The sequence below is a fragment of the Streptomyces sp. NPDC050674 genome, from assembly GCF_040654575.1.
Lineage (GTDB): Bacteria > Actinomycetota > Actinomycetes > Streptomycetales > Streptomycetaceae > Streptomyces.
The window spans coordinates 112741-168602 of sequence record NZ_JBFAIG010000019.1 but is presented as its reverse complement, the minus strand read 5'-3'; the positions used below and the strand labels follow the sequence as shown (position 1 = coordinate 168602).

Below are 55862 nucleotides of genomic sequence, written 5' to 3'. Positions count from 1 at the left end.
GAGGACCAGGAGCAGCAGCACGGCGAACGGGTTGCCGTGCGGCGACCAGCCCAGCGCGAAGGCGATCGCCGTCAGCAGGATCACCTGGAGCACCTCGGTGACCAGCACGGACAGGGTCTTCGCCGTCATCAGGCCCCAGCGGGGCAGGGGCGAGACGGCCAGCCGCTTCAGCACGCCGTAGCGGCGCTCGAAACCGGTCGCGATGGCCTGGCCCGTGAACGCCGTCGACATCACGGCAAGCGCGAGGACGCCCGGCGCGAGGAAGTCGACCGCTTCGCCGGAGCCGGTGTCCACGATGTCCACGGTGCTGAACAGGGCCAGCAGCAGGGCCGGGATCACGACCGTCAGCAGCAGCTGCTCGCCGTTGCGCAGCAGCATCTTCGTCTCGAGCGCGGCCTGGGCCGCGATCATGCGGGGGAGGGGCGCCGCGCCGGGCTTCGGCGTGTACATCCCCGTGCCGGTGGCGGTCACGAGCGCAGCTCCTTGCCGGTCAGCTCCAGGAAGACGTCTTCGAGGGTGTGCCGCTCCACGGAGATCCTCTCCGGCATCACGCCGTGCTGGGCACACCAGGAGGTGACCGTCGCGAGCAGCTGCGGGTCGACCTTGCCGGTGACCCGGTAGGAACCCGGGGTCAGCTCGGCGGCCGAGCAGTCGGCGGGCAGGGCCTTCAGCAGTGAGCCCACGTCCAGGCCCGGCCGGCCCGAGAAACGCAGCGTGTTCTCGGCGCCGCCCCGGCACAGCTCCTCCGGGGAGCCCTGGGCGATGACCCGGCCCGCGTCGATGATCGCCACGTCGTCGGCGAGCTGCTCGGCCTCGTCCATGTAGTGGGTGGTGAGGATCACCGAGACGCCGTCGGCGCGCAGGTCCCGCACCAGGTCCCAGGTGGCGTGGCGGGCCTGCGGGTCGAGCCCGGCGGTCGGCTCGTCCAGGAAGACCAGTTCGGGACGCCCGACCACGGCCATGGCCAGCGCGAGGCGCTGCTGCTGCCCGCCCGACAGCCGCCGGTACGTCGTACGGCCGCAGGAGCCGAGCCCCAGCCGTTCGATCAGCGCGCCCACGTCCAGCGGATGCGCGTGCAGCCTGGCCACGTGCCGCAGCATCTCGTCGGCACGGGAGCCCGAGTAGACGCCGCCGGACTGGAGCATCACGCCGATGCGGGGCCGCAGGGCGGAGGCGTCCCCGACCGGGTCGAGGCCCAGGACGCGCACCGTGCCGGAGTCCGGCTCGCGGTACCCCTCGCAGGTCTCGACCGTGGTCGTCTTGCCCGCCCCGTTGGGGCCGAGCACGGCGGTCACACCCGCCCGGGCCACCAGGTCGAGCCCGTCCACCGCGGTCTTCGGGCCGTACCGCTTCACCAGGGCCTGGACCTGGACCACGGGCTCACTTCGCATGGGTCCAGAGTCTAGGTACGCGCGCGGCGGCCCGGACCGGGGGGTGCGGCTACTCCTCCTCGCGCGGCCGGTGGACCGCGAGCCACCGCTCGGCGTAGGCCACCGCGTCCGCCACCGGGAACAGCCGCGCCTCGGCCGCGCCGACCTTGCCCCGGACGACGGGACGGTCCCGCTCGAAGTCGTAGCCCAGCTCGTCGAAACGGTCCGAGTCGATCGACACCTCGGTCACGGTCTCCCAGCCGTCGGGACCGGGCCGGCCCACCACGACCCGCGGGGACGGGATGCGGTACTCGGCCAGGTGGAAGCTCGTACAGGAGGCGTAGCCGGCCCCGAGCAGCAGGACGCGGGCGCCCATCGCCTCAAGTTTCGCCAGCGGGCTGCGCTCGCCGAGGCGGCAGTCGGTCGCGTGCCCGTCGAGCACCTCCGCCGCGCGCGGGCCGAGCGCCGCGAACGAGGTCTGCGGATGCGCGCTGCGCAGGGCGCCGGGCCAGGTGCGCACGGTCTCCGGCACGACGCCGACCCCCCGGGACGGCGTGATCCGCGGGTCGTAGCCCGGCATGGTGGCGCGGATGTCCGGCCACCACTGAGGGGGCACGGGCGGATTGCTCCACAGGGCCGGGTCGGAGAGCTCGCCGGTCTGGGTGGGGACCACGAGGGTGCCCTGCGGGCCGAGCACGTCGAGCAGGCCCCGCACCACCGTGACGGCGCCGCCGTTGACCCAGCCGAGGGAACGGAGCGAGGAGTGCACGAGCAGCGTCTCGCCGGGGCGTACCCCGAGCTCGCCGAGCTGGGTCCGGAGCGTCTCACGGGTGACAAGAGGGCCGGTCGGAGGGGGTGTGGGCATGGTTTCGGAGTGTCCCCGAAGCGGCTGCCGCATGCCACCGGTTTGATCAAGCGGAGATCGTTTCCGCAGGTCAGATTAGGTTTGCCTAAGTGACGCAGGGCACCTTGGGCGGAGACCGGGCGGCTTGCCCGGTCCGGAGGAATTACGCAACAATGGCGTTGTGAAAAACGTCGGCGAGGCACCCCACGAGGAGCTGGCGACCGGGGAGCGGTCCACCCGCAACCGGGTCGCGCGGTCCATCCTGGACCACGGCCCCTCGACCGTCGCCGAACTCGCCGAGCGGCTGGGCCTCACCCATGCGGCCGTGCGCCGGCACCTCGACGCCCTGACGGGCGACGGTGTCGTGGAGGCACGCGAGCAGCGGGTGTACGGCGCGCGGACCCGCGGCCGGCCCGCCAAGGTGTTCGCCCTGACGGACTGCGGGCGGGACGCCTTCGACCAGTCCTACGACAAGCTCGCGGCGGACGCCCTGCGCTGGATCGCCGACCGCGAGGGCGGCAGCGAGGCGATCGCCGCCTTCGCCCGCGCCAGGATCGCCGCACAGGCCGGTGCCTACCGCGCCGCGGTCGCCTCCGCCTCCCCCGAGGAGCGGACGGAAGCCCTCGCCAAGGCGCTGAGCGCCGACGGGTACGCTGCTACGGCGCGCAGCGCGCCCCACCCCCAGCAGGGTGAGCAGCTCTGCCAGCACCACTGCCCGGTCGCCCACGTCGCCGAGCAGTTCCCGCAACTGTGCGAGGCGGAGACGGAATTTTTCGCCGAGCTGCTCGGTACGCATGTCCAGCGGCTCGCCACCATCGCGCACGGCGACGGCGTCTGCACGACGTTCATCCCCAAGATTTCCCACAACGCATCTGCAAGCACGGCCGGGAGGAACCCCGCATGACTCTCCCCACGGAGACTGCCCACCCCGAGCTCGAGGGCCTGGGCAAGTACGAGTACGGCTGGGCCGACTCCGACACGGCCGGCGCCTCCGCCAAGCGCGGCATCAACGAGGACGTCGTCCGGGACATCTCCTCCAAGAAGAACGAGCCGGAGTGGATGACCAAGCTCCGCCTCAAGGGCCTGCGCCTGTTCGAGAAGAAGCCCATGCCGAACTGGGGCTCGGACCTCTCCGGCATCGACTTCGACAACATCAAGTACTTCGTGCGCTCCACGGAGAAGCAGGCGGAGTCCTGGGAGGACCTGCCCGAGGACATCAAGAACACGTACGACAAGCTCGGCATCCCCGAGGCGGAGAAGCAGCGCCTCGTCGCCGGTGTCGCCGCGCAGTACGAGTCGGAGGTCGTCTACCACCAGATCCGCGAGGACCTGGAGGAGCAGGGCGTCATCTTCCTCGACACCGACACCGCGCTGAAGGAGCACCCGGAGCTCTTCAAGGAGTACTTCGGGACCGTCATCCCCGTCGGTGACAACAAGTTCGCCTCGCTGAACTCCGCCGTGTGGTCGGGCGGCTCCTTCATCTACGTGCCGCCGGGCGTGCACGTGGAGATCCCGCTCCAGGCCTACTTCCGGATCAACACCGAGAACATGGGCCAGTTCGAGCGGACCCTGATCATCGTCGACGAGGGTGCCTACGTGCACTACGTCGAGGGCTGCACCGCCCCGATCTACAAGTCGGACTCGCTGCACTCCGCGGTCGTCGAGATCATCGTCAAGAAGAACGCCCGCTGCCGCTACACGACCATCCAGAACTGGTCGAACAACGTCTACAACCTGGTCACCAAGCGCGCCGTGGCGTACGAGGGCGCGACCATGGAGTGGATCGACGGCAACATCGGCTCCAAGGTGACGATGAAGTACCCGGCCGTCTACCTCATGGGCGAGCACGCCAAGGGCGAGACGCTGTCCATCGCCTTCGCGGGCGAGGGCCAGCACCAGGACGCGGGCTCCAAGATGGTCCACATGGCGCCGAACACGTCGTCGAACATCGTGTCGAAGTCCGTGGCGCGCGGCGGCGGCCGCACCTCCTACCGCGGTCTCGTCGAGATCGGCGAGGGTGCCCACGGCTCGAAGTCCAACGTGCTGTGCGACGCGCTGCTCGTCGACACCATCTCCCGCTCCGACACCTACCCCTATGTGGACGTCCGCGAGGACGACGTGTCCATGGGGCATGAGGCGACCGTCTCCAAGGTCTCCGAGGACCAGCTCTTCTACCTGATGAGCCGGGGTCTGAGCGAGTTCGAGGCGATGGCGATGATCGTGCGCGGCTTCGTCGAGCCCATCGCCAAGGAACTCCCCATGGAGTACGCGCTGGAGCTCAACCGGCTGATCGAGCTGCAGATGGAGGGCGCGGTCGGCTGACCGCCCCCTCGACAGCAGACGTCCCACTCAGGAAAGAGAGCACTACGACAGCCATGGCTGAGGCCCAGAACATCCCGGTGGGCTCCACCACCGCCGGCTCGATCGCCGTCGCGGCCGAATCGACCGTCGCCACGCGCATGAGCGCGCCGCCGTCCTTCGACGTGGCGGACTTCCCCGTCCCGCACGGCCGCGAGGAGGAGTGGCGCTTCACCCCGCTGGAGCGCCTGCGCGGCCTGCACGACGGCACCGCCGTCGCCACCGGCAACGGCGTGAAGGTCGACGTCCAGGCCCCCGAGGGCGTCATCGTCGAGGCCGTGGACCGCGACGACGCGCGGCTCGGCAAGGCCGGCGCCCCGGTGGACCGCGTCGCCGCCCAGGCGTACTCGGCCTTCGAGAAGGCCTCGGTCGTGACCGTCCCCAAGGAGACCGTCCTCACCGAGCCCATCCGCATCGCGGTGCACGGCGAGGGCGGCACCGCCTTCGGCCACCAGGTGATCGAACTGGGCGCCTTCGCCGAAGCCGTCGTGGTCATCGACCACACCGGCGACGCGGTGCTCGCCGCCAACGTCGACTACCTCCTGGGCGACGGCGCCAAGCTCACCGTCGTCTCCGTGCAGGACTGGGACGAGAAGGCCGTCCACGTCGCCCAGCACAACGCGCTCGTCGGCCGCGACGCCTCCTTCAAGTCCGTCGTCGTCACCTTCGGCGGCGACCTCGTCCGGCTGCACCCGCGCGTGCGGTACGCCGGTCCCGGCGGCGAGGCCGAGCTGTTCGGCCTGTACCTCACCGACCAGGGCCAGCACCAGGAGCACCGCCTCCTGGTCGACCACAACGTCCCGCACTGCAAGTCCAACGTCGTCTACAAGGGCGCCCTCCAGGGCGACGCCGCGCACGCGGTGTGGATCGGCGACGTGCTCATCGAGGCCAAGGCCGAGGGCACCGACACCTACGAGATGAACCGCAACCTGGTCCTCACGGACGGGGCGCGCGTGGACTCCGTACCGAACCTCGAGATCGAGACCGGCGAGATCGTCGGCGCCGGCCACGCCTCCGCGACCGGCCGCTTCGACGACGAGCAGCTCTTCTACCTCATGGCCCGCGGCATCCCGGAGCAGGAGGCCCGCCGTCTGGTGGTCCGCGGCTTCTTCGCCGAGCTGGTCCAGCAGATCGGCCTCCCCGACATCGAGGAGCGCCTGATCGCCAAGATCGAGGAGGAGCTGGAGGCGGCCGTCGCATGACCTTCGTACGCGCCTGTGGACTGGGCGAGCTGGAGGAGGACACCCCCAAGCGGGTGGAACTCGACGGCACCCCCGTGTCCATCGTGCAGACCGAGGGGGAGGTGTTCGCGATCCACGACATCTGCTCGCACGCGAACGTCTCCCTGTCGGAGGGCGAGGTCGACGACTGCCACATCGAGTGCTGGCTGCACGGCTCGCGCTTCGACCTCCGCTCCGGCAAGCCCGACGCCCTCCCGGCGACGCGCCCCGTCCCCGTATACCCCGTAAAGATCGAAGGGGACGACGTGCTCGTCTCCCTCACCCAGGAGTCCTGAGGCACCCATGGCAACGCTTGAAATCCGAGACCTGCACGTCACCGTCGAGGCCGACAACGCCACGAAGGAAATCCTCAAGGGCGTCGACCTCACCGTGAAGCAGGGCGAGACGCACGCCATCATGGGCCCCAACGGCTCGGGCAAGTCGACCCTCGCCTACTCCCTCGCGGGTCACCCGAAGTACACGATCACCGGCGGCACCGTCACCCTCGACGGCGAGGACGTCCTGGAGATGTCCGTCGACGAGCGCGCCCGCGCCGGCCTGTTCCTCGCGATGCAGTACCCGGTCGAGGTCCCGGGCGTCTCCGTGTCGAACTTCCTGCGCACCTCCGCCACCGCCGTGCGCGGCGAGGCCCCCAAGCTGCGCACCTGGGTGAAGGAGGTCAAGGAGGCCATGCAGCGCCTCAACATGGACCCCTCCTTCGCCGAGCGCAACGTCAACGAGGGCTTCTCCGGCGGTGAGAAGAAGCGCCACGAGATCCTCCAGCTGGAGCTCCTCAAGCCCAAGATGGCGATCCTCGACGAGACCGACTCCGGCCTGGACGTCGACGCCCTGCGCGTCGTGTCCGAGGGCGTGAACCGCGTCCGCGAGACGGGCGAGGTCGGCACCCTGCTGATCACCCACTACACGCGCATCCTGCGCTACATCAAGCCCGACCACGTGCACGTCTTCTCCGGCGGCCGGATCGTCGAGTCCGGCGGCGCCGAGCTCGCCGACAAGCTGGAGAACGAGGGGTACGAGGCATACACGAAGGGTGGCGCATCCGCGTGACACAGCTGCCGGGCCTCCTCGACACCGAGGCGATCCGCAAGGACTTCCCCATCCTGGACCGACAGGTCCACGACGGGCGGAAGCTCGTGTACCTGGACAACGCGGCGACCAGCCAGAAGCCGCGTCAGGTGCTGGACGCACTCAGTGAGTACTACGAGCGCTACAACGCCAACGTCCACCGCGGTGTGCATGTGCTCGCCGAGGAGGCCACGGCGCTGTACGAGGGCGCGCGCGACAAGGTCGCGGAGTTCATCAACGCGCCCTCGCGCGACGAGGTGATCTTCACCAAGAACGCCTCGGAGTCGCTCAACCTCGTGGCGAACATGCTGGGCTGGGCCGACGAGCCCTACCGCGTGGACTCCGAGACCGAGATCGTCATCACGGAGATGGAGCACCACTCCAACATCGTGCCGTGGCAGCTGCTCGCGCAGCGCACGGGCGCGAAGCTGAAGTGGTTCGGCCTCACCGACGACGGCCGCCTGGACCTGTCGAACATCGACGAGATCATCACCGAGAAGACGAAGATCGTCTCCTTCGTGCTGGTCTCCAACATCCTCGGCACCCAGAACCCGGTCGAGGCGATCGTGCGCCGCGCCCAGGAGGTCGGCGCCCTGGTCTGCGTCGACGCCTCCCAGGCCGCCCCGCACATGCCGCTGGACGTGCAGGCCCTCCAGGCCGACTTCGTGGCCTTCACCGGCCACAAGATGTGCGCGCCGACCGGCATCGGTGTGCTGTGGGGCCGCCAGGAGCTGCTGGAGGACCTGCCTCCGTTCCTCGGCGGCGGCGAGATGATCGAGACGGTGTCGATGCACTCCTCGACCTACGCCCCCGCGCCCCACAAGTTCGAGGCGGGCACGCCCCCGATCGCCCAGGCGGTCGGCCTCGGCGCGGCGATCGACTACCTCGACTCGATCGGCATGGACAAGATCCTCGCCCACGAGCACGCGCTCACCGAGTACGCGGTCAAGCGGCTGCTGGAGGTCCCCGGCCTGCGGATCATCGGCCCCACCACGGCCGAGGAGCGCGGCGCGGCGATCAGCTTCACCCTCGGGGACATCCACCCGCACGACGTGGGCCAGGTCCTCGACGAGCAGGGCATCGCGGTCCGGGTCGGCCACCACTGCGCGCGGCCGGTCTGCCTGCGGTACGGAATTCCTGCGACCACGCGAGCGTCGTTCTATCTGTACTCCACGCCGGCCGAGATCGACGCGCTGGTCGACGGCCTGGAGCACGTACGGAACTTCTTCGGCTGAGGGGCGTGCTGAACGGTGAAACTGGACTCCATGTACCAGGAAGTCATCCTGGACCACTACAAGAACCCGCACGGGCGGGGCTTGCGGGATGGCGACGCCGAGGTGCACCACGTCAACCCGACGTGCGGTGACGAGATCACCCTGCGCGTGAAGTACGACGGCACCACGATCGAGGACGTCTCGTACGAGGGCCAGGGCTGTTCGATCAGCCAGGCGAGCGCGTCCGTCCTGAACGACCTCCTCGTCGGCAAGGACCTCTCCGACGCGCGGAAGATCCAGGAGACCTTCCTGGAGCTGATGCAGTCCAAGGGGAAGCTCGAACCCGACGACGCGATGGAGGACATCCTGGAGGACGCGGTCGCGTTCGCCGGGGTGTCCAAGTACCCGGCCCGGGTGAAGTGCGCCCTGCTGAGCTGGATGGCCTGGAAGGACGCTACGGCCCAGGTGCTGGGCGGAGCCGACGCCGAGAAGGAGACGACGGCATGAGTGAAACCGTTGAGATGAAGCCCGCCTCGGAGGAAGAGGTCCGTGAGGCGCTGTACGACGTCGTCGACCCCGAGCTGGGCATCGACGTCGTCAACCTCGGCCTGATCTACGGCATCCACATCGACGACGCGAACATCGCGACGCTCGACATGACCCTGACCTCGGCGGCCTGCCCGCTGACGGACGTCATCGAGGACCAGGCGAAGTCCGCCACGGACGGCATTGTGAGCGAGCTGCGCATCAACTGGGTCTGGATGCCGCCGTGGGGCCCGGACAAGATCACGGACGACGGGCGCGAGCAGCTGCGGGCTCTCGGGTTCAACGTCTGAGATCCACTGACGCACGCAAGGGCGGCACCCGTTGCGGGTGCCGCCCTTCCGTGTGCTCAGCCCAGCCCGTCCACCAGCTGGAACGCTGAGTCCGAGTGGAACAGGTGGCTGTTCTCGTAGGGGTCCAGGCGGAGCTGGAAGTTGCGGTGGCGCAGGAAGCGGCCCGGGTAGTTCGCCGACTCCAGCGTGATCGTGCCCGACGCGGACCAGACGTGCGGGCAGAACGTGGCGTCCTTGCCGAACAGTGACGAGCCGTCGTGCGCGTCGGCGACCAGCACGAAGCTGCGGTGGCGCAGATAGCGGCCGTCGGCGGTGGCGAAGGAGTAGCAGGAGGAGTCGGCGAGGCCGGCGACGCGCCGGAAGGTGGCGTCCTCGCGCTGCTCGGAGCCCGAGCCGATCTGGTCCAGGCGCACGGAGCCGTCGCGCACCCGCCAGTAGCGGTCGGGGTAGTTGACCGAGCGTATGGAGATGCCGTGCGAGGCGGGCGCCTTCGGGGGCTTGGACGGTTCCGGGGACGCCTTGGGCGGCTTCGGGGCCTTCGTGGCGGGCTGCGGGCTCGCCGAGGCGCTCGGGGCGCTGGTGGTGGGGATGGGGGACGGATGCGCGCGGCCCGCGCCGGGCTTCCCGGCCGCGGCGGCGGACGGTGTCGCGAAGGAGATCAGGCCCCCCGGGGCCGAACTGCTGAGGGTGCTCGGCTCCGCCGCCGCCCGGCGTTCCGGCTCGCCCGACTCCCTGTTCATCACGGTGATGGCGGTGGCGCACGCGGTGACCGTCGCCAGGGCCAGCGCGCCCGCCAGCCAGAGCCGTCGCGTTCCCGGTGCCCGGGTGGTGTCCGGGGCCCAGTCGCTTTCCCAGGGGCGGTCCTGCGGCGGCCGGGACTTCTGTTCTGCCATGCGCTGTTCCTCCGGCGGGGCACCCTTGACGGCGGCGCAGTTGTGGTGACCCGGTGTGTGATCGGTGACACCGTAGTGGACGCGTGGGGCGGCTGTGACGCGTTTATGAGAGCGGTTTCTCTCCGATCTCACTTCGAGATCAAGGGCTCGCCGCCTACGGCCGCACCGGCGTTGTGTACCCCGGCGCCCGGCCGCGCAGCGTCGTACGCTGGAGACCCCCCGGCCCGCGGCGCGCGTCGGACGACTACCAATTCAAGACCCTCGACGAACTGCTGGTCGCCGCGCTGCGGCAGGCCGACGAGGGCTTCGCCAAGGTGGTCGCCCTGCGGCCCGTCGCCGCCGAGTGGGCCGAGGGCGTCGCCGAGCTGCTGTCCCGGCGTACGGATCCGGTGACGGCGCGGGGCCCTGGTGGCGGTCGTCGACGGCATCTGCCTGCACGTGCTGCTGACGGGGGTGCCGTATGACGAGCAGTACGCGCGCGAGGTGCTGGGGCGGGTGCTCGCGGGGGCGCGTGGACAGGGCCGGTGAACGGGGTGTCCGTGCTGCTGGGGGGTGTTCTGGCGGGGTGAATACGAGGTGGATACCGCCCGTCCCGTGAGACGCCCCCGCACCGGTTCGCATCCACCGGTGTCCGCCGGTTAGGTTGCCCTCATGACCGACACGACTGCTCCTCGCACCACCGGCGCCGTGGCCGCCGGCCTCGCCACGATCGCCGCCGACGGCACCGTTCTCGACACCTGGTTCCCCGCGCCCGAGCTGGCCGAGGCGCCCGGCCCGTCCGGCACCGAGCGGCTGTCCGCCGAGCGTGCCGCGGAACTGCTCGGCGGTGGGGCCACCGCGGCGATCGGCCCGGACGCCCGCCGGGGCGTCGAGGTGGTCGCGGTCCGCACGGTCATCGCCTCGCTCGACGAGAAGCCGATCGACGCGCACGACGCCTACCTGCGTCTGCACCTGCTCTCCCACCGCCTGGTCAAGCCGCACGGCCAGAGCCTGGACGGCATCTTCGGCTTCCTGGCCAACGTCGCCTGGACCTCGCTCGGCCCGGTCGCCGTCGACGACCTGGAGAAGGTCCGCCTGAACGCCCGTGCCGAGGGCCTGCACCTCCAGGTGACCTCCGTCGACAAGTTCCCGCGGATGACGGACTACGTGGCCCCCAAGGGCGTCCGGATTGCCGACGCCGACCGGGTCCGCCTCGGCGCCCACCTCGCCGAGGGCACCACCGTCATGCATGAGGGCTTCGTCAACTTCAACGCCGGCACGCTCGGCACGTCGATGGTCGAGGGCCGCATCTCCGCCGGTGTCGTCATCGGCGACGGCTCGGACATCGGCGGCGGCGCCTCGACGATGGGCACCCTCTCCGGCGGCGGCAACGTCATCATCTCCATCGGCGAGCGCTGCCTGATCGGAGCCGAGGCGGGCGTGGGCATCGCCCTCGGCGACGAGTGCGTCGTGGAGGCGGGCCTGTACGTCACCGCCGGCACCCGCGTCACCATGCCCGACGGGCAGATCATCAAGGCCCGCGAGCTGTCCGGCGCGTCCAACATCCTCTTCCGCCGCAACTCCGTCACCGGCACGGTGGAGGCGCGTCCGAACAACGCGGTGTGGGGCGGTCTGAACGAGATCCTGCACAGCCACAACTGACCACCGGCGGCCGTGACTTGCGGCCGCGTTATGGATCGACGCCCTGACCTGCTGCTGAGCTGTCGGCGGTTTGTCGAAGTCGGTCACCACTGAGCGCCCTTCCACGGCCCGAGAACGGCCCGGGAGGGCGCTCGCGTTGCGCATACGGCCTGCCCTGGGCCGGGAAGACTCCCCGGAGCAGAGGGGGAGGTTGCCGGGATGAGTTCCCTTGCACAACAGGTCCTGACCATCGCTGGCGTCGTCGTAGGCGTACTTGCTTCTTTTGTGGCGACGAGTCTGACTGAACGCTCCAGGTGGAAAAGAGCGCAATCAACCCGATGGGACGAAAGGCGCCTCACGGCTTACGGTGAATACGGCAACGCCGTCAAGTCGAGTGTGCGCTTGTGCTACCGGGTTGCTGCGACAAGGAGCTTTGTTCCTACGAGTCAGCCGATTGATGTACAAGTCGGCCTGAACGCGCTGGCAGAGGCAGAGAACGAGCGCGCAGCCAGGTGGGAGACCGTACTGCTGGTGGGGGAACCGGCCACGATATCGGCGGCCCGAACATGGCACGAGGCAGTCTGGAAATTGGAGCTGCTTGTCCGTGCAGATGACACAGAGGCTGACGATTTCGTTGAGGCGTATAAAGCGTGCGTTCGACTGCGGAATGAATTTTACGGTCGCGCCCGCTTGGATCTCGGCGTGGTCAGCGGCGACATCCCTGCGCCCACTTTCGGGAGCCTCAGGCTGACGAATAGTTCCACATCAGGGGTTGACTAAGGGGCGTCCCGTAAAACAGGGGCCCGGTGGGATGCCCGGCATCAGTTGGTACGGTTGTCCGTATTCGGGTGGCCTGGGCATTCAGCTGGCCTCAGATCTCATGGAGGCCGGGCGGTGCAGTTCGTCTGCCGGAACTTTGGACTGTCGGACCTGCCCCGGCGCGGCCTCACTCCGCAGGAGGCGCCCCTGGAGGTGCTGCTCCTCGACATCGAGGCAGAACTGTCGATCTGGGAGCAGGGGCGGGAGGTGTGGTCCGAGGAGGCGTTCCCGGTGGCTGAGCTGGCGTACCACCTGGCGCTCTGGTTCCAGAGCCCGGCTGCCGGTCACGAGGACTTCGAGCTTGATTCGATGCAGGCCGGGGAGGGGATGATCCGCATCGTCCACTCCGATGAGGGCTGGCGGGTCGGTTCCATCTTCACGCAGGACTTCTGGACCCCACCCCTTGCTTGGGACGTTCTCGTAGCAGAGATCAAGCGGTTCGACGGTGCCGTGCGCGAGGGCATCGCCGGGATGGGCATCGACCCCGCCTTCATCCCAGAGCCCTGGGACTGTTCCGGCCTGGCCGACCGGTTGGAATGATCACGATGTGGCTGGTGTGATCACGGCGTCGCAGCCGTCCTGGATAGGCTCGTTCACCGGGCTGAGCCCGCGCTGCTTCCGTAAGCTCGTGACCGTCCTGCGCCGCGATGTCGTCCACCCGGGCGCCGGCTGGGGCGAGGTTGGGCCAGGGATGTCCTGCTCTGTCGGAGGCGGCGGACCGTAGGAGGTCAAGGAGAGTGCACCCGGGGTAGCCCTGAAGGGGACGACCCATGGGTCTGTGGAACCCAACCATCTTTTCCAGGTGGCGCTGCCTGACCATGCCGTCGCAGTGCCTTGAGTACAGGCAGTGCAAAAGCTGTTGTTGGCGCGACGAAAGCGACGCCACCGCGTCAGTTGGCGGCTCGTCGTTGTAGAGGCGCCCGGGGATCAAAACCTGCTGGCCCTCGACAGCGACCGAAAACGAGACTGCCTCGGCATCGTTTGCAAGCTCGGCCGGGAACGCCGTGATCAACGGATGGCTGCGGTCCGAAAGCGGCTGCACAGGCCGAGCATAGATGGATGCCTCAGCCAGGTGGTTGGCATCAATGGCCTCACACCCGCCCAACCCGGCGAAGGTAAGCGGACAAACATGCCGACCGGCGCACCCCTAGAGCGACCGGCAGGCGCGCCGGCCATCGTCCTCCTTGGAGAGGACGAAGCCCCCGCCTTCATGGGTCGGGCGCTCGGGCTCGTCGGCGTCGCAGAAGTCATCGAAGAGCGTGTGGAAGACGTGGTCCAGGTTCTCGAAGACCGAAGGATCGAGCCAGACGTCCCGCTGCCATGGCGGGTTGGCCAGAGCCAGTACAACGGGTACGACGTGGACTCGGTGGTTGGCTATGAGACGGGCGTCTTCGCTCACGGGGCCGAGCCTAGCGACGAGACCCTGCGCGCTGAGAAACACCCCGGCTCGCCTGACCGCCATCCCTGAGAGGAAGGCCCCGTTCCCGTACGGATGACCCGGCGTGACCTCCTGGTGGGCTTGGCAGATGAACGGGTGGACGCAGTGTCCGATCAGACGTCGAACCGACGAAACGAGGACCGGGGCATGAGGAACGAGCGGGGGCGGGCCGGGGTACACCGGCTGGCCGGGGTGGCCGCGGCGCTGGTGGTCTGCTGGCTGCCGGCGGGGGCCGCGCACGCCGACGAGACCAACACGGGCTCGCACAACGGGCATCGGGTGGGTCTGATCAACGTCAACGTGGGGCAGATCGACGACCCGGCGGAGGACGTGCTGGAGCACACGCTGCTGTTCGGGGACGGGTACGCCTGGAACTGAACAGAGGGAGCAGACGGGGACGGTCCGTATCGCAGGTGACTGCGCGCGGGCCGTCCCCGTCTTTTCTCCTGGCCGGTGGCATAGCGCGGCACGTCCGTACGCGTCACAGCAAGTACGGGGGCGAGCACATGGCCCGCTCCGGGGGAGAGTGAAGGTGACGATGGATGCCGAAGCGCAGGAGAGTTTCCGGGAATTCGTGGCGAACCGGTCGTCCGCGCTGCTGAAGACCGCCGTCCTGCTGAGCGGCGGCGACCGGCACGCGGGCGAGGACCTGCTCCAGAACGCGCTGATCAAGGCGGCGGGCCGCTGGCACCGCATCGACGAACCCGAGGCCTACGTCCGGCAGATCCTCTACCGCCAGCAGGTCAGCCGCTGGCGGCTGAAGTGGCCGCGGCGTGAAGTGAGCGTCGCCGAACTGCCGGAGACCGGCACCGACCCGGACGCCTCAGGCGCCGCCGAGCTGCGTCTGGTGATGCGCGGCGCGCTCGCCCGGCTGACCGCACGGCAGCGCACCGTGCTCGTGCTGCGCTATTTCGAGGACCTGCCCGAGGGCGAGGTGGCCCGCATCCTGGGCTGCTCCGTCGGCACCGTACGGTCCGCCACCCACCGTTCCCTCGCCCGGCTGCGCGCCCTCGCACCCGAGCTGGCCGCCCTCGGCCCGGCCGCCGCCGAACAGCGGCGCTCCCCTGACTACTCGCCCGTGGAGGTGCGGCAGTGAACGTCGACGAGCTCGTGCGTGACGCGCTGCGCGACCAGGCCGAAGGGCAGCCGCCCGCGGCCCCCGGCTTCGCCGAGCGGGTGCTGGCCGTCCGCCGGCGCCGCCGCAGTCGGCGGATCGCCTCCGTGGCGGCCGCGGCCGCCGCCGTGATCGCCGTGGCCGTGGCTGTGCCCGGCCTGGACTCCGGCGAGCGGGACGCACGCCCCTCGGGCGGTATCGAACAGACCGCCATCACCCCCCGCCCGGATCAGTCGCCGCCGCGCGACATCATCGCGGCGGGGCGGGTCGCGCTCGCCGCGTACTACACCACCAGGACGGTCGAGCAGTCCGCCGACCGTGCCGTTTCGGAGCGCACGTACTGGCTGCTCGACCCCGGCACGAAGAAGTACGCGAAGGACGACCGCTGGTCCTACGTCGCGATCGCCCCCGGACTGAGGACCGCAGCCGTCCTGGAGCGGAACCTGCCGGTACCGCGCATCGGGCTGCTCGACCTGGAGAGCGGCCAGGTCAAGCGGTGGATCCCGGTCGACCGGCCGGTGGCGGGGGTGGAGTTCTCCCCCGACGGCAGGAAGCTCATCGCGACGTCGTACAGCGAGAATCCCGACCGGCGGGTGAAGATCGAGGGGTCGGAGGACTGGGACGCGCCGTTCACGGAGTCGGACCGGACCGGTTTCCACGTCATCGACGTGGCCTCCGGGAGCAGTTCCTGGGCCGGGGTCAAGGTCGGCGGTGACGCGAACGATCCCACCGCGTTCCTCAACTCCCGCCAGGACTTCGCCTTCACCCACGACGGCCGCCTCGTCTGGTCCGGGATGCCCACCGATCCCGGTGAGAAGTTCTACGACCTCAGCGGCAAGGAGGTCCCCGCTCCGGCGGTGGAGCGGTACCGGGACTGGTTCGTCGACGCGGGGGTCTCGCCGGACGGGCGGCTCGTCGCCGGTCAGTTCGCGGGGCGCAAGTGGAAGACGTCGTCCTACGTCCTCGACGGCCGCACCGGCGAGAAGCGCGAGGTGCGCGGTCAGCAGCTGCTGGCGTGGGCGGACGGGAACTCGCTCGTCGCCTGGGACATCGGGCCGGACGGGAACGAGTACCACCAGCGGCTGGTCCTGGTGACCCTCGGCCGTGCGAAGACCGTCCCGCTCAGTGGCTTCCGGTCGCCCAAGGACAACACCGAGGGGCGATGGGAGCCGGTGTTCGCCGTGCGGTGATCAGGCCTCGGTGAGGGCCGCGTGGAGCGACAGCAGGGTGTCGGTAGTCGCCGCGTCGGCGGCCCGCAGCGGGGCGCGGACCGGGCCGGCGGGCAGGGCCAGGGCGTTCAGGAGCGCCTTGGCCGTGACGGTGCCCGGCAGGCCGGCCGACATGATCGCCTCGATGAGGGGTGTCGCCTGGTGCTGGAGGCGGGCCGCCCGGGTTGTCTCGCCCGCGTCGAACGCGTCCAGGACGGCGCGCAGGCGGGCCGGGACGACGTTGGCGACGGTGCTGACGTATCCCGCGCCGCCCACGGCGTACAGCGCGAGGTTGTGTTCGTCGCAGCCCGCGTAGTACGCCAGGTCCGTGCGGGCCATCACCTTCTGGGCGCCCAGGAAGTCGTAGGAGCAGTCCTTGACCGCGACGATCCTGGGGTGCCCGGCGAGGCGGAGGATCGTCTCCGGATCGATGCGGGTGCCGGTGCGCGCCGGGATGTCGTAGAGCATGATCGGGAGTTCCGAGGTGTCCGCGATCTCTCGGAAGTGGGCCTCGATCGCGTCCTGCGGGGGCCTGCTGTAGTAGGGCGAGACCACCAGCAGGCCGTCCGCGCCCGCCTTGTGCGCCTCCCGGGCCAGTTCGGCGGTGTGCCGGGTGTCGGGGGTGCCGATGCCCGTGATGACCTTCGCGCGGTCGCCCACCGCCTCTCGGACGGCGGTGACGAGAGCCGACTTCTCCGCGTCCGTGGTGGTGGGTGACTCGCCCGTCGTGCCGGAGAGGACCAGGCCGTCGCAGCCGTTCGCCACCAGGTGGGCGGCGAGGTGCCGGGCGCCGTCGAGGTCCAGGGTGCCGGACGGGGTGAAGGGGGTGATCATGGCGCAGAGGGCGCGGCCGAAGAAGGGTGCGGGCGGTGTGGTCATGGGGGTAGTGTCGGCCCGTTCACCGTGTAGCTCCACTTAATTCCGCTTCGCTGTACTGTTAAGTGTTGCTTTATTGTGTGTGGCCCGGCCGTCCGGGTACCCGGGTGTTCCTGACTTCGAGAGGAGGCGGAACACGTGACCGGGATCATGGATCATCGGGCCGTGCACGAGGAGCGTCACTCCGTGGGCGAGCTCGTCGGGCAGGCCGCGGAGCAGCTCTCCACGCTCGTACGGCAGGAAGTGGCTCTGGCCAAGCAGGAGCTGGCCGAGAAGGGGCGGCGTGCCGGGCGCGGTGGCGGGCTGCTCGGGGCGGCGGGCGCCGTCGCGTACGCCGGGCTGCTGGTGCTGGCCGGTGCGGGTGTCGCCGCGCTCTCGCTGGTGCTGCCCGTCTGGGCCGCGGCGCTGATCGTGACGGGTGTGCTGTTCGTGATCGCGGCCGTGCTGGCGGCTACCGGGCGGGGCCAGCTGAGGAAGGCCGCGCCGCCCACGCCTGAGCGGACCCTGGGCAGTGTCAGGGCGGACGTGGAGGAGATCAAGGAGAGGGCGCATCGATGACGGACGCGACGGGTGGGGCGAAGGGGCCCGATGAGCTGCGGCGGCAGATCGAGCGGACCCGCAGCGAACTCGGCAACACGGTGCAGGAGTTGGCCGGCAAGGCGGATGTGAAGGGGCGTGCGCTGGCGCGGGCGGCCGATCTGCGGGACAAGGCCGGGGCGATGACCGTGCAGTTGCGCAGCACCGCCGCGCAGGCGGGGCACACAGTGCACGACAAGGCGACGCATGCCGGGCCTCGTCCGGTGCGCAACGTGGTCCAGGCGGGCATGCGGCATCCCGGGCCGGTGCTGGTGGCCTCGGCGGCGGGGGCCGTGGTGGCGGTCGGGGTGATGCGGTGGAGGCACGCGCACGGGCACAGGTGAGGGCCGGGTCCCAGCCCTGGGCCGTGTCCGCGCGCGGGTGGGTCTCGCTCCCCGGTCAGGGGAGCGGCTTCGGCCCGCCCCCTCCCGCGGCTTCGGCCCGCCCGTCTCTCTCCCGCTGCCGCTTGACCTCAAGTTCGGTCGAGGTTGAAAGGTGGGGTGTGTTCACGACCGGCGCTACGACTGGAGTGTTCATGAGCCGTCGAACCGACCAGCACCCCGACCCCACCGCCCCCCGTGCCGCTGCTCCGTTCTTCAGCACCTGGCGGGTGGGCACCCCCGAGCGGCAGCGGCAGACCGTGGAGGCCATCGGGCGCACCTGGGAGCGGCGGCCCTGGCCCGCCGCGGATCTGCTGGCGTATCACGTGTACGCGGGGGACGACGGGTCCACGCTGATGCACTACTCGCAGTGGACCGGCGAACAGGCCTATGAGTCGTTCGTGAAGGCTCACCGTCAGGAACGGGTCGACGAGATCGACACCGCGGTGCCGGGGATCGAGCGGGTCGGGCTCGGCCGGTACCGGCGGTACCGGAGCCGGGAACGCGCCGTGGGAGACGCGAGGGTGCCGGGGCTGATCGTCACCGTCCGGGTCGACTTCGCGGCCGGGGCGCAGCAGCGGCGCGAGGAGTGGGTCGATCTCGTGGTGAAGGCCCTGGACGACGACCCGGAGGGGCATGCCGGGCTGGTCTCAGCGCATTTCCACCTGAGCACCGACGGCGGGCATGTGCTGAACTACGCGGAGTGGGACAGCGCCGACGCCTACGACCGTGCGCTGGCCGCCCCGACGAGCGAGGGGTGGGAGCGGGTGCGCGCCTACCCGGGAGTGCAGGGGAGGACCGGCAGCCGGTACCGGCACGCTCTGGGGCTGGTGCCGGACTGATCGAGCGGGTGCGGGGCCGGCCGGGCGCAAGGCCCGGCCGGCCCCGTCCGATGTCACGGGCGGAAGCGCAGGACCTGCGGGTCGTGGTCGCTGATCTGGTCGTTGAACTCCGCGTTGACGTGCACGCTGTCGTACTCGAAGTCGCAGCCGCGCCGGATCGACGGGCTGATCAGGATCTGGTCGAGGACCTGGCTGTTGCCCTGGTAGACGTACGAGTAACGCTCGCTGCGCGGAAGCGACTTGATCGCCGACCAGAGTTCGCCGCGGCCCTCCAGGAGCTGCGCGGTCTTCGAGAACTCGAAGTCGTTGATGTCGCCCAGCGTGATGACGTCCGCGTTCTTCTGCGTGTCGAGGATGTCCTTGACGAAGGCGTTCACCACGGTGGCCTGCCGGTGGCGCTGGGTCTCGGAGCTGCGCGCCGGGGGCTGGTACTGGGAGGTGAAGCCCTGGTCGCCGCCCTTGGAGTTGAAGTGGTTGGCGATCACGAAGACCGTGCGGCCGCGGAAGACGAACTCGCCGGCCAGCGGCTTGCGGCTGTTCTTCCAGGCCTCGTCGGCGGGTGCGACGCGGCCGGGGCTGAGGGTGAGGTGGGCCTTGCCGCGGATCCTCTGCACGCCGGTGGCCGTCGTGGCGTCACCGCCCGCGCGGTCCGCGAAGGACACCCGCTCCGGGTTGAACAGGAACGCCTGGCGGATGTTGCCGCCGGGCTCACCGCCGTCGGTGCCGTCGGCCGGGTCGATCGAGCGCCAGTCGTACGTCGGGCCGCCGGCCGCGACGATCGCGTCGATCAGCTTCGTCAGGGTCTGGTCGGCCGCGACCGTGCCGTCGTTCTTCGCGCCGTTGTTGTCCTGGATCTCCTCCAGGGACACGATGTCGGGCGACTTCAGGTTGTTCACGATCGCGGACGCGTGCGCGGCGAACGTGTCGTCGGTCGGGTCGAGGTTCTCGACGTTGTAGGTGGCGACCGCGAGTTCGGACGAGCGCTGCTCGCGGGTCGTCTCGCGCTCCAAGCCCGCGCTCTTCAGCGTGCCCAGCTCGCTCGCGACCAGGGTGTAGCCGCCGAACTGGTTGTAGTCCAGGGGGCCCGCGGTGCTGCCCGCGAGGGTGTCGCCCACGTTCGCCTTGGGGAAGTCCGCCGTCGCACCGAGGGACTGGATCTGGAGGCGGCCGGTGTTCTGCTCGTCGTAGGAGCCGTAGACCGTGCCGCCGTGGCGGTTGCGGTTCTCGTGCGGCTTCACCGTCACCCAGAGCTCGGTGTACGGGTCGGTGGCGCCGACGACACGGGTGTCGGTGACCCGGACGGACATGCCCTCCAGCGCCTCGTAGTGGTCCAGGGCGTACTGCGCGGGCCGCAGGGGGAGCGCGTTGATCGAGCCGCCGGCGGCGGTGTCACCGGCCGGGGCGTAGGCGGCCGGGACCGAGCGCGAGGTGATCGCCGTGGCGGTGGGCAGCGCGTTGCCGCCGGAGACGACGGTGGTCGTCGGCTTGGTGATCTCCGTCACCGACTGGTTGCCGGAGGCCGCGCCGCCGGGAACGAATTCCGACACCGTGCCGCTGACCGTGACGGCGTCACCGACGGCGACACCCTTCGGCGCCGAGCTGGTGAAGACGAAGACGCCCTCACTGGTGGCCGGGTCGGCGTCCGGGTTCGGGTCCTGGATCCAGAAGCCGCGGGAGGAGCCGTAGGTCCGGATGCCGGTGACGATTCCGGCCACGTCCGTGACCTGCTTGCCGGCGTACGGGGATATCCGGGTGCTGCCCTGGATGTCGTGGATGCGGACCGATTCCGCGTGCGCGGGGCCGGTGAGGACGATCGTGGATGCCGCGGAGCACGCGGCGGCGACGGTGAGCGCGGCGAGACGCGCGGACGACTTGCTCGGCAACGGGATTCCCTCCGGGGACGTGACAGGGCGCCGGGACGAGGGCGGACACGTGTGGAACGGCTGGCTGCGCTGCCTGTGGGGCGGCGTGTGACGCGCATGCGGGAAGAGGGCGGTGGGCCTGGTGGGGCCGGCCCGGTGAACAACTGTCCGCCCACTTCTACGCGCGTCAATCTCCAGCCTGTGCATGTCACTTGTCAAGGTTTCGGCCATGTACGGCGGCCGACGAGGAGATGAAGTGGGCGGCATGGGTGGAAATCCGTCTAGGCTGAGCGGTTGAGTCACATGAGGCGCGCTAGGAGAACCAGCCGATGTCAGACAGCTCCCCCCTGCCGCCGGTGCGGCTGCACCCCGAAGCGGAGCTGGCGCGCGACGCGCTGTCCACGCCGTTGCTGTCCCGGGCCGCCCGGCTCGCCCGCTGGGCCGGACCGCACACCCGCGTCGACGCCGGGGGAGGGCTCGTCGACGAGCAGCTGCCCGCGGCCGCCGAGGCGCTCGGGCTGAGCGGGGACGACGCGGCCGCCGACGCCGGCGAGGCGTGGCGGGTCGCCGTGGACGCGGGGCTCGTCGAGGTCGTCGACGAGGAAGAGGGCACCGTGACGGCCGGGGAGGACCTGGCCCTGCTCACCGGAGGCTCACCGCAGGACGTGCTGGCCGTGTGGCTCGCCGCGCTGGAGACCGTGCTCGCCGACGCGAGCGTGCCCGATCTGGACGGGCTCGTGGGCGAGGACGGCGAGGTCGACCTCTCCGCCCTCGACTGGGACCCCGAGGCCGAGGCCGAGTTCCTCGACGGCGTGCTCGGCAACCTCTACCTGCTGACCGCCGGCGAGGACGCCACCGGTGGCGCCCCCGTACCGCTGCCGGCGCTGGCCGCCTCGGTGATCGTGCCCAGCGACATGGGCGAGCCCACCAACGACGTCCTGGAGCAGGTGTCCGACGCGATGATGCGGCTGGACGACCAGTTCCGGATGCTGGAGCCGGTCGGATTCGTCGCATACCAGCCGGTCGACGAGGCGCTCCTGGCCGACGCCGACGAGGAGCCCGCGCCACCCGTCGACGACACCGACGTCTCCCGCTACGGCATGGTCCGGCTCACCCCGCTCGGTGTGTACGGCATGCGCGCCCGGCTGCTGGAGGCCGGGTTCGCCGCGCCGGCCGTCGGGGACCTCGCCGACAAGGGGGCCGACGCGCTGCTCGACGGCACGGCCGAGTTCCCGCCGGGGGCCGCGCAGGCCGAGACCGAGCAGTGGCTGGAGCGCCGCGAATCGCTCGCCGCCGCACGGGAGTTGCTGGCGGCGGCCCGCGGTTCGGACGCCGGGGCGCCGTTGCGGCGGCTGCGTTGTCAGCAGGCTCTGTCGCTGGTGGGGGCCTCGGCCGAGCCCGCGCTGCGGGAGGTGCTCGACGACGCCGAGCTGGGCGGGCTCGCGCGGGTGTGGCTGACCGAGCACGGCGCGGCGGACGTGCCCGCGCCGTCCGAGGCGATGGTGTACTGGCTGACCATCGACACGGTGGCCGCGCAGCTGGCCGCGGAGGGGAACTCCGAGGAGCTGCGGGCGCTGGTGGAGGGGCTCGCCCGGCAGCACGGCGGGTTCTTCGAGGCGGTGTGGCGGGTTGATCATCCGGCCACGGCCGATGTGTTGGAGGCGATGGGGCGGCTGCATCCCGACAAGAAGGTGGCGAAGGAAGCACGGAAGGCGGCGTTCAAGGCGCGATCGCAACAGGGGGGCTGATCCCGGTTCGCGGGTGCGGCGTCGTCTCGGCTTGTCGCGCAGTTCCCCGCGCCCCTGAGGTGTTGTTCAACCGGCGTTCATGGATGAGCGGGACGGTTTCGCCGAACGAGGTCCGCCACCTCCCACGGCATCCTCACCGTCTCAGGAGACTCCATGTCGCTCACCCGCAGGGACTTCGCCAGAAACACCGCGATCACCGGCGCCGGTGTCGCGCTGGCGGGCAGCGTCGGCGCCCTCGCCACCGCGCCGAACGCCCTCGCGTCCACCGACACCGACACCGACAGTGCGGCGGACGGGGCGGCTCACGCCCGGCACGGCGTCGGCTACGGGCCGCTCGTCCCCGACCCGAAGGGCATCCTCGCCCTGCCCGCCGGCTTCTCGTACCGGGTCATCACCTACAGCGGCAGGACCAAGCTGGAGTCCGGTGAGTCCACGCCGTCCAACCACGACGGCACCGCCGCCTTCGACGGCCCCCGCGGCACCACCCTGCTCGTCAACAACCACGAGCTGAAGGGCCCGCGCGCCAAGTGGGAACACCCGGTGCCGCTCACGGAGGGCCTCGTCTACGACCCGGCGGCCGCCGGCGGCTGCACCGTCGTCGAGGTGCGCCCCGACGGACGCGTCGCCGAGTGGGTCGGCATCGCCGGCACCTCCACCAACTGCGCGGGCGGCGTCACCCCGTGGGGCACCTGGCTCACCTGCGAGGAGAACTCCGACAAGGCCGGCGTCAACGGCATGACCAAGGACCACGGCTACGTCTTCGAGGTCGACCCCTGCGACCGGCGCGCCAACCGGGCCCCCAAGCCGCTGAAGTTCTTCGGCCGTTACGACCACGAGGCCGTCGTCATCGACCCCAAGCGCGGCCACGCCTACCTCACCGAGGACGCGGCAGGCCCCAACGGCCTCTTCTTCCGCTGGACCCCGCCCCGCGGCTTCGAGTACGGCCCCGGGAAGTTCCGGGGGCTCGCCGACGACGCCGGTGTCCTCCAGGCGCCCAAGTGCTTCGACTCCGGCGGCCAGTTCGTCGACGACCTGTCCCGCGCCACGAGGATCGGCACCGTCTACGGCGTCGACTGGGTGGACGTCCCGGACCGCGACGCCCGCACCACCCCCGTGCGCAAGCAGTTCCCGGACGACCAGGTCACCCGCGCCCGCAAGCTGGAGGGCATGTGGTGGGGCGACGGCGGCGCCTACATCGTCTCCTCCTACGCCCGTGCGGAGAGCCCCGTCCAGCACGACGGCCAGGTCTGGTTCTACGACCCCAAGCGCCGCACGCTGACCCTGAAGGTCCTGCTCGGAGTGAACCCCGACCCGTCGAAGGACGGCGCGTTCGACGGCCCCGACAACATCACCGTCTCCCCGTACGGCGGCCTGGTCATCGCCGAGGACGGCGAGGGCGTGCAGCACCTGTTCGGCGCCACCGACAGCGGGCGCACCTACCCGATCGCCCGCAACGAGCTGAACATCGGCACCGAAGAGGAGCCGGAGTACAGCGAGTTCACCGGCGTCACCTTCTCGCCCGACGGCCGGACCCTCTACGCCAACATCCAGACGCCCGGCATCATGCTGGCCATCACCGGCCCCTGGAAGCGCCAGAAGCGCTCGTAAATTCGGTCGCCCTTCCCGAATCGCGCCTCCTACAGTGAGATCACAACGTCACGCACCTCCCGGTGCGATGGCAGCGGCTACTTCTCTTCCAAAGAATCCGACGCCGCCGCCGACTTGATCTCGGGAGGCGCGGCATGTGGTGGGTGCCCGGTGCGAAGGCAACGGTTACTTCCTGGATCGGACGGTTGCGGGTTCGAGTCCCGTCAGCGACTTCGGGTCGCTGTAGCTCAATGGGCAGAGCATCTGAATTGGTCCGTCGCCGACTTCTGTCCTCGGGCACCCACCTCTTTTCCCACATGCAGCGTCTCCCCCGGAACACGAATGAATTCGGGGGAATTCACCATGGCGCGATTCAATTCCAGAGCAGCCCGCGCGCGTCCCGTCTCGCGCGTGACGTCCACCGGGCGGGTGCTGCGCACCTACGAGGGCGGCCGGGGCCGTGAGCGGGACGCCCGCTCCGAGCTCTTCCTGCTCGCCGTCTCCACCTTCGTCTCCCAGCAGACCTTCTACGAGACCGGCGCCGACCGCGACGACCGGTTCCAGCGGCTCGTGCGCGAACTCGCCGTCACCGACCCGGAGTGGACGGCCGGGCTGCTCGGCTGGCTGCGCGGCGCGGGCAACCTGCGCACCGCCTCCGTCGTCGGCGCCGCCGAATACGTCAAGGCCCGCCTGGACGCCGGTGCGACCGACGGCCCGTCCAACCGGCAGGTCGTCGCCTCCGTCCTCCAGCGGCCCGACGAGCCCGGCGAACTGCTCGCGTACTGGACCGCGCTGTACGGCCGGAACGTGCCCAAGCCGGTCAAGCGCGGCATCGCCGACGCCGTGCGCCGGCTCTACCACGGCAAGGCGCTGCTGAAGTACGACACCGCCTCCAAGGGCTACCGCTTCGGTGACATCCTCAACCTCGTGCACGCGGCCCCGGACCCGGACAAGCCGTGGCAGGGCGAGCTGTTCCGCTACGCCCTCGACCGCCGTCACCACCCGGACACCGCCGTACCGCCCGCGTCGGCCCCCGTCCTCACCGCGCACCGCGCGCTGATGGCACTGCCCGTCGAGGAGCGGCGTGCGGTCGTGACCGCCGAGGGCGGTGCCGAGCGGCTGGCCGCGGCCGGGATGACCTGGGAGGCCCTGGCGGGCTGGCTCCAGGGACCCATGGACCAGGCGGCCTGGGAGGCCGTGATCCCCTCCATGGGCACCATGGCGCTGGTGCGCAACCTGCGCAACTTCGACGAGGCCGGTGTCTCGGACGAGGTGGCCGAGCGGGTCGCCGCGCGGATCAGCGACCCGGCGGAGGTCGCGCGCTCACGGCAGTTCCCCTTCCGGTACCTCGCCGCGTACCGGAACGCGCCGTCGCTGCGCTGGTCGTACGCCCTGGAGCGGGCGCTCGGCCACTCGCTGGCCAACGTGCCCGCGCTGCCCGGCCGGACGCTGGTGCTCGTGGACCGCTCGGGGTCGATGTTCTGGTCGCGGATGTCCGACCGCTCGGAGCTCAACCGCGCCGACGCGGCGGCGATCTTCGGTACGGCGCTGGCGCTGCGGGCGGAGCACGCGGACCTGGTCCAGTTCGGCTCGACGAGCGACCGCGTGACGTTCCGCGCGGGCGAGTCCGTGCTGAGGATCCTCGACCGCTTCGGCGACCTGGGCGGCACCGACACCACGGAGGCGGTGCGCCGGCACTACAGGAAGCACGACCGGGTGCTGATCGTCACCGACGAGCAGTACACGCACCACCACCGGGGCGACCCGACCGAGCAGGTCCCGGCCGACGTGCCGGTCTACACCTGGAACCTCGCCGGATACCAGGCGGGCCACGGCCCGTCGGGGAGGGGTAACCGGCACACGTTCGGGGGGCTCTCGGACGCCGCCTTCCGGATGGTCCCGCTGATCGAGGCCTCCCGGAACGCCGACTGGCCCTGGGCGGCCTGAGGACCGTGGCCCGCACCGCGTGGGGAGTGCGGGCCACGGTTCGATGCGCGACCCTTGTGGGGCCCAACTACTGACATCTAACATTTCAGTTCATGGAGGCCATCCGGCCCGTGCCCCGCACCCTGCTCAGGGACCGGGCGTACGCGGCGATCAGGGACGCCATCGTGTCCGGGGAGATCGAACCGGGAGCGGTCGTGCGGGACGCCGAGCTGGCGCAGCGGCTCGGGCTGTCCCGGGCACCGGTGCGGGAGGCGTTCTCCCGGCTGGTGGACGAGGGGCTGCTGGAGAGCAAGCCGCAGAGCTACACCCGGGTGACCCCTCTGGTGACCGCCGACGTGCGGGACGCCGCCGCCGTCGTCGGGGCCATGCACGAACTCGTCACACGGGCCGCCGTGCCCCGGCTGGACGCCGCCGGCATCGCCGCGATGCGCGCCGCCAACGAGCGGTTCGCCGCGGCCGTGGACACCGGGGACGTGGACACGGCCCTGCGCGCCGACGACGCCCTGCACGACGTCCTCGTCCGGGCGAGCGGCAACCGCGCGGCCGGTGCGACCGTCGCCCGCTACACCCCGCTCATCCGGCGCCTGGAGCGACGGCGCTTCGGCGAGGGCGGCAGCTGCCGCTCGGCCGGGCTGCACGAGCGGCTGATCGACGCCTGCGCGGCCGGTGACGTGGCCGCGGCGGTCCACGTCACGGCGGAGATCTGGCGGGGGCTCGAAGAGCTCGCCGACTGAGACCGACCCCCACCCAGGGAGGACCCATGTCCCTATCCGCGTACGCGCGTTACCCGCTGCTCTTCGGCCCCTCGCCCGTCCACCGCCTGGAGCGGCTGACCGCACACCTCGGGGGCGCCGCGCTCTGGGCCAAGCGCGAGGACTGCAACTCCGGTGTGGCCTACGGCGGGAACAAGACCCGCAAGCTGGAGTACCTCGTCGCCGACGCCCTCGCCCAGGGCTGCGACACCCTGGTGTCGATCGGCGGGGTGCAGTCCAACCACACCCGCCAGGTCGCGGCCGTGGCAGCCCGGGCCGGGCTCGGGTGCGTGCTGGTGCAGGAGAGCTGGGTGGACTGGCCCGACGCCGTGTACGACAAGGTCGGCAACATCCTGATCAGCCGGCTCGCCGGGGCCGATGTGCGTCTGGTGAAGGCCGGGTTCGGCATCGGCTTCAAGGAGAGCTGGGAGCAGGCGCTGCGCGAGGTCGAGGAGTCGGGCGGCAAGCCGTACGCCATCCCGGCCGGTGCCTCCGACCATCCGCTCGGCGGTCTCGGCTTCGCCGGGTGGGCCTACGAGGTCGCCGAGCAGGAGCGCGAGCTTGGTGTCTTCTTCGACACCGTCGTGGTGTGCTCGGTGACCGGCTCGACCCAGGCCGGCATGGTGGCCGGGTTCGCCGCGCTGGAGGCGGCGGGCGGGCGGCCCCGGCGGGTGCTCGGCATCGACGCCTCGGCGAAACCCGCCGAGACCCGGCGGCAGATCGCCCGCATCGCCCATCGCACCGGGCAGCTCATCGGTGTGGAGCGCGAGCTGACCGAGTCCGACGTCGCACTCGACGAGCGCTACCACGCGGGCGTCTACGGCGTCCCCGACGAGACGACGCTCGCGGCGATGCGGCTCGCGGCCCGGACGGAGGGGATGGTCACCGACCCCGTCTACGAGGGCAAGTCCATGGCGGGGATGATCGACCTGGTCTCCAGGGGCGAGATCGGCCGGGACTCCACGGTTCTCTACGCCCATCTGGGCGGGCAGCCGGCGCTGAACGCGTACAGCGCGCTGTTCTGACCGCCCGCCGTACGGGCGCACAGGGGAATCATCCGGCGGGGCGTCGGGTTGTGCCGGTCAGACGATGCCCCCCGGAGGAGCCGTGATGTCCGACGAACCCGCCGTCCGCCAACTCCGCCTGGTCGTGACCGCCGACGACTACGACGCCGCGCTGCACTTCTACCGGGACGTGCTCGGTCTGACCGGCCAGGCCGCGTTCGCCTCGGAGGACGGGCGGGTGACGATCCTCGACGCCGGGCGGGCCACCCTGGAGCTGACCGACCCGAACCACGCCGCGTTCATCGACGAGGTCGAGGTGGGGCGGCGGGTGGCCGGACACATCCGGGTCGCCTTCCAGGTGGACGACTCCGCCGCCACGACGGCGAAACTGGCCGCCGCGGGAGCGGAGGTCGTGGCCGGGCCGACGCGCACCCCCTGGAACTCCCTGAACTCCCGCCTCGAAGCACCGGGCGCCCTCCAGCTGACGCTGTTCACCGAGCTCGGCGACTGAAGGGCTGACGCCGATACCGGGCCGGGGGCGTCCGCGGGCGCGGGCCAGTGGGCTCGTGTGTGCCGGAGGCGGTCGTCCGGCCGCCCCTGCCGGGGTGGTGCGGCGCCGGATACAGTGCTGACCGTGTGGACGGACGATCAGCGTGCGGAGCCGAGTGCGGAGCGGCCCGACGGTGCCCGGCGCCGGGCCACCATCCACGACGTCGCGCGCCTGGCCGGAGTGTCGCGCCAGACGGTCTCCCGGGCGGTCAACGACAAGGGCGAGATCGACCCCGGCACCAAGGAGCGTGTCCTTCAGGCGGCGCGGCTCCTGGACTACCGGCCGAGCCGGTTCGCCCGTGGACTGGTCCGGAAGGGCGCCGTGACGGCCGGCCTGGTCATCCCTGACCTGCGCAACCCGTTCTTCCCCGAGGTGGCCGCCGGGGTGCTGGAGGCGGCCGAACAGCGTGGCTGGCAGGTCGTCGTGTGGGACTCCCGCATCGACCAGGCCCGGGAACGGGAGGCGCTCGACGTGCTGTCCCACCAGGCCGACGCGGTCGTGGGCTACTTCAAGGACCCGGACGACGTGCTCGCCCGGCACCTCGGGGGCGTGCCGCTGGTGCTGCTGGAGCGCGGCCCCCAGCAAACCCGGTTCGCGGCCGTGGGCATTGACGCCGCCACCGGCGTCGAGCGGGGCATGCGCCATCTGTTCCAGGCCGGGCACCGCCGGATCGGCATGCTGGACGGCATGCACGGCCCCGGGCCTCGCCGGCAGGCCTTCCTCGAGCAGGCGCGGCGGCTCGGTCTGTCCGTCGACGAGCACTGGGTCGTGGTGTGTCCCGAACACAGCGTGGCGGGCGGCGAGGCCGGCATGGAACGACTGCTGGCCCAGCGGCCCGAGGTCACCGCGGTCCTCGGCTTCAACGACCTGATCGCGATCGGGGCGATGCGAAGCGCCCGGCGCCGTGGCCGGAGGGTCCCGGACGACCTCGCCGTGCTCGGCTTCGACGGCCTGTCCCTGGGCGAGCTCGTCGAACCCGCCCTGACCACTCTGCACATCGACAAGCGGCAGCTGGGGCGGCTGGCCGTGGAGCAGGTGGCCCGGCTGCGCGCGGGCGAGGAGCCGCTGCGGGGCGCGGACGCGTGGGTGACACCCGAACTGGTGGTGCGCGACTCCGCCTGACGGTCCGACCGCAGGCCCGGCGTCACCGGACTGCCGCGCCGCGCAAGGCCCGCCGGGCCGCCGGACCGCAGACGCGGCGCCGGTGACCGGATCCGGCGAGCGGGTCCCTCCGGAGCCGACGGCCTTCGGCACCACCCGGGCCATGGGGCCGGTCCCGGTAAGGTGCGAAGCAAGTCCCCGGTTCGTGAGGAGTGGTCGCGTGGTGCAGGTCAGGCCCATGCGGGCGGACGCCCGGCGCAACCACGAGCGGTTGCTGAGGGTGGCCGTGGAGGCGTTCGCCGAGCACGGGGAGGGCGCCTCGCTCGACGACATCGCCAAGCGGGCCGGGGTCGGATCCGGCACGCTGTACCGGCACTTCCCCACCCGGCAGGCGCTGCTGGAGGCCGCCTATCTCGACCGGGTCGAGGCGATCGCGGCCCGGGCCGATGCGCTCGCGGCCGAAGTGCCGCCGCACCAGGCGCTGGTGGAGTGGCTGTACGAACTGGGCGCCGGAATGATCCGGATGCGGGGGCTGAAGGCGCTGCTGGGCCCGGCGGTCACGGACTCCGGCTCCCTGGTGAGCACGGGCTGCGGCGACTCGGTCAAGGCGGCGGCGGGACGGCTGGTCCGGGCGGCGCAGCAGGAGGGCGCGCTGCGGCGGGACGTCGAGCCGATCGATGTGCTGCGGCTGGCGCACGGCGTGGCGACGGCGTCGGAACTGGCGGACGGGCAGGACCGGCACCTCCGGCGCTATCTGACGCTGCTGGCGGAGGGGCTGGGGGCGCAGGGCCGCTGAGACGGTGAGCCCGGACGCCCCCTGGTGAGGGGGCGTCCCGGGAGGCCGGCCGGTGGGTCACAGGGCCTGGGCCGCCGGCTTCACCATCCCCCGCACCGTGCGGGACTTCACGAAGTCGCCCATCGCCGTCATCTCCCACTCGCCGGAGAACTGGCGGATCAGCTTGGCCATCAGGACGCCGGTCTGCGGCTCGGCACCGGTGAGGTCGAAGCGGACCAGCTCCTCGCCCGTCGCGCCGTCCAGGAGGCGGCAGTAGGCCTTGGCGACCTCGGTGAACTTCTGGCCGGAGAAGGAGTTGACCGTGAAGACCAGGCCGGTGACCTCCTGGGGCAGACGGCCCAGGTCGACCATGATGGTCTCGTCGTCCCCGCCGCCCTCACCCGTGAGGTTGTCGCCGGAGTGCCGGATCGCGCCGCCCACGATCTGGAGCTTGCCGAAGTAGCAGCTGTCGATGTGGTTGCGCTGCGGTCCGTAGGCGATGACCGAGGCGTCCAGGTCGATGTCCTTGCCGCGGTACGCCGGCTCCCAGCCGAGGCCCATCCTGACCTGCGAGAGCAGGGGGCGGCCGCCCTTGATCAGGGAGACCGTCTGGTTCTTCTGGAGGCTGACGCGGCCCTTGTCGAGGTTGATCTTCCCGGCGCCGGGCGCGGGCGGGGGCGGTGTCGCCGGGGCGACCGGGGGCGCGGCGGGGGTGGAGACGGGCGGGGCGGGCGGCTGCACGGGGGCGGGCGGCGGGGTCACCGGCTGGGGCGCGGCGGCGGCCGGTTCCTCCACCGTGACTCCGAAGTCCGTGGCGATGCCCGCGAGGCCGTCGGCGTATCCCTGGCCGACGGCCCGGGCCTTCCACTGCCCGTTGCGCCGGTAGACCTCCACGATGACCAGGGCCGTCTCGCCGCCGAGCTGCGGGGGCGTGAAGGAGGCCAGGACGGAGCCGTCGTCGGCGTTACGGATCGTGGCCGTCGGCTCGATGCCCTGGAAGGTCTGGCCCGCGGCGTCGGGGCTCGCGGTGACGACGATCTTCTCGATGCCCGGGGGGAGGGCCGAGGTGTCGACCACGATCGCGTCGGGCGCGCTGCCGCCGCCCGAGCGGTACGTCACGCCCGGGCCCGACGGCTGGTTGTAGAAGATGAAGTCGTCGTCGGAGCGCACCTTGCCGTCGGCGGTGAGCAGCAGGCCCGATACGTCGAGCCGCACCGGAGCGGCGACGTCCACCGTCACGCGGGCGGCGGACAGGGGGATGTTCGAGCCGGGGGTCATAGCTGTCATGCCGGGTGAACGAGCGAGGCGGTTTTGCCGTTCCCTTACCAAGCGGCCAATCGGGTCACCGGCGATTGCGGGGGTGGTCGCGGGCGGCGCGTTCGTTGCCCCGCTTGTAGTCGCCGGTCCAGCGGGCCATGACGAGCTGGGGGTCGAAGGCCTCGACCTCGGTGAGGAACCGCGCCGCGCGCGGTCCGTTCAGGGTGGTGGCGGGGCGGCCGTGGTGGCTGATGCGGACGGTTCCGCCCGCGTGCTGCTCGTAAGTGAATCCGTGGGGTCTCGGCATGCAGCGAGGGTAGGGGGCGGGGGAGCGGGCGCCCACCGGATTTCCCCGCGCCCCGCCCGCACCGGCCCCGCCCTACGGCACGACCACGATCTTCCTGCCGACTCCCGCCGCGAACTGCTCCAGCGCCTGCGGGTAGCGCTCCAGCGGGACGCGGTCGCTGATGAAGACCTCCGGGTCGAGGACCCCGTTCGCGAACAGCTCCGCCGCGCGCTCGAAGCTGTGCAGCACCGCCATCGAGCCGGTGATGGTGATCTCCTGGTTGTAGACGCGGTACGGGTCGATCGTCACGAGGGTCGCGTAGTCGGCCACGCCGAACTGTAGGAACGTGCCCGCCTTCGCCACCCGGTCCAGGCCGTCCTGGATCGCCGCCGCGTTGCCGGTGGCGTCGATGACCAGGTCCCAGCCCTGCGGACGGTCCAGTTCGTCGGGGTTCGCCGCCGACGCCGAGACGCCGAGACCGCGGGCGGTCTCCAGGCGGGCCGGGTTCACGTCGACGACGTCCACGCTCGCCGCGCCGGTGCGCTTGGCCAGCTCCAGCATCATCAGGCCCATGGTGCCGGAGCCGTAGATCAGCACGTGCGCGCCGAGGCGGGACCGCAGGACGTCGTAGCCGCGCACCGCGCAGGACAGCGGCTCCACGAGGGCCGCGTCCTCGGTGCGGACGTGCTCGGGGAGCTTCACGCAGTTCGCCACCGGGGCGAGGGCGTACTGCGCGGCCCCGCCGGCCGTCGTCACGCCGATCGCCGCCCAGCGTTCGCAGAGGTTGTTGTGGCCGGTACGGCAGTAGCGGCACTCGTGGCAGTACAGGGACGGGTCGACGGCGACCCGGTCGCCCACCGCCACCTCGGTGACCTGGGAGCCGACTCCGGCCACCTCGCCCGCGAACTCGTGCCCGGGCACGATCGGCAGCTTCGGGGCGAACTCGCCCTGCAGGATGTGCAGATCCGTGCCGCACAGCCCGCAGGCGGCGACCTCCACGACGACCTCGCGCGGCCCCGGCGTCGGGTCCGGGACCTCGGTGACGACGGCCCTGCCCACGGACTCGATGACGGCGGCCTTCATTTCACTGCTCCCAACGACAGGCCCTGGACCAGCTTGTCCTGGGCGGCGAACCCCGCGGCGAGCACCGGCAGGGAGATGACGAGCGACGCGGCGCACACCTTCGCCAGGAACAGGCCCTGGCTGGTGATGAAGCCGGTCAGGAAGACGGGGGCGGTCTCGGCGACCACACCCGTGAGCACCCGGGCGAACAGCAGCTCGTTCCAGCTGAAGATGAAGCAGATCAGGGCGGTGGCGGCGATACCGGGGAGGGAGATCGGGGCGACCACGCGCGCGAGGACGGTGGGGAGTCGCGCCCCGTCCACCCGCGCCGCCTCGATCACCGCGACCGGGATCTCGGCGAGGAACGACTGCATCATCCACACCGCGATCGGCAGGTTCATGGAGGTGTAGAGGACGACCAGCAGCCAGATGTTGTCGAGCAGGCCGGCGTTCTTGGCGAACAGGTAGATCTGCAGCAGTCCCGCCACGGCCGGCAGCATCTTCGTGGACAGGAAGAAGAACAGCACGTCCGTCCACTTGCGGACGCGGTTGATCGACAGGGCGTAGGCCGCCGGGAAGGCCAGCAGCAGGACCAGCAGGGTCGACGCCACGGACGCGACGGTGGAGTTGATCAGGGCCGGCCAGGGGCTCGCGCCGCCGCCCGCGCCGAAGAACTCGCGGTAGCCGTCCAGGGTCAAGGAGGCCGCGAAGGACGGCGGGTTGGTCGCCGCGTCCGTCTCCGAGTGGAAGGACGTCAGCGCCATCCACGCGATGGGCAGGAAGAACACGATCCCGGCCAGCCAGGCCAGCAGGCCCGTGCCGTTGCGGCGTACGAGGTTCATGCGCGGGACACCTCCTCGCGGAACAGGGACGACACCACGCGCAGAGCGAAGGTCGCGATGACGAGGGAACCGATGACCACCAGCACGCCCGCGGCCGAGGCGAGGCCGTTCTCGTGGGCCTGGTAGAAGCTCTGGTAGACGGTGTAGGGGAGGTTGGCGGTGCCCAGGCCGCCGGACGTGATCGTGAAGACCGCGTCGAAGTTCTGCACGATGTGGATCGAGCCCAGCAGGGCGCCCAGTTCGAGGTAGCGGCGCAGGTGCGGGAGCGTCAGATGGACGAAGATCTGCCAGTCGCTCGCGCCGTCGACCCGGGCCGCCTCGATCTGCTCGTGGTCGCGGCTCTGCAGCCCGGCGAGCAGGATCAGCATCATGAACGGGGTCCACTGCCAGATCAGCGCCGCCTCGACGGCGAGCAGCGGGGTGGTGGAGATCCAGTCGGGCTGTGGGCCGCCCACATAGTGCAACAGCCCATTCAACAAACCGTATTCAGGGTTGTAGAGCACATGTTTCCAGAGCAGGGCGGCCGCGACCGGCACCACCAGGAAGGGCGCGATCAGCAGGGTGCGCACGATGCCCCGGCCCCGGAACCTCCGGTCCAGCAGCAGGGCGAGGGCCAGTCCCAGCACCAGACCGGCCAGCACCACCGCCACCGTCAGCAGCACGGTCGTCCACACCGAGTGGCGCAGGTCCGGGTCGGTGAGGACCTCCTGGTAGTTGTCGACGCCGGTGAAACGACGGGCGTCGGGATACAGGGAGTTCCAGTCGAAGAACGAGATCACCAGCGTGGCCACGAAGGGCAGCTGGGTGACGACGATCATGAAGATCAGGGCGGGCAGCAGCGGGGCCCGGGTGGCCCAGGCGCGCAGCCGGGCGGAGGGGCGCCGGAGCGGGGCGCGGGTGTCGGGCTCGGCCAGGGGGGCCGTCGTCGTGGCGGTCATCGTCCCTCGTACTCCTCGGAGATCTTCTCGGCGAGCGCCTGGGACTTCTTCAGGGCCGATTCGACGGACTGGCGTCCGGCGATGGCCGCGCTGATCTCCTGGGAGACCTTGGTGCCGAGGTCGGTGAACTCGGGGATGCCGACGAACTGGATGCCGGGCGCGGGCCGCGGCTGCACGCCGGGATCGGTCGGGCGGGCCTGTTCGATGGCCTGCCTGGTCATCTCCTGGAAGGCCCCGGCCTCCTTGCGGTAGTCGGCGTTGGCGTAGGTCGACGCCCGTTTGCCGGCCGGGACGTTCGACCAGCCGACCTGGTCGCCGACCAGTTCCTCGTAGCCCTTGCCGGACGCCCAGGAGACGAACTTCCAGGCGTTGTCCGGGTTGCGGGAGGCCTTCTGGATGCCCCAGGCCCAGGTGTAGAGCCAGCCGGAGGACTCGGTCTTCTCGACGGGCGCGGGGGCGTAGCCCACCTTGCCCTTGACCGGGGAGTTCGCCGCCTCCAGGGATCCGGCCGCGGAGGTGGCGTCGTACCACATGGCGACCTTGCCCTGGGTCATGTTGTTGAGGCACTCGGCGAAGCCGGCCTGGGCGGCGCCGGATTCGCCGTGCCGACGTACCAGGTCGACATAGAACTTCGTCGCCTTTTCGAAGGCGGGGGAGTCGAGCCGTGCCTTCCAGTCCTTGTCGAACCAGGTGCCGCCGAAGGTGTTGACGACCGTGGTGAGCGGGGCCATCACCTCGCCCCAGCCGGGCAGGCCGCGCAGGCAGATGCCCTTCATACCGGGTTCGGCGCCGTCCGCCTTCGCCGCGAGGTCCGCCACCTGCTGCCAGGTGGGGTGCGCGGGCATCGTCAGGCCCTTCTTGTCGAACACGTCCTTGCGGTACATCAGGAACGACGACTCGCCGTAGAAGGGCTGGCCGTAGAGCTTGCCGTCGTCCGCGGTGAGGGACTGGCGCATCGGCTTCAGGACGTCCCGCTCGTCGTAGGCCGGGTCCTCGGCGAGGTAGCCGTTCATCTCGCGCAGCCAGCCGTTGCGGGCGTAGATCGGTATCTCGTAGTTGGACAGCGTGGCGACGTCGTACTGGCCGGCCTGGTTGGCGAAGTCCTGGCTGATCTTGTCGCGGACGTCGTTCTCGGGCAGGACCGTGAAGTTGACCTCGATGCCCGTCTCCTCGGTGAAGTGGGCGCGGGTCAGTTTGCGCAGCTGGACCATCTGCGGGTTGTTGACCATCAGGACGTTGATGGCGTCGCCGCCGGATCCGGCCCCGCCCGCGCCGGCCCAGCAGCCGGAGAGCAGCGGGGCGAGCAGCGTCCCTGCGGCGGCCAGGGCGAGCGGGGCTCGCGGTGGCCGTCGTCGGCTCTGGGTTCGCATGGATCGCTCCTGGAGGTATGGGGAGACAAGGGGCGCAGCAGGGCACAGGGGTGCCCTGGGAAGGGGAGCCGGGTGTGCTCAGACGCGGATGACCTGCGGTCCGAGGAGGGAGTGGCGGTGGGCCTCGGAGGCCGGCAGCAGGGTGCTGGTCACGATCGTCTCCAGCACGCCGACCTCGGCGAAGCGGCAGAAGCTGACGGCTCCGAACTTGGTGTGCACGCCCGCGAAGACCACGCGCCGGGCGGCCCGGATCGCCTGGGCCTTGACCTCGCCGACGGCCGGGTCGGGGGTGGTGAGGCCGTGTTCCCGGGAGATGCCGTTGGCGCCGATGTACGCCAGGTCGACGACGAAGCCGGCCAGCATCTTCGTCGTCCAGTGGTCGACGGTGGCGAGGGTGCCGCGCCGCACCCGGCCGCCGAGCAGCAGCACGCTGATGTGCTCGGCCTCGGCGAGGGCGCCCGCGACCGGCAGGGACGCGGTGACCACGGTCAGCGGCCGGTCCCGGGGGAGTGCCTCGGCGATGAGTTGGGGGGTGTAGCCCTCGTCGACGAAGACGGTCTCGGCGTCGCCGAGCAGTTCGGCCGCCGCGGACGCGATCCGGCGCTTCTCGGGGACGTGACTGGTGGCCCGGAAGGCGAGTGTCGTCTCGAAGCCGGCGCTCTCCACGGGGTAGGCGCCGCCGTGGGTGCGGCGGAGCAGGCCGTGGTCCTCCAGGAGGCGCAGATCCCGCCGGACGGTCTCCTTGGCCACGTTCAGCTCGGCGGCGAGGGCGGTGACGTCGACCGAGCCGTCACGCCGTGCGGCCAGCACGATCTCGCGCCGACGTTCCTCCCCGGTCCTGGTCATGGCCGTCACCCGCCTTCCTTCCTGCCGCACTGCCCGTTCGGGTCCTCCATCCGGCCTTGGGGGAAGTTCTACAGGGGGCGTTCCGCGGTGGCCAGGTCTGTCGCGGGCGTGATCCTGCCCGGGTGTGCCCGTTCGGTCGTGCGCAGACGCGGAGCGGTACGGGGTGGCCGTGACCGTCTGTGGGTGCGTCGTGCCTGGTCGCGTGGTTGTCCGCGCCCCTGGCGGCGCGGACCGACTGCTTCCGGGCCGTGCCCGGATGCCCGAGCGGGCGGGCCCGTTCGCTGCCCGCCCGCTCTGGTGACGACTGTGTCCGTTCAGTACGGCCAGATCGGCGGGTCCGTCACGAACTGGCCGCCCAGGTAGGCGTGGGCCTCGTTGCCCTCCTGGAGCTCGCCCTGCTCGGCGATGAGCTTCTCGGCGAACGGCTCGGAGTCGTCCTGCGGCTCGTAGCCGAGCGCCCGGGCGCTGGTGAGGTCCCACCACAGCCGGGTGTTGGCGGAGGAGCCGTGGACGACGGTGTGGCCGACCCGCTCGGCGGTCAGCGCCGCGTGGAAGAGGCGGGCGCCGTCGGCGGGGCTCATCCACACCGAGAGCATGCGCACGCTGGTCGGCTCGGGGAAGCAGGAGCCGATGCGCACCGAGACCGTCTCCAGGCCGTACTTGTCCCAGTAGAGCTGCGCGAGGTCCTCGCCGAAGCACTTGGACAGGCCGTAGAAGGTGTCCGGGCGGCGCGGGGTGTCGACCGGGATGAGGGGGTCGTCGCCCCGGGGGCGCGGGGTGTAGCCGACGGCGTGGTTGGAGGAGGCGAAGACGATCCGGCTCACGCCCTCCTCGCGGGCGGCCTCGTACAGGTGGTAGGTGCCCTCGATGTTCGCCTTGAGGATCTTCTCGAAAGAGGCTTCCAGGGAGATGCCCGCGAGGTGGATGATCGCGTCGACGCCCCGGACCGCCTCCCGCACGGCGTCCCGGTCGGCGAGGTCGGCGGTGATCGCCTCGGGCGCGCCCTCGATGGGGCGCAGGTCCATCAGGCGCAGGTCGTAGCCGTAGTCGGGGAGCAGGTCCCGCATCAGGGTGCCGAGGCCGCCGGCGGCGCCGGTGAGCAGGACGGTGCGGGGAGCGGACATCCCGGGGTCTCCTTGATCGCCGACTGCGTGCACATGAGCGCACGGCATTCATGAATGTGGACACGCTATGGATCAGGGGCGGACCCCGTCAAGTGGGGCGCGTAATAGGTGAATCCGCAGGTGCGTCGCGGGTGGGCGCGCTTGACCGGCCCCGAGGCGGCGCCTTAGCGTGGAACTGTTCAGAAATATAGACGCCAATCATGAATATGGAACCGGGAGAGCTTGTGACGTCAGCCCCTCTCGCCGCTCGACTCACCGTCCCCAGCGGGCCGCTGTTCTTCCCGGTCACCGCCTACGGACCCGACGGCTTCGTCGACCTCGACACCTACCGCACCCACGTCCGCCGCGGCGTGGAGGCCGGAGCCGCCGCCGTGTTCGCCTGCTGCGGCACCGGCGAGTTCCACGCGCTGACGCCCGAGGAGTTCGAGGCCTGCGTACGGGCCGCCGTCGAGGCGACGGAAGGGCGCGTGCCGGTCGTCGCGGGCGCCGGCTACGGCACCGCGCTCGCCATGCGCTACGCCCGCCTCGCCGAGGCCGCCGGGGCGGACGGCCTGCTGGCCATGCCCCCGTACCTCGTCGTCGCCGGGCAGGGGGGGCTGCTGCGGCACTACCGGGAGGTGGCCGCCGCGACGGCGCTGCCGGTCATCGTCTACCAGCGTGACAACGCCGTGTTCACCCCGGAGACGGTCGTCGCACTGGCCCGCACGGAAGGCATCATCGGCCTGAAGGACGGGCTCGGCGACCTCGACCTCATGCAGCGCGTCATCAGCGCCGTCCGCACCGAGGCCGCGGGTGACTTCCTCTACTTCAACGGCCTGCCGACCGCCGAGCAGACCCAGCTCGCCTACCGCGCCCTCGGCGTCACGCTCTACTCGTCCGCCGTGTTCTGCTTCGCGCCGGAGATCGCCCTCGCCTTCCACGAGGCCCTGCGGACCGGCGACGACGCCACCGCCGGCAAACTGCTGGACGGCTTCTACCGCCCGTTCGTCGACCTGCGCGCGCAGGGCCGCGGGTACGCCGTCGCGCTGGTCAAGGCCGGGGTGAGGCTGCGCGGCCTCGACGTCGGGGAGGTGCGGCCCCCGCTGCACGAGCCGGCCGGGGATCATGTCAAGCAGCTCGCCGAAGTGATCGAGCGGGGCTACGCGCTGCTGGAGGAGGCCAAGTGAAGGCATCGGCATTCGTCTACCCCTGGGACGTCAACGGGGACCCCCGGGCACCCGAGCGGATCGCGGCGCTCGGCGTGGAACAGGTGACACTCGCCGCCGCCTACCACTCCACGCGCGCCCTCACGCCCCGCCACCCCCGGCACCGCGTCGTCACCGCCGAACACGCCGCCGTGCTGTACCCGGCGGACGACCGCTGGGCCGGCCGCGAGCTGCGCCCCTACGCGGCCGGTGCCTGGGCCCCCGGCGACGCCTTCGGCGAGGCCGCCGGCGCGCTCGGCGAGGCCGGTCTCGAGGTGCACACCTGGGTCGTCCTGGCGCACAACTCCCGCCTCGGCGCCGAGCACCCGGACACCTCCGTCGTCAACGCCTACGGCGACCGCTACCCCTGGGCGCCGTGTATCGCGCAGCCCGCCACGCGCACGTACCTGACCGACCTGGCGGCCGAGGCGGCCGTCAGGCCCGGGGCGCGCGGCACCGAGCTGGAGTCCCTCGGCTGGTACGGCCTCCAGCATCTGCACGCCCACGACAAGACCGGCGGCGTCGGCCTCGGGGACGCCGGGCAGTACCTGATGGCGCTGTGCTTCTGCCGGTCCTGCCGGGACGGCTACGGGCGGCACGGCCTGGACGCCGACGAGCTGGCGGTCGCCGTACGGGCCGCGCTGGAGCCGGTGTGGCAGGGAGCCCCCTCCGACGGGGGCTGGCCCGGCATCGAGAAACTCCTCGGCGAGACCCTCGCGCACACCACGCGCGCCTACCGCGACGAAACCGCCCGCACCCTCCAGGAGCGGGCCGTCGCCGCGGTCCGGGCGGCGGCACCGGAGGGCTTCCAGGTGCTGCTGCACGCCGACCCGGTCTCCTACCACGTCGGCGCCAACCCCGGAGTCGACCCGGCGCACATCCTGTCCGTCGCGGACGGTGTGGTCGTGCCCTGCGCGGGCGGCACCGGCACGCTGACGCCGTTCGCACGGCAGGACCGCCGGGACGCCGTCATCGCGGCCAACTTCACCGTCGTCGCCGGGATGGGCGGCAGCCCCGGCACCCTCGCCGCCGACGCGACCCGGGCACGGGAGCTCGGCGCCACCGAACTGCGGCTCTACCACGCCGGGCTGGCGTCCGACGAGGACCTGACGGTCGCGGCACAGGCGCTGCGCACCCTGAAGGCCTGACGGCCGGGCTCCGCAACGGCCGGGCCGGGCGGTCCGGCCGGTGCGTGGGCGTGACACGCCGTTCGTCCTGCACCGGGCCCGCTCGTTCCGTGCCGCCCGCTCGGCTCCAGTTCATCGCGGTCCAGGTGGTGTCCAGGCCGTCAACACGCCCTGCTGTGCGGGGAGTTCACCGGCCGTAAAATGCAACAGGGCCTTTTTTACCGCCTGTTGGGATCGTTCAACGCCACGGCCGAACCCGCCGTGACGAAAAAGGGTGACGTCACCGAACGGAGTCATCCGTTCGCGGTGCTGGATAGGTGAAAGGGCATTCTCGCGATCTTTCCCCGGTCGTGGCAACTTCAACCGGATCGGCGAGTCATGTCGTCTTTTTTGGTCACCGGCAGTGGGAGAATCGGCCATTCCGTCGCCATGGCATTAGGTGTCGCAGACATGGAATCCAGTCGTCGTCTAAGTTCCTTCACACCGGGGTCTGGTACTGACCCGGCGTCCAGTGACATTCGTGCGACGAGAAATGGGGAACCCATGGAGAAGACGCGGAAGGTCGAAAGCGCCAAGAATGCCGAACTGACCCCGAAGCCGGTTCAGGAGCAGGACCGGGTGAGCGCGCGGGAGAGCATCGAGCTGCGCATCACCGACCTGAGCAGCCCGGCGATGGTGGCGGGTCTCGCCCGCCGCTGCTGATTTCGGGACCGTGCGTCCGCTGCGGGGAGTTCCACTTCCCGCAGCGGATGTGCGGACGTCGCCCGGTAACCGGTTCAGCTATCCGAGGAGCGTCGCGCGTGGCACCCATTACGCCCACACCCCTGCGTGTGCTGGACGGTTCGGCCGTCACCACGCTGGAGGACATCGACGGGCCGGTGGTCATCCGCGGCCTCCAGGACGAATGGCCGGCACGCAAACTCTGGACCGCGGACCATTTCCGCCGCCAGTACGGCGGAATTCGAGTCCCGGTGCGCGAGTACCCGGCCGGATCCGAATACGAGTACACTGTTTCCGGCGACGGGCTGGCCGAATTCCTGGAGTACTGGGAAAAAACCCCGGAGGACGGCTCACTCGCTCGGGACCGGCGGTATCTGGCCGAATGGAATTTCGTTCGCGACTGCCCCGGGCTCCTCGACGACTTCAGCATTCCCGAACTCTTCTCCGACGACTGGATCGACCGGCTCCCGGAACAGGTCCGCTTCGGAAGAATGTGGATCTTCTTCGGTGAGCCCGGCTGCTCGACCGGACTGCACCGCGACACCTTCTCCACCAGTGCCTGGCTGGCCGTCCTCGACGGCAGCAAGGAACTGCGGCTGGTGACCCCCGAGGCGGGACGGGCACTGCGCGCCGACGACAGCCTGTGGTCCGAGCGCACCCATGACGAGGTGCTGCGCAAGACCGCCGACCCGCTGTACGAGGTGACCCTGCGCGCGGGCGACACGCTCTACATCCCCGGTGACTGGTACCACGAGGTCCGCAACCCCGAACGCAACCTCATGCTCACCGCCAACTTCGTCGAGGAGCGCAAACTCCTTTCGTTCCTGGCGCAGTTCGAGACGCGCCTGACCGAGCCGCTCTCCATCCTGAGGCAGGCACGCAACGCCCAGGTCCGCGCCTGGGCCGACGGCGCGGGCCGCCACGACGAACTGGCGCAGGCGGAGTTCCGCGCCCGGCAGCTGGAATGGGTGCGCGGCATCACCGGCGAACTGCGCGAATACGAGCGGGCCCTGCTGGACTGGGACACCAAGGACACCGGTGCGACGGAGGCGCCGAGCGGTGAGCGCTGAACCCGCCCCGTGCGTGACGGCGTTCGACTCCATGCCGGGCACCTTGGACCAGCCCGGCTGGTGCGACCACAGCGGGCTGCAACTCGCCGCGCTGACCACGCGCCCCCTCGTCGCCCCCGGGCCGCACGGGCCCGAGCCCATGGGAGCCCGGTCCTACGACAGCTCCGCGGACGGACGCCGCCACGACTTCGCCCTGCGCCCCGGTGCCCACTGGTCCGACGGAAGCCCGGTCACGGCCGACGACTACGTGCGGGCCCTGGACCGCGCGGCCGCCTCGGCCACCGTCACCGGCTACTGGCTGCGCCACGTCGAACAGGTCGGCGGCAGAGGGGACCACCTGCACGTGCGGCTGAGGGAACCCGACCACGGCTTCCCTCAGCTGACCTCACTGCCGGCACTCGCCCCCTACCGGGGGCGGAACGACGGAGTCGGCCGGTACCGGATCGTGCGCACCGCGCCGCGCACGATCGTCCTCGACAGGACCCCGCACACCGACAGCGGTCCCTCCCGGGTGGTGCTGCGCCGGGTGAAGAGCCCTGAGCGCAACCTGGAGGGGTTCACGGCCGGGCGCCTCGACGTCACCTCCGACACCGCCTTCCCACTGCACCGGGTCGCCGAGTTCGACGGTCACCCGTCGCTGCGGGTGCGCCGGACCGGCATCGTCGTGGCGCTGTGCTTCGAGGGCGAACTGCTGCGACCGGAGGCCGAGCAGGACCGCCACGCCATCCGCGACGCGCTCACCGCCCCCGGCACCGGCGCCCTGCTGCCCGCCCCGCTGCTCCCGCGGCAGGGGTTCCTGCCCGTAGGGGACTTCGACCGGGCGTTCCGCGATGCCGTGCGAGGCACGATCCCCGCAACCGCAACCGCAACCGCAACCGCAACCGCAACCGCAACCGCAACCGCTCCCGCACACCCCTCACGAACCCCGGCCCGCGCCCGCTACCGGCTGGCCTACGACACGTACTACCCCAACCGCGAACTCGCCCGCGCCGCAGCGCGGATGCTGGCGGCCGCGGGCATCAGGGCCGAGCTCGTACCCGACCGGTACGAGAACCGTTCCCGTCCCGCCGACCTGCGCCTCAACCTCTTCCGGGGCCTGCGCTCCGACCCGCTCGGCGTCCACCGGGGCCTGGTCTTCCTCGAAGCGCTGCGGACCCATGACGCGCTCCCGGGCTATCTGGACGTGCTGCGGGCCTACGACAGCGCCCCGCAGACACCCGGCTCCCTGGACGCGGCCGTGGCGGAACTGGACGGCATCCTCGCCCGCCACAGTCTCTGCGTGCCCCTCGCCGAAGTCCCGGGCGTCTTCCTCGCCCGGCAGCCGAAGGCCCCCTGGGAGTGGTCATGACGAACCAGCCGGTGACCGGCGGGCCGGTGGCCGGCGGACCAGGGACCGGCCGGACACCGGCCCGCTCACCTCGGCACACCACACCGTCCGCGCTGCGCCTGCGGTTCCCCGCCGGTGTCATGCTGCGCGCGGGCACGACCCTCGCCGCCGGAGACGCCGGGGAGCTGCTGGTGATCGGCGAGCGGGGCTTCAGCGTCGAAGGGGCGGACCGCACGCTGCGCGAGTGGGCCGCACAGCTCACCGAGGGGCTGCGCTGGCCCGCATCCGGCGCGGCGCTCACCCCGGGGCAGGAGACCCTGCTGGCGGCATTCGCCGCCCGCGACCTGCTCGTGCCGCTCCCGCGTGCCGACACCGTCGACGCGCACACCAAACAGCGCCGCTGGCTCGCGCACACCGGTACGGACCCCGACGCGGCCCAGGAACGGATCGGCCGGCACCAGGCCGTCGTCGTGGGCTGCGGCGGCACCGGGGCGATCGTCGCCACCCACCTGTGCGCCATGGGGGTGCGCAGGCTGCTGCTGGTCGATCACGACGTGGTCGAAGTGACCAACTTCAACCGGCAGTTCACCTACCGGCGGGCCGACCTCGGCCGGCCCAAGGCACAGGCCCTGCGGGACTTCCTGCTGGAGCGTCACCCGGAGGCGGACATCACCACCGCGCCGGTCTTCGTCGACCGGGACACGATCGACGGCCTCGCGCCGTCCGGCCCCGGCGAGTGGACCCTGTTCTGCTGCGCGGACCGGCCGGTCGGCACCCTGGCCGCCCTTCTCGCCGCATTCGCCCGGGACCGGGGCGGCTCGGTGCTCTTCGCGGCGGCGGGGCTCGACGAGGCCGCCGTGGGACCGCTGCTGAGGCCGCGGGACACCGCCGCGCACCGTGCCTTCGCCCAGGAGATGGAAGCCGTGGCCGCTGTCGCCCGCAGCGCGATCGCCGATCCGATCATGAGCGCCTCGGTCGCCCCGGTGAACACCGTCACCGCGGCCTGGATGGCCGGCGAGTGGCTGAACGGCGTGATCCTGGAACGGCCCACGCGCTCCCTGAACGCCCGGTTCGTCGTGGACCTGGGGAACTCGTCGACGTATGAGGAGACAACGTGGCGTTGAACAGCTCCCCGCCCGCGCAGGGCCTGACCCTTCACGTCCGGCACCGGCGGGAGGACGGCCCGCTGTCCGAGCGGGCATGGCACCTGCGTGAGGTCTTCGGCGTGGAGACCGCCGAGGAGACGGTGGCCCTCCAGCCGGTCACCGTCGCGCCCCGCGGCATCACCCTGATCACCGGATTCAGCGGCACCGGCAAATCGAGCCTGCTGCGCGAACTGTGCCGCCACACCGAGGTGCGCACCGTCGCGGACCTGCCGCCGATCGGTCCCACGGACCGGGTCGTCGACCTCTTCGACAGCGACGTCGAGGAGACGGTCTCCTGGCTCGGCAGGTTCGGCCTCGGCGAACCCCGCCTGATGATGTCCCGGCCCGAGCACCTGTCCGACGGGCAGTTCCACCGGCTCACCCTGGCCCGCCTCGCCCACGGCGGACGAGGACTCATCGCGGTCGACGAGTTCTGCTCCAACCTCGACCGGACCACGGCCAAGGTCATCGCCCACAACTTCCAGCGGGCCTGCCGCTTCCTGGACATCGACGCCGTGGTCGCCACCGCCCACGAGGATCTCCACGACTTCCTCTGCCCGGACGACCACATCCGCCTCGACTTCGACGGCACGGTCGGCAGGACCACGGGCGCCCACACGCCCGGCGAGCGCGTCGAGCGGTGGATCGAGGAGGAGTTCACCGAAAGCGCGGGAGACCGCGCCGACTACGAACGGCTGGCCGACTACCACTACCGCGCCGAGGACGAACGGTGGATCGACTGGGAGAACCTCGTCACCGAGGTGCGCACCGTCCGCGTGCGCGGCCTGCTCGTCGCCGTCAAGGTCTTCTGCCGGCCCTTCCCCCACGAGTTCGAGGCCCTGCCCACGCTGCGCCGGATCAACGAGTCCGTACTGTGCCAGGAGCGCGTCATCGTCCACCCCGCCTTCCGCGGGCTCTCCCTGAACGGGCGCATGTGGCCGGGGACGGAACCGGGCTCCGTACCGCGACAGCGCATCCTGTTCGCGCAGTCGGCGCTGGGCCGGCTCTTCCCGTTCCACCTCCGCGCCGGCTACCGGCGGGTCGGGCACCCCTCCGAGACACCGGCCCCGGAACAGCTCGGCCTCGCCGACGTGCTGCGCCGCCACGACCCCGGCATCAACCCCAACTCCACGAAGGCCATCGCCGCCCTGCTGCGCACCGTCCCGGCCGGCGCGCTGGCGGAGATCCGGGCCGCGGCCGCCGCTGCCTTCGACCTCGCCACCCGGCGGCAGATCGTCTTCCTGGCGGACCTGGCCGGCGCCGAGGTACGGGAGGAGGACCTCGCCTTCGTGAGCCGGGCCTCCGCCGACGCGGCGCGTGCGGCGGATCCGGAATCCCTGGCAGTGATGGTGGAAACGGCGACCCCCTACCGGATGGCGGGCTTCGTCCGTGAATGGTCCCCCGAGCACGGATGGCGCGTGGCAGCCCATGGAAGCGATGATCACACCGGTGCCCTCGCGGCCGCCCACCGCTGATCGAGGCGGTGCCGGTGCGCCCGGCGCCCCTCCCGGCCTGGCGGAGCTGGCCGAGCGGCTGAGGGAGACGGAGGACAGGGCCGGGGTCCGGATCGACCTCTTCGCCGAGCGGGTGCGCGGCGCCGAGTATTTCGTCCCGGACGGCGAGACCGTCACCGGCGAGCCGTACGAGCAGGCCGGCTTCGCCGTGCGGGTCCGCCACCGTGACGGCGAGGGGTACGTCGGCCTCAACAGCCTGTCCGGCGAAGCGCTCCGGCTCGGGCTGCGCACCGCCGCCGACCGTGCCGGGGCCACGTGGTCCGGCACCGACGACCTGGCCGCCACGGTGCTGCGGGCCACCGGCCTGCTTCGGTCACACGGCGCCGGGGCGGCCCCCGCGCCGTCGGCGCGGCTGCTGCGCGCCGCCCGCTCGGCGGCTGTGCGCGCCGCACACGCCACCGCCTCGGTGTCCGTCTCGTACGCGGGAGCCGACCGGGCCTTCCTCCGGCTCGGACCGGGGCTCGCCCACCTGGAGCCGGCCCAGCGACGGCACCTGGTGTCCTGCCGGGCCGTCACCGACGGCACGGGCGGCCCGGTGGTCGGATACCGCAAGGCCGGAGTCCGCGACCTCGCCGTCTGGGAGTCCGGTCTCGACATCGTCCGGGTCGGGCGGGACGCGGGCCGCGCCGCCGCGGCCAAGACGACCGCCCGGCCCGTCGCCGAGCGGAACGTCACGCTCGTCATCGCCGCCGGGGCCAGCGGCGTCCTCGTCCACGAACTCCTCGGGCACCCGCTGGAGGGCGACGTCGCCGCCGGCCGGCTGGCCGGGGTGGCCTGGCGCGAGGGCGAGCGGATCGGCCCGGCCGGGCTGCACCTGACCGACGACCCGGGGCTGGCCGATGGCTGGGGCGGTTTCACCCACGACGACGAAGGCACCCCCGCCCGGCCGCAGCACCTGGTCCGGGACGGCACGGTGACGGCCTTCCTCGACGCCGCCGGACGCCGGCGCAGGCAGTCGTTCCGGCACCCGCCTGCGACGCGCATGAGCAATGTGTACGTCGCAGCGGGCCCGGACGACCCGGCCGCTCTGACGGCGTCCGTCGACCACGGCTTCCACGTCGCCCGGCTGGGCGGCGGACGCGTGCACCCGGACGGCACGTTCGCGTTCGGCGCGGTGGACGTCCGCCGTATCCGGCGCGGTGTGGTCGCAGAGCCGGTGTCCGACGTCGTCGTCACCGGACACGTCACGGACGCGCTGGCCGCGATCCGCGGTATCGGCGACGACTTCGCCATGGGGAGCCCGGCCGCCTGCGTCAAGTACGGCCAGGAGGTCCCCGTGGGAGACGGCGGACCCACGCTGCTCGTGACCGGCGTCGACATCGAGCCCGCCGGGCCCGCGTCCTGACGACCCCGCACGGCTGCGGCCGTCGAACGCCCACCCACCGCACCACCCAGTCGAGGAGACGACCAGGCACATGACCACGCCAGACACAGCCATCGTGGGCAACGGGGTCCTCGCCCTTTCCACCGCCCTGGAGCTGATGCGCAGGGACGCCTCCCTCTCGGTCACCGTCATCGGGCCGCGTGACCGGGAGGGCGCGGCCACCCCGGCATCCGGCGCGATGCTCAACTGCTTCGCCGAGATCACCAAGTACACGCTGGCCTCGGACGCCTCGCGGGCCAAGTTCGAGATGTGCCGGGACTCCCTGGCACTCTGGCCCGGCTGGCTCGACCTGGTCTGCGAGGTGTCGGGACACGACCGGCCGCACACCGTTTCCGGCACCGTCGTCATCGAGAACGCCGTCTCCGGTGACCTGGACTCCGAGAACTTCGACGCGATGCTGGACGCGGTCGCCAAGTACGGGGAGGCGCACGAGCTCGTCAGCCCGCGCGGTATCGCGGGCCTGGACCCCACACCGACCGCCCGGCCCCTGAGAGCCCTGTTCCTCCCCGCGGAGAACGCGGTCGACAGCGGCGCGGTGTACGAGGCACTGCGGGCGGCCCTGGTCGCGCGGGGTGTGCGCTTCGTCGACCAGCCCGTCGCCGCGCTCACCCGCGACGGCGACCGGGTGACCGGCGCGACCCTGCTGGACGGCACACAGATCTCGGCGGGCACGACCATGGTGGCCGCCGGAGCGTTCACGACCCCCCTGCTCGACACCGTGCTCGGCCCGCACGACGTACAGCCCGTCTTCTCCGGCACCGGCATCGCCACCGTCACCCAGCGGCTCGGCGCCGAGCAGTTCGGCCATGTCGTGCGCACCGTGAACCGGGCCGGTTCCTGCGGACTGCACGCCGTCCCGTTCCCCGGTGGACGTGACTACGTCGGTGCGACCAACGTGGTCTTCGCGACCCCGCGCACCCGCCCCTCCGCCGGCCTCAGCCACTTCCTCCTGCAATGCGCCATCGACCAGTTGAACAACGACTTCGCCTTCGCGCAGATCGAGCAGTGGCGCGTCGGCAACCGCCCGGTCGCCCTCGACACCTTCCCCCTGATCGGCCCGGGTCCCCTGGACGGGCTGCACATCGCGACCGGCACCTATCGCGACGGATTCCACAACAGCCCGCTGATCGCCCGCATCATGGCCGACGGCATACTCGGCGGCACCTCGCCCTACGACCACCCCTTCCGCCCCGGACGCCGCCCCATCAGCGTGCTCACGGCGGCCGAGAGCGCGGGGGAGACGGCGTACCAGGGAGCGTGCACCGGGTTCGAGGCCTCCCTCGTCCTGCCCCGGCTCTGGCGGCACGACGCGGTCCCCGCGCTGTTCGCCGCCGGCGCCGTCCGCATGTACGAGGATCTCGGCTCGTCCGACGGACTGTCTCCCGATATCGTTCCGTTCCTGGTCGCGGGCGCGTTCAGCGAGGACGGCCCGGACCGGGACGCGTATCTGCGGGTGAAGTCGCTGCTCGCCGATCGGGGGGCCTCATCGGGACTGGAGACGGTGCGTTGACGACGGATTCGGCCGAGCTCGCGCAGGACCACACCGGGGAGCCGGGCGACCCCCGGTCGTCCCTGCGCGTGGCGAAGAGCGTGTCGCGCCCCTTCTACCTGTACGCGGTGCTCGCGAACTCCCTCTTCCAGCGCGGGGTGTTCGTCCTCTACCTGGTCCACCAGGGTTTCTCCGCCGCCCAGATCGCCGTGCTCCAGACGCTGCTGTACATCGTCAGCGCACTGGCGGAGGTACCGACCGGGTTCATCGCGGACCGGGTGGGCCGCAGGGCGAGCATCGTCATCGGGCAGGCGCTGATCGGCGCCTGCCTCATCGGCCAGGTGACGCTCTCGGGGTACGCCGCGTTCGTCGTGCTCTTCGCGCTCCAGGGCATCGGCATGGCCTGCGTCTCCGGCGCGGAGACCGCCCTGCTCTACGACCTCCTCAGACGTCGCGGGGCCGAGACGCACTACGTGAAGGTCAAGTCCCGGTACGCCGCGTTCGGCGCCACCACCATGGCCCTGGCCATCGCGCTGGGAGGCAGCCTTCAGCAGCTCTCCTGGGAACTCGTCTACCTGGCCTCGGCGGGCGCCCTGCTGCTCGCGGCGGCGGTGCTGCTGACCCGGGTCCCCGAGATCCGCGGACAGGACGCCGCGGATCTCGATGAAGCCGCCGAGCCGGGGGACGACACGCCGGAACAGCCCTCCGCGGACCCCGCCGCTTCGTCCGCACGGCCGGACGCCCGGCTGGGCAAGGGGGCCGTGATCCGCCGGCTGACCCCCCGGCTGGCCTCGCTGGTCGTGGTGTCCGCTCTGATGCACGCCACCACGACCCCGTACTTCATCTTCACCCAGGAGACACTCAGCCATCAGGGCGTCGCCACCTCACTGGTCAGCGTCGTGATGTCGGCCGGCTACCTGATCGGCGGCTTCGCCCCGCTGCTGGCGGACCGGGCGGACAAACGGCTGGGCGTGCACCTGCTCGTGCCGCTGACCCTGCTGGTGCTCGTCGCCGCACTCGGATTCACCAGCCTCGGCCTGGCCTGGCTCACGGTCGCCGTGTTCCTGCTCGCCGTCGGCGCCCCGGACATCACCGCCGTGGTCGTGGACAACGTCTTCAACGAGGGGGTCCCCTCCCGGTACCGGGCGAGTCTGCTGTCCATCATCACGTTCGTGGAGTCCCTGATGATCGGCTGCGGGTACCTCGCCCTGGGATGGCTGGTCGACCGGGCGGGGCCGAACCACGGCCTCGCCTGGTACGCACTCGTCCCCGCGCTGGCCCTCGCGCTGAGCGTCCCGGCCCTGCGGAAGGGGACATGGGTCAAGGGCGAGAAGACGGGCTGACCCCCGCCGCAGCCGATGACCCGCCGGCGGACGGCGACCGCAGCACGGCCGCCGTCACCAGCAGGACGACGCCCAGGGCCACCAGCACCGGCCGGTGGCCCACCGGCGTGACCAGGGCCGCCCCGGCGGCCAGTCCGACCACGTTCGGCGCGTACACCAGGGTGTGCGCGGTGGCCGTGACACGGCCCAGCAGCGCGCCCGGCGTCTCGCGCTGCACGGACGTCAGCGCGGCGATCAGCACCGCGGGCAGCCCCATGCCGATCGCCGCGCCGCACACCAGCGCCACCGCATCCGACGGCACCGCCCGCAGGGCCACCGCGACGGCCAGCAGGGCGATGCCGGACGCAGCGCCGTGCGCCCAGGCGGCGCAGGGCGGCGCCGGAGAGCAGGCCGACCGCGACGGAACCGGCGCCCTGCACGGCGTACAGCACACCGGCGTACGCGGGGGAGTGCCCGATGTCCTCGACGACGGCGTACACCATCGCCCCGTTCACACCGGCGCACAGCATGGTCGCGCCGCCCGCCAGGACCAGGGGACGCAGCACGGGGTGCGCCCACAGGTGCCGGACGCCCTCGACGGTCCGCCGGCGACCGGTTCCGGTGGGCGGCCCGGGCGTGTCCTCCCGTACACGCAGCGCCGCGTACAGGCCCGTGGCCAGCACGAACGTGACCGCGTCCAGGACCACGACACCGGCGCCGCCGTACGCCGCGTACAGGCCCGCGCCCGCCAGGGGGGCCAGGAGCTTCATGCCCTCGGCGGCGGTCGTGCGCAGGCCGTTGAAGTCGCCCAGCAGGGACGGGTCGACCGCGCCGGCCACGAGCGCCGACTCGGCCGCGTCGTGGACGACGCCCGCCACGCCGTACACGACCAGCACCGCGTACAGCAGCCACAGGTCGCCCGGGGTGTCCACGCTCACGAGGACGAGCAGCAGCGTGGCCAGGAGCAGGTTCACGCCGATCAGCAGGGGCTTGCGGCGCACCCGGTCGGCGAGCGTGCCCAGCAGCGGTCCGGCCAGGGCCGGCAGCCACAGGGCGAGCACGCACAGCGCGGCCAGTCCGTCCGAGCCGGTCAGGTCCTTCACCCACACGCCGGACGCCAGCCACAGCGCCGAGGTGCCGAAGCCGGACACCACCACGCCGGAGAGGCAGAGCCCGCAGTCGCGGTCGCGCAGGACGCGCGACAGGGGCTGGGTCGTCTTGGTCGTCATGCCCGGTCATCGTGCGGCTAAGGCCCCGGGCGGCGGATCGGGCAGGTTCCTCGGTCCGGGCCCGGGCGGGCGATGAGTTCCGGGGCCGGTGTCGGTCTACCTCCCGAGACGACACTCCAAGGAGCAGCCCCATGACGGACCCCACCAAGACGGCCGGTGCGCCCCTCGACCTCCGGCCCCAGACGCAGGCCCTGGCGCGGCTCGTCGCCGGCGTCGCCGACGCGCAGCTCGCCGATCCGACGCCCTGCCCCAAGTACGAGGTGCGTCATCTCCTCGGCCACCTGGCGGGGCTGGCCGCCGCCTTCCGGGACGCCGCCCGCAAGGACCTCGGCGCCACGACCGACACCAGCCCGGACTCCGCGCTCCCCGACCTCGCGCCCGGCTGGCGCGAGGAGCTGCCCGAGGTCCTCGCCGACCTGGGCGAAGCCTGGCGCGACCCGGCCGCCTGGACCGGTATGACCAGGGCGGGGGGCGTCGACCTGCCCGGCGAGGTCGCGGGCCTCGTCGCCGTCGACGAACTGGTCGTGCACGGATGGGATGTGGCCCGCGCGACCGGCCAGGCCTATGACCCGGACCCGGCCGCGCTCCGGGCCTGCCACGACTTCCTCGCCGCGTCCGTCGACGACCCCCAGCGCGGAGCCATCTTCGGCCCCGTGGTCGCCGTCGACGCGGACGCCTCCCTGCTCGACCGCGCGATCGGGCTGAGCGGGCGGGATCCGGGCTGGACGCGCGCCCTCTAGGACCCACCGAGCAGGGAGCACCGAACAGGAGCACCAAGCCGGGGAGCACCAAGCCGGGACGCACCAAGCCGGGACGCACCACGCCAGAACGCGGCACCTCCGAACGCAACACCCCAGAAGGCACTTCGTAGAAAGCGATTTCACCCTCCTCTGTCGAAAGCATTGACGAACCCCGCGCGCCCTCCTACCGTCATCGCGTCGTACTTCGTACGTCATATATGAGACGCGATACGCGAGATCCGATACGCGATCCCCCGGGACGCGAGATCCGAGAGGCGCGCATGACCTCTGTGCCCACGCCGATCCCCTCCCGCACGCAGTACGTGCTGGAAGGGATCAAACACCGCATCCTCACCGGGCAGTTGACCCCCGGACAGGCGCTGGTCGAGACCGAGCTCGCCGCGCAGTTCGGGGTGTCCAAGACCCCGGTGCGCGAGGCGCTCAAGACCCTCGCCGGCACCGGGCTGGTCGTGATGAGCCAGTACAAGGGCGTCACCGTGCGCCTGGTGGACGCGGACATGGCGCGCGAGGTCTACGACGTACGGCTGCTGCTGGAGCCCGAGGCGCTGCGCCGGGCCGTGCAGCGCGGGGCGTCCCTGGACGCCGCCCGTGACGCGCTGACCCGCGCCGACGTCGCCACCGACACCGCCGAACGCTCCCTCGCCAACCGGGAGTTCCACCGCTCCCTGTACCTGCCGTGCGGCAACCCGCTGCTCGGCCGGATGCTCGACGAGGTCCGCGACCAGGCCGCCCTCGTCTCCGCCGTCGCCTGGGCCGCCTCGCCGTCCTGGGAGCGGGAGGCCGGTGAGCACCGGGAGATCCTGCGGCTCGCCCTCGACGGCGACGCCGACGGCGCGGCCCGTGCCCTGCACGCCCACATCGCGTCCTTCGTGCGGCGCGCCTTTCCCGAGGCAGGACTGGAACAGGAAGGTCAGGAATGAGCAGTGTGGCGTTCGAGACCCAGCGGGCGGCCTTGGCCGACGTGGTGGCGATCCCGGTGACCCCGTTCGCCGAGGACGGCTCCGTCGCCGAGGACACCCACCGGGCCCTGCTGCGCCGCCTGCTCGACGGCGGCATCACCACCCTCACCCCCAACGGCAACACCGGCGAGTTCTACGCCCTGACCCCCCAAGAGCGCCGTCTGGTCACGGAACTGACGATCGACGAGGCCGGGGAGCGGGCCGTGATCCTGGTCGGCGTGGGACACGACATCCCGACCGCCGTCGCCTCCGCCCGGCACGCCCGGGAGCTCGGCGCGCAGATGGTGATGGTCCACCAGCCCGTCCACCCGTACGTCTCCCAGGCCGGCTGGGTCGACTACCACCGCGCCGTCGCCGAGGCCGTGCCCGAGCTGGGCGTCGTGCCGTACATCCGCAACGCGCAGCTCACCGGGGCCCGGCTCGCCGAACTCGCCGACAGCTGCCCGAACGTCATCGGCGTGAAGTACGCCGTCCCGGACGCGGCCAGGTTCGCCGCGTTCGCCAGGGACGCCGGCCTCGAACGGTTCGTGTGGGTCGCGGGGCTCGCCGAGCCGTACGCCCCCTCCTACTTCTCCGCGGGCGCCACCGGCTTCACCTCGGGGCTGGTGAACGTCGCCCCGGCGGTCTCCCTGAACATGATCGAGGCGCTGCGTTCCGGCGACTACCCGGCCGCGATGAAGGTCTGGGAGCAGATCCGCCGCTTCGAGGAGCTGCGCGCCGCAGGCGGTTCCGCCGACAACGTCACCGTCGTCAAGGAGGCCCTCGCCTCCCTCGGGCTGTGCCGCCGCGAGGTCCGTCCGCCGAGCCGGACCCTCCGGGAGGAGCAGCGGGCCGAGGTCGCCGCGATCGCCGCGGGGTGGTCGATATGACCGGCCGGCTCGCCCCCGAGGAGCTCAGGAGCCACCAGTGGTACGGCGTCGAGGGCCGGCTGCGCACCTGGTCGCACAACGCCCGGATGCGTCAGCTCGGTTACGAGGCGGAGGAGTACCGGGGCCGCCCGGTGATCGCCGTCCTGAACACCTGGTCCGACATCAACCCCTGCCACGTGCATCTGCGCGAGCGGGCCGAGGCGGTCAAGCGGGGGGTCTGGCAGGCCGGCGGCTTCCCGCTGGAGTTCCCGGTCGCCACGCTCTCCGAGACGTACCAGAAGCCGACCCCGATGCTCTACCGCAACCTCCTGTCCATGGAGACGGAGGAGCTGCTGCGGTCGTACCCGGTCGACGCGGCGGTGCTGCTCGGCGGCTGCGACAAGTCGACGCCCGCGCTGCTCATGGGCGCGGCCTCGGCCGACGTGCCGGCGCTCTTCGTGCCCGCGGGGCCGATGCTGCCGGGCCACTGGCGCGGTGAGACCCTCGGCTCCGGCACGGACATGTGGAAGTACTGGGACGAGCACCGCGCGGGCAACCTGACCGACTGCGAACTGCGAGAACTCCAGGGCGGACTGGCGCGTTCCCCCGGTCACTGCATGACCATGGGGACCGCGTCGACCATGACCGCGGCGGCGGAGGCCCTCGGCATGACGCTGCCGGGCGCCTCCTCGATCCCGGCCGTCGACTCCGGGCACGAGCGGATGGCCGCCGCCTCCGGGCGCCGTGCCGTGGAGCTCGCCTGGACCGCGCTCCGGCCGTCCCGGATCCTCACCCGCGAGGCCTTCGAGGACGCCGTCACCACGGTGCTCGGACTCGGCGGCTCCACCAACGCCGTCATCCACCTGATCGCGATGGCGGGGCGCTGCCGGGTCGAGCTCACCCTCGACGACTTCGACCGCATCGCCCGCACGGTGCCGGTCCTCGCCAATGTCCGGCCCGGCGGCCGGACCTACCTCATGGAGGACTTCCACTTCGCCGGTGGCCTGCCCGCGTTCCTCTCCCGCATCACCGACCTGCTGCACCTGGACCGGCCGACCGTCAACGGCACGCTGCGGGAGCAGCTCGCGGGCGCCGTCGTCCACAACGACGACGTGATCCGCACCCGCGAGAACCCGGTGGCCGCCGAGGGCGGGGTGGCCGTCCTGCGCGGCAACCTCTGCCCGGACGGCGCGGTCATCAAGCACATCGCCGCCGAGCCGCACCTTCTCAAGCACACCGGCCCCGCCGTCGTCTTCGACGACTACAAGAGCATGCAGCGCACGATCGACGACCCCGGGCTGGACATCAGCGCCGACAGCGTGCTGGTGCTGCGCGGCGCCGGGCCCAAGGGCGGACCGGGCATGCCCGAGTACGGCATGCTGCCGATCCCCGACCGCCTGCTCAAGCAGGGCGTACGGGACATGGTCCGGATCTCCGACGCCCGCATGAGCGGCACGAGTTACGGCGCGTGCGTGCTGCACGTCGCGCCCGAGTCGTACGTCGGCGGACCGCTCGCCCTCGTACGGACCGGCGACGGCATCACCCTCGACGTCGAGGCGCGCACCCTCCACCTCCACGTCGACGACGCGGAACTGGAGCGGCGCAGGGCTCAGTGGACCCCGCCGCCCACCCGCTACGAGCGCGGCTACGGCGCGCTCTACAACGAGCAGATCACGCAGGCCGACACCGGCTGCGACTTCGAGTTCCTGGCCCGGCCCGGCTCGGTGCAGGACCCGTACGCGAGCTGACAGCACGCCCCACGCCCCACCGCACCGCCTTCGCTCCGCAGCACGACCCGGCACGACCCTGCCCGGGGAGAAAGCGCTTCCCGCGCACGCACCCACGCACGACGTACCACGACGTACTGAGAACGGAGAACAGTCATGGCCCAAGCCGCAGCCGTGGCGAAACCGCCCGCGCCACCCCGGCGGCGCCGGGCCTCCGCCACGCCGCGCAGGCTCCCGTACCTGCTGATCGCGCCGGCCGCCCTGCTGATGCTGGGCTTCATCGCCTACCCGGTCATCAGCGTCTTCTACTA

The 55862-nt window shown here is 71.5% G+C and carries 54 protein-coding genes and 3 pseudogenes (2 of these 57 only partly in view); 41 read left to right on the top strand and 16 right to left on the bottom strand.

Going from position 1 to position 55862, the window contains the following annotated elements; all coding sequences use genetic code 11:
• The 3 genes in view from AB0I06_RS28275 to AB0I06_RS28265 are tightly spaced (at most 49 nt apart) and all read right to left on the bottom strand, a layout consistent with a single transcriptional unit that may run on beyond the window.
• A protein-coding gene (locus AB0I06_RS28275) for an ABC transporter permease (RefSeq protein WP_363121661.1) crosses the window boundary here: on the bottom strand, positions 1-450 show its 5' portion. The gene continues 306 nt to the left of window position 1, outside the view; the window shows 450 of its 756 coding nt (coding positions 1-450); the start codon lies at positions 448-450; its stop codon lies beyond the left edge, outside the window.
• Positions 451-467: 17 nt separating this feature from the next.
• Positions 468-1391 carry an ABC transporter ATP-binding protein gene (locus AB0I06_RS28270; protein WP_363121648.1) on the bottom strand — a complete coding sequence of 308 codons (924 nt, stop codon included), beginning with the start codon at positions 1389-1391 and terminating at the stop codon, positions 468-470.
• A gap of 49 nt (positions 1392-1440) precedes the next feature.
• Positions 1441-2235, bottom strand: coding sequence for an AAC(3) family N-acetyltransferase (locus AB0I06_RS28265; RefSeq protein ID WP_363121647.1), 795 nt, complete (start codon positions 2233-2235; stop codon positions 1441-1443).
• A 160-nt stretch (positions 2236-2395) separates the two neighbouring features.
• Here AB0I06_RS28265 and AB0I06_RS28260 point away from each other — a divergent pair, with 160 nt between their 5' ends.
• From AB0I06_RS28260 to AB0I06_RS28225, 8 genes are read left to right on the top strand one after another with little or no spacing between them, the layout of a single operon-like run.
• The gene (locus tag AB0I06_RS28260) at positions 2396-3118 is read left to right on the top strand and encodes a MarR family transcriptional regulator (RefSeq protein WP_363121646.1); all 723 of its coding nucleotides are present in this window, start codon (positions 2396-2398) and stop codon (positions 3116-3118) included.
• On the top strand, positions 3115-4536 hold the full coding sequence (sufB, locus tag AB0I06_RS28255; RefSeq protein WP_062926168.1) for a Fe-S cluster assembly protein SufB: 1422 nt from the start codon (positions 3115-3117) through the stop codon (positions 4534-4536). The genes AB0I06_RS28260 and sufB overlap by 4 nt, the downstream gene beginning before the upstream one ends.
• 53 nt (positions 4537-4589) lie before the next feature.
• A complete protein-coding gene (gene sufD, locus AB0I06_RS28250) occupies positions 4590-5774 on the top strand; it encodes a Fe-S cluster assembly protein SufD (protein ID WP_363121645.1) in 1185 nt (394 codons plus the stop codon).
• Positions 5771-6088 carry a non-heme iron oxygenase ferredoxin subunit gene (locus AB0I06_RS28245; protein ID WP_020273986.1) on the top strand — a complete coding sequence of 106 codons (318 nt, stop codon included), beginning with the start codon at positions 5771-5773 and terminating at the stop codon, positions 6086-6088. Before sufD ends, AB0I06_RS28245 begins: the two co-directional genes overlap by 4 nt.
• A 7-nt stretch (positions 6089-6095) precedes the next feature.
• Positions 6096-6860 carry a Fe-S cluster assembly ATPase SufC gene (sufC, locus tag AB0I06_RS28240; protein WP_363121644.1) on the top strand — a complete coding sequence of 255 codons (765 nt, stop codon included), beginning with the start codon at positions 6096-6098 and terminating at the stop codon, positions 6858-6860.
• Complete coding sequence (locus tag AB0I06_RS28235) at positions 6857-8113, top strand: cysteine desulfurase (RefSeq protein ID WP_363121643.1); 1257 nt, start codon at positions 6857-6859, stop codon at positions 8111-8113. Before sufC ends, AB0I06_RS28235 begins: the two co-directional genes overlap by 4 nt.
• Before the next feature lie 15 nt (positions 8114-8128).
• A complete protein-coding gene (sufU, locus tag AB0I06_RS28230) occupies positions 8129-8599 on the top strand; it encodes a Fe-S cluster assembly sulfur transfer protein SufU (RefSeq protein WP_033310795.1) in 471 nt (156 codons plus the stop codon).
• A complete protein-coding gene (locus AB0I06_RS28225; RefSeq protein ID WP_363121642.1) occupies positions 8596-8928 on the top strand; it encodes a metal-sulfur cluster assembly factor in 333 nt (110 codons plus the stop codon). Before sufU ends, AB0I06_RS28225 begins: the two co-directional genes overlap by 4 nt.
• A gap of 56 nt (positions 8929-8984) precedes the next feature.
• Here the strand turns inward: AB0I06_RS28225 and AB0I06_RS28220 are convergent, their stop codons facing one another.
• Entirely contained in the window at positions 8985-9821 is an 837-nt protein-coding gene (locus tag AB0I06_RS28220) for an AbfB domain-containing protein (RefSeq protein WP_363121641.1), read from the bottom strand.
• Between the two features lie 245 nt (positions 9822-10066).
• Here AB0I06_RS28220 and AB0I06_RS28215 point away from each other — a divergent pair.
• The 4 genes and pseudogenes from AB0I06_RS28215 to AB0I06_RS28200 all read left to right on the top strand — a co-directional run.
• Positions 10067-10349: pseudogene (locus tag AB0I06_RS28215) on the top strand (TetR family transcriptional regulator); the annotation flags it as partial.
• Between the two features lie 123 nt (positions 10350-10472).
• The gene (gene dapD, locus AB0I06_RS28210; protein WP_363121640.1) at positions 10473-11462 is read left to right on the top strand and encodes a 2,3,4,5-tetrahydropyridine-2,6-dicarboxylate N-succinyltransferase; all 990 of its coding nucleotides are present in this window, start codon (positions 10473-10475) and stop codon (positions 11460-11462) included.
• An 873-nt stretch (positions 11463-12335) separates the two neighbouring features.
• Complete coding sequence (locus tag AB0I06_RS28205) at positions 12336-12800, top strand: hypothetical protein (protein WP_363121639.1); 465 nt, start codon at positions 12336-12338, stop codon at positions 12798-12800.
• A 7-nt stretch (positions 12801-12807) separates the two neighbouring features.
• Positions 12808-12906 (top strand): annotated as a pseudogene (locus AB0I06_RS28200) (IS5/IS1182 family transposase); the annotation flags it as partial.
• A gap of 501 nt (positions 12907-13407) precedes the next feature.
• On the opposite strand, the gene AB0I06_RS28195 reads toward AB0I06_RS28200, so the two are convergent.
• Entirely contained in the window at positions 13408-13659 is a 252-nt protein-coding gene (locus AB0I06_RS28195) for a hypothetical protein (RefSeq protein ID WP_363121638.1), read from the bottom strand.
• 186 nt (positions 13660-13845) lie between these two features.
• Here AB0I06_RS28195 and AB0I06_RS28190 point away from each other — a divergent pair, with 186 nt between their 5' ends.
• The 3 genes from AB0I06_RS28190 to AB0I06_RS28180 all read left to right on the top strand — a co-directional run bounded on the left by AB0I06_RS28190 (position 13846) and on the right by AB0I06_RS28180 (position 16002).
• Positions 13846-14076 carry a hypothetical protein gene (locus AB0I06_RS28190; protein ID WP_363121637.1) on the top strand — a complete coding sequence of 77 codons (231 nt, stop codon included), beginning with the start codon at positions 13846-13848 and terminating at the stop codon, positions 14074-14076.
• A gap of 160 nt (positions 14077-14236) precedes the next feature.
• Entirely contained in the window at positions 14237-14794 is a 558-nt protein-coding gene (locus AB0I06_RS28185) for a SigE family RNA polymerase sigma factor (protein ID WP_363121636.1), read from the top strand.
• The gene (locus tag AB0I06_RS28180; RefSeq protein ID WP_363121635.1) at positions 14791-16002 is read left to right on the top strand and encodes a WD40 repeat domain-containing protein; all 1212 of its coding nucleotides are present in this window, start codon (positions 14791-14793) and stop codon (positions 16000-16002) included. Before AB0I06_RS28185 ends, AB0I06_RS28180 begins: the two co-directional genes overlap by 4 nt.
• On the opposite strand, the gene dapA is transcribed toward AB0I06_RS28180, so the two are convergent.
• Positions 16003-16899, bottom strand: coding sequence for a 4-hydroxy-tetrahydrodipicolinate synthase (gene dapA, locus AB0I06_RS28175; RefSeq protein ID WP_363121634.1), 897 nt, complete (start codon positions 16897-16899; stop codon positions 16003-16005).
• 147 nt (positions 16900-17046) lie between these two features.
• Here dapA and AB0I06_RS28170 point away from each other — a divergent pair, with 147 nt between their 5' ends.
• The 3 genes from AB0I06_RS28170 to AB0I06_RS28160 all read left to right on the top strand — a co-directional run bounded on the left by AB0I06_RS28170 (position 17047) and on the right by AB0I06_RS28160 (position 18694).
• Positions 17047-17454, top strand: a complete 408-nt coding sequence (locus AB0I06_RS28170) for a phage holin family protein (RefSeq protein WP_363121660.1) — start codon at positions 17047-17049, stop codon at positions 17452-17454.
• The gene (locus AB0I06_RS28165; RefSeq protein WP_363121633.1) at positions 17451-17816 is read left to right on the top strand and encodes a DUF3618 domain-containing protein; all 366 of its coding nucleotides are present in this window, start codon (positions 17451-17453) and stop codon (positions 17814-17816) included. The genes AB0I06_RS28170 and AB0I06_RS28165 overlap by 4 nt, the downstream gene beginning before the upstream one ends.
• 191 nt (positions 17817-18007) lie before the next feature.
• Positions 18008-18694, top strand: a complete 687-nt coding sequence (locus AB0I06_RS28160) for a hypothetical protein (RefSeq protein WP_363121632.1) — start codon at positions 18008-18010, stop codon at positions 18692-18694.
• 53 nt (positions 18695-18747) lie between these two features.
• On the opposite strand, the gene AB0I06_RS28155 is transcribed toward AB0I06_RS28160, so the two are convergent.
• The gene (locus tag AB0I06_RS28155) at positions 18748-20577 is read right to left on the bottom strand and encodes an endonuclease/exonuclease/phosphatase family protein (RefSeq protein WP_363121631.1); all 1830 of its coding nucleotides are present in this window, start codon (positions 20575-20577) and stop codon (positions 18748-18750) included.
• Positions 20578-20885: 308 nt separating this feature from the next.
• On the opposite strand from AB0I06_RS28155, the gene AB0I06_RS28150 reads away from it, so the two are divergent.
• The 8 genes from AB0I06_RS28150 to AB0I06_RS28115 all read left to right on the top strand — a co-directional run bounded on the left by AB0I06_RS28150 (position 20886) and on the right by AB0I06_RS28115 (position 30041).
• Complete coding sequence (locus tag AB0I06_RS28150; protein ID WP_363121630.1) at positions 20886-22304, top strand: hypothetical protein; 1419 nt, start codon at positions 20886-20888, stop codon at positions 22302-22304.
• A gap of 153 nt (positions 22305-22457) precedes the next feature.
• A complete protein-coding gene (locus tag AB0I06_RS28145; protein ID WP_363121629.1) occupies positions 22458-23912 on the top strand; it encodes an alkaline phosphatase PhoX in 1455 nt (484 codons plus the stop codon).
• 342 nt (positions 23913-24254) lie between these two features.
• Positions 24255-25838 (top strand): TROVE domain-containing protein, encoded by a 1584-nt coding sequence (locus AB0I06_RS28140; RefSeq protein WP_363121628.1) that lies wholly within the window; start codon positions 24255-24257, stop codon positions 25836-25838.
• A gap of 92 nt (positions 25839-25930) precedes the next feature.
• Complete coding sequence (locus AB0I06_RS28135; protein ID WP_363121627.1) at positions 25931-26572, top strand: GntR family transcriptional regulator; 642 nt, start codon at positions 25931-25933, stop codon at positions 26570-26572.
• Between the two features lie 26 nt (positions 26573-26598).
• A complete protein-coding gene (locus AB0I06_RS28130) occupies positions 26599-27615 on the top strand; it encodes a 1-aminocyclopropane-1-carboxylate deaminase (protein ID WP_363121626.1) in 1017 nt (338 codons plus the stop codon).
• Positions 27616-27700: 85 nt separating this feature from the next.
• On the top strand, positions 27701-28105 hold the full coding sequence (locus AB0I06_RS28125; protein ID WP_363121625.1) for a VOC family protein: 405 nt from the start codon (positions 27701-27703) through the stop codon (positions 28103-28105).
• A gap of 123 nt (positions 28106-28228) precedes the next feature.
• Positions 28229-29266: a LacI family DNA-binding transcriptional regulator gene (locus AB0I06_RS28120; protein ID WP_363121624.1), complete on the top strand. Its 1038-nt coding sequence runs from the start codon at positions 28229-28231 to the stop codon at positions 29264-29266.
• A 199-nt stretch (positions 29267-29465) separates the two neighbouring features.
• Positions 29466-30041, top strand: a complete 576-nt coding sequence (locus AB0I06_RS28115) for a helix-turn-helix domain-containing protein (protein WP_363121623.1) — start codon at positions 29466-29468, stop codon at positions 30039-30041.
• Between the two features lie 57 nt (positions 30042-30098).
• Here the strand turns inward: AB0I06_RS28115 and AB0I06_RS28110 are convergent, their stop codons facing one another.
• The 8 genes from AB0I06_RS28110 to AB0I06_RS28075 form a co-directional block, all read right to left on the bottom strand.
• Entirely contained in the window at positions 30099-31298 is a 1200-nt protein-coding gene (locus tag AB0I06_RS28110) for a TerD family protein (protein WP_363121659.1), read from the bottom strand.
• A 64-nt stretch (positions 31299-31362) separates the two neighbouring features.
• On the bottom strand, positions 31363-31584 hold the full coding sequence (locus tag AB0I06_RS28105; protein ID WP_363121622.1) for a hypothetical protein: 222 nt from the start codon (positions 31582-31584) through the stop codon (positions 31363-31365).
• A gap of 72 nt (positions 31585-31656) precedes the next feature.
• Complete coding sequence (locus AB0I06_RS28100; RefSeq protein WP_363121621.1) at positions 31657-32646, bottom strand: zinc-dependent alcohol dehydrogenase family protein; 990 nt, start codon at positions 32644-32646, stop codon at positions 31657-31659.
• Positions 32643-33467 carry a carbohydrate ABC transporter permease gene (locus AB0I06_RS28095; RefSeq protein ID WP_363121620.1) on the bottom strand — a complete coding sequence of 275 codons (825 nt, stop codon included), beginning with the start codon at positions 33465-33467 and terminating at the stop codon, positions 32643-32645. The genes AB0I06_RS28100 and AB0I06_RS28095 overlap by 4 nt, the downstream gene beginning before the upstream one ends.
• Positions 33464-34405 (bottom strand): sugar ABC transporter permease, encoded by a 942-nt coding sequence (locus tag AB0I06_RS28090; RefSeq protein ID WP_363121619.1) that lies wholly within the window; start codon positions 34403-34405, stop codon positions 33464-33466. Before AB0I06_RS28090 ends, AB0I06_RS28095 begins: the two co-directional genes overlap by 4 nt.
• Positions 34402-35775, bottom strand: a complete 1374-nt coding sequence (locus AB0I06_RS28085; protein ID WP_363121618.1) for a sugar ABC transporter substrate-binding protein — start codon at positions 35773-35775, stop codon at positions 34402-34404. Before AB0I06_RS28085 ends, AB0I06_RS28090 begins: the two co-directional genes overlap by 4 nt.
• Positions 35776-35853: 78 nt before the next feature.
• The gene (locus tag AB0I06_RS28080) at positions 35854-36621 is read right to left on the bottom strand and encodes a DeoR/GlpR family DNA-binding transcription regulator (RefSeq protein WP_363121617.1); all 768 of its coding nucleotides are present in this window, start codon (positions 36619-36621) and stop codon (positions 35854-35856) included.
• Between the two features lie 314 nt (positions 36622-36935).
• Positions 36936-37745, bottom strand: coding sequence for an NAD(P)-dependent oxidoreductase (locus tag AB0I06_RS28075; protein ID WP_363121616.1), 810 nt, complete (start codon positions 37743-37745; stop codon positions 36936-36938).
• A gap of 206 nt (positions 37746-37951) precedes the next feature.
• Between AB0I06_RS28075 and AB0I06_RS28070 the strand changes: the two genes are divergently transcribed.
• From AB0I06_RS28070 to AB0I06_RS28025, 10 genes are all read left to right on the top strand, one after another.
• Positions 37952-38911: a 5-dehydro-4-deoxyglucarate dehydratase gene (locus AB0I06_RS28070; protein WP_363121658.1), complete on the top strand. Its 960-nt coding sequence runs from the start codon at positions 37952-37954 to the stop codon at positions 38909-38911.
• Entirely contained in the window at positions 38908-40077 is a 1170-nt protein-coding gene (locus AB0I06_RS28065; protein ID WP_363121615.1) for a hypothetical protein, read from the top strand. The genes AB0I06_RS28070 and AB0I06_RS28065 overlap by 4 nt, the downstream gene beginning before the upstream one ends.
• A 522-nt stretch (positions 40078-40599) precedes the next feature.
• Complete coding sequence (locus tag AB0I06_RS28060; RefSeq protein WP_351627773.1) at positions 40600-40758, top strand: hypothetical protein; 159 nt, start codon at positions 40600-40602, stop codon at positions 40756-40758.
• A 98-nt stretch (positions 40759-40856) separates the two neighbouring features.
• On the top strand, positions 40857-41846 hold the full coding sequence (locus tag AB0I06_RS28055) for a cupin-like domain-containing protein (protein WP_363121614.1): 990 nt from the start codon (positions 40857-40859) through the stop codon (positions 41844-41846).
• Positions 41836-43194, top strand: coding sequence for an ABC transporter substrate-binding protein (locus AB0I06_RS28050; RefSeq protein ID WP_363121613.1), 1359 nt, complete (start codon positions 41836-41838; stop codon positions 43192-43194). The genes AB0I06_RS28055 and AB0I06_RS28050 overlap by 11 nt, the downstream gene beginning before the upstream one ends.
• A complete protein-coding gene (locus AB0I06_RS28045; RefSeq protein ID WP_363121612.1) occupies positions 43191-44297 on the top strand; it encodes a ThiF family adenylyltransferase in 1107 nt (368 codons plus the stop codon). The genes AB0I06_RS28050 and AB0I06_RS28045 overlap by 4 nt, the downstream gene beginning before the upstream one ends.
• Positions 44288-45793, top strand: a complete 1506-nt coding sequence (locus AB0I06_RS28040) for a hypothetical protein (RefSeq protein ID WP_363121611.1) — start codon at positions 44288-44290, stop codon at positions 45791-45793. Before AB0I06_RS28045 ends, AB0I06_RS28040 begins: the two co-directional genes overlap by 10 nt.
• Positions 45756-47177 (top strand): TldD/PmbA family protein, encoded by a 1422-nt coding sequence (locus AB0I06_RS28035; protein ID WP_363121610.1) that lies wholly within the window; start codon positions 45756-45758, stop codon positions 47175-47177. The genes AB0I06_RS28040 and AB0I06_RS28035 overlap by 38 nt, the downstream gene beginning before the upstream one ends.
• Before the next feature lie 70 nt (positions 47178-47247).
• The gene (locus AB0I06_RS28030) at positions 47248-48726 is read left to right on the top strand and encodes an FAD-dependent oxidoreductase (RefSeq protein WP_363121609.1); all 1479 of its coding nucleotides are present in this window, start codon (positions 47248-47250) and stop codon (positions 48724-48726) included.
• On the top strand, positions 48723-50048 hold the full coding sequence (locus AB0I06_RS28025; protein WP_363121608.1) for an MFS transporter: 1326 nt from the start codon (positions 48723-48725) through the stop codon (positions 50046-50048). Before AB0I06_RS28030 ends, AB0I06_RS28025 begins: the two co-directional genes overlap by 4 nt.
• On the opposite strand, the pseudogene AB0I06_RS28020 reads toward AB0I06_RS28025, so the two are convergent.
• A pseudogene (locus AB0I06_RS28020) lies at positions 50026-51256 on the bottom strand (MFS transporter). The gene AB0I06_RS28025 and the pseudogene AB0I06_RS28020 overlap by 23 nt on opposite strands.
• A 131-nt stretch (positions 51257-51387) precedes the next feature.
• On the opposite strand from AB0I06_RS28020, the gene AB0I06_RS28015 reads away from it, so the two are divergent.
• The 5 genes from AB0I06_RS28015 to AB0I06_RS27995 all read left to right on the top strand — a co-directional run.
• Positions 51388-51996: a TIGR03086 family metal-binding protein gene (locus tag AB0I06_RS28015; RefSeq protein ID WP_363121607.1), complete on the top strand. Its 609-nt coding sequence runs from the start codon at positions 51388-51390 to the stop codon at positions 51994-51996.
• Between the two features lie 281 nt (positions 51997-52277).
• Positions 52278-52937 (top strand): GntR family transcriptional regulator, encoded by a 660-nt coding sequence (locus tag AB0I06_RS28010; RefSeq protein WP_363121606.1) that lies wholly within the window; start codon positions 52278-52280, stop codon positions 52935-52937.
• Positions 52934-53845, top strand: coding sequence for a dihydrodipicolinate synthase family protein (locus tag AB0I06_RS28005; RefSeq protein WP_363121605.1), 912 nt, complete (start codon positions 52934-52936; stop codon positions 53843-53845). The genes AB0I06_RS28010 and AB0I06_RS28005 overlap by 4 nt, the downstream gene beginning before the upstream one ends.
• Complete coding sequence (gene araD, locus AB0I06_RS28000) at positions 53842-55572, top strand: L-arabinonate dehydratase (protein WP_363121604.1); 1731 nt, start codon at positions 53842-53844, stop codon at positions 55570-55572. Before AB0I06_RS28005 ends, araD begins: the two co-directional genes overlap by 4 nt.
• A gap of 135 nt (positions 55573-55707) precedes the next feature.
• Positions 55708-55862, top strand: partial view of a sugar ABC transporter permease gene (locus AB0I06_RS27995; RefSeq protein WP_363121603.1) — the 5' portion only. It continues 781 nt past the right edge of the window; only the first 155 of its 936 coding nucleotides appear in the window; the start codon lies at positions 55708-55710; its stop codon lies beyond the right edge, outside the window.

What these genes read in the sequence shown, in the direction of transcription:
- AB0I06_RS28270 (WP_363121648.1), bottom strand. Translation starts at nt 1,391, where the DNA reads ATGCGAAGTGAGCCCGTGGTCCAGGTCCAGGCCCTGGTGAAGCGGTAC.
- AB0I06_RS28265 (WP_363121647.1), bottom strand. Translation starts at nt 2,235, where the DNA reads ATGCCCACACCCCCTCCGACCGGCCCTCTTGTCACCCGTGAGACGCTC.
- sufB (WP_062926168.1), top strand. Translation starts at nt 3,115, where the DNA reads ATGACTCTCCCCACGGAGACTGCCCACCCCGAGCTCGAGGGCCTGGGC.
- sufD (WP_363121645.1), top strand. Translation starts at nt 4,590, where the DNA reads ATGGCTGAGGCCCAGAACATCCCGGTGGGCTCCACCACCGCCGGCTCG.
- AB0I06_RS28245 (WP_020273986.1), top strand. Translation starts at nt 5,771, where the DNA reads ATGACCTTCGTACGCGCCTGTGGACTGGGCGAGCTGGAGGAGGACACC.
- sufC (WP_363121644.1), top strand. Translation starts at nt 6,096, where the DNA reads ATGGCAACGCTTGAAATCCGAGACCTGCACGTCACCGTCGAGGCCGAC.
- AB0I06_RS28225 (WP_363121642.1), top strand. Translation starts at nt 8,596, where the DNA reads ATGAGTGAAACCGTTGAGATGAAGCCCGCCTCGGAGGAAGAGGTCCGT.
- AB0I06_RS28220 (WP_363121641.1), bottom strand. Translation starts at nt 9,821, where the DNA reads ATGGCAGAACAGAAGTCCCGGCCGCCGCAGGACCGCCCCTGGGAAAGC.
- dapD (WP_363121640.1), top strand. Translation starts at nt 10,473, where the DNA reads ATGACCGACACGACTGCTCCTCGCACCACCGGCGCCGTGGCCGCCGGC.
- AB0I06_RS28190 (WP_363121637.1), top strand. Translation starts at nt 13,846, where the DNA reads ATGAGGAACGAGCGGGGGCGGGCCGGGGTACACCGGCTGGCCGGGGTG.
- AB0I06_RS28185 (WP_363121636.1), top strand. Translation starts at nt 14,237, where the DNA reads ATGGATGCCGAAGCGCAGGAGAGTTTCCGGGAATTCGTGGCGAACCGG.
- dapA (WP_363121634.1), bottom strand. Translation starts at nt 16,899, where the DNA reads ATGACCACACCGCCCGCACCCTTCTTCGGCCGCGCCCTCTGCGCCATG.
- AB0I06_RS28170 (WP_363121660.1), top strand. Translation starts at nt 17,047, where the DNA reads ATGGATCATCGGGCCGTGCACGAGGAGCGTCACTCCGTGGGCGAGCTC.
- AB0I06_RS28165 (WP_363121633.1), top strand. Translation starts at nt 17,451, where the DNA reads ATGACGGACGCGACGGGTGGGGCGAAGGGGCCCGATGAGCTGCGGCGG.
- AB0I06_RS28160 (WP_363121632.1), top strand. Translation starts at nt 18,008, where the DNA reads ATGAGCCGTCGAACCGACCAGCACCCCGACCCCACCGCCCCCCGTGCC.
- AB0I06_RS28150 (WP_363121630.1), top strand. Translation starts at nt 20,886, where the DNA reads ATGTCAGACAGCTCCCCCCTGCCGCCGGTGCGGCTGCACCCCGAAGCG.
- AB0I06_RS28145 (WP_363121629.1), top strand. Translation starts at nt 22,458, where the DNA reads ATGTCGCTCACCCGCAGGGACTTCGCCAGAAACACCGCGATCACCGGC.
- AB0I06_RS28140 (WP_363121628.1), top strand. Translation starts at nt 24,255, where the DNA reads ATGGCGCGATTCAATTCCAGAGCAGCCCGCGCGCGTCCCGTCTCGCGC.
- AB0I06_RS28135 (WP_363121627.1), top strand. Translation starts at nt 25,931, where the DNA reads ATGGAGGCCATCCGGCCCGTGCCCCGCACCCTGCTCAGGGACCGGGCG.
- AB0I06_RS28130 (WP_363121626.1), top strand. Translation starts at nt 26,599, where the DNA reads ATGTCCCTATCCGCGTACGCGCGTTACCCGCTGCTCTTCGGCCCCTCG.
- AB0I06_RS28125 (WP_363121625.1), top strand. Translation starts at nt 27,701, where the DNA reads ATGTCCGACGAACCCGCCGTCCGCCAACTCCGCCTGGTCGTGACCGCC.
- AB0I06_RS28110 (WP_363121659.1), bottom strand. Translation starts at nt 31,298, where the DNA reads ATGACCCCCGGCTCGAACATCCCCCTGTCCGCCGCCCGCGTGACGGTG.
- AB0I06_RS28105 (WP_363121622.1), bottom strand. Translation starts at nt 31,584, where the DNA reads ATGCCGAGACCCCACGGATTCACTTACGAGCAGCACGCGGGCGGAACC.
- AB0I06_RS28100 (WP_363121621.1), bottom strand. Translation starts at nt 32,646, where the DNA reads ATGAAGGCCGCCGTCATCGAGTCCGTGGGCAGGGCCGTCGTCACCGAG.
- AB0I06_RS28095 (WP_363121620.1), bottom strand. Translation starts at nt 33,467, where the DNA reads ATGAACCTCGTACGCCGCAACGGCACGGGCCTGCTGGCCTGGCTGGCC.
- AB0I06_RS28090 (WP_363121619.1), bottom strand. Translation starts at nt 34,405, where the DNA reads ATGACCGCCACGACGACGGCCCCCCTGGCCGAGCCCGACACCCGCGCC.
- AB0I06_RS28085 (WP_363121618.1), bottom strand. Translation starts at nt 35,775, where the DNA reads ATGCGAACCCAGAGCCGACGACGGCCACCGCGAGCCCCGCTCGCCCTG.
- AB0I06_RS28080 (WP_363121617.1), bottom strand. Translation starts at nt 36,621, where the DNA reads ATGACCAGGACCGGGGAGGAACGTCGGCGCGAGATCGTGCTGGCCGCA.
- AB0I06_RS28075 (WP_363121616.1), bottom strand. Translation starts at nt 37,745, where the DNA reads ATGTCCGCTCCCCGCACCGTCCTGCTCACCGGCGCCGCCGGCGGCCTC.
- AB0I06_RS28070 (WP_363121658.1), top strand. Translation starts at nt 37,952, where the DNA reads ATGGAACCGGGAGAGCTTGTGACGTCAGCCCCTCTCGCCGCTCGACTC.
- AB0I06_RS28060 (WP_351627773.1), top strand. Translation starts at nt 40,600, where the DNA reads ATGGAGAAGACGCGGAAGGTCGAAAGCGCCAAGAATGCCGAACTGACC.
- AB0I06_RS28045 (WP_363121612.1), top strand. Translation starts at nt 43,191, where the DNA reads ATGACGAACCAGCCGGTGACCGGCGGGCCGGTGGCCGGCGGACCAGGG.
- AB0I06_RS28035 (WP_363121610.1), top strand. Translation starts at nt 45,756, where the DNA reads ATGATCACACCGGTGCCCTCGCGGCCGCCCACCGCTGATCGAGGCGGT.
- AB0I06_RS28030 (WP_363121609.1), top strand. Translation starts at nt 47,248, where the DNA reads ATGACCACGCCAGACACAGCCATCGTGGGCAACGGGGTCCTCGCCCTT.
- AB0I06_RS28015 (WP_363121607.1), top strand. Translation starts at nt 51,388, where the DNA reads ATGACGGACCCCACCAAGACGGCCGGTGCGCCCCTCGACCTCCGGCCC.
- AB0I06_RS28010 (WP_363121606.1), top strand. Translation starts at nt 52,278, where the DNA reads ATGACCTCTGTGCCCACGCCGATCCCCTCCCGCACGCAGTACGTGCTG.
- AB0I06_RS28005 (WP_363121605.1), top strand. Translation starts at nt 52,934, where the DNA reads ATGAGCAGTGTGGCGTTCGAGACCCAGCGGGCGGCCTTGGCCGACGTG.
- araD (WP_363121604.1), top strand. Translation starts at nt 53,842, where the DNA reads ATGACCGGCCGGCTCGCCCCCGAGGAGCTCAGGAGCCACCAGTGGTAC.